At 43.1% G+C, this 57,671-nt stretch carries 42 protein-coding genes and 1 pseudogene (2 of these 43 only partly in view); 23 read left to right on the top strand and 20 right to left on the bottom strand.

Annotated elements, in window-relative coordinates; genetic code table 11:
• The 4 genes from DIU38_RS17775 to DIU38_RS17760 all read right to left on the bottom strand — a co-directional run.
• On the bottom strand, nucleotides 1-507 hold the 5' portion of the coding sequence (locus DIU38_RS17775; protein ID WP_112658018.1) for a cupin domain-containing protein. 75 nt of this gene lie to the left of the window's left edge; 507 of the gene's 582 nt are visible here — the first part of the coding sequence; it begins with the start codon at nucleotides 505-507; its stop codon lies off the left edge, out of view.
• 279 nt (nucleotides 508-786) lie between these two features.
• Nucleotides 787-966, bottom strand: coding sequence for a histone H1 (locus DIU38_RS17770; protein ID WP_090532015.1), 180 nt, complete (start codon nucleotides 964-966; stop codon nucleotides 787-789).
• 154 nt (nucleotides 967-1,120) lie between these two features.
• Nucleotides 1,121-3,523, bottom strand: coding sequence for a glycoside hydrolase family 127 protein (locus DIU38_RS17765; RefSeq protein ID WP_167516222.1), 2,403 nt, complete (start codon nucleotides 3,521-3,523; stop codon nucleotides 1,121-1,123).
• A 27-nt stretch (nucleotides 3,524-3,550) separates the two neighbouring features.
• Nucleotides 3,551-5,920 carry a glycoside hydrolase family 127 protein gene (locus DIU38_RS17760; protein ID WP_167516221.1) on the bottom strand — a complete coding sequence of 790 codons (2,370 nt, stop codon included), beginning with the start codon at nucleotides 5,918-5,920 and terminating at the stop codon, nucleotides 3,551-3,553.
• Nucleotides 5,921-6,267: 347 nt separating this feature from the next.
• On the opposite strand from DIU38_RS17760, the gene DIU38_RS17755 reads away from it, so the two are divergent.
• The 13 genes from DIU38_RS17755 to DIU38_RS17695 all read left to right on the top strand — a co-directional run bounded on the left by DIU38_RS17755 (nucleotide 6,268) and on the right by DIU38_RS17695 (nucleotide 30,573).
• On the top strand, nucleotides 6,268-9,294 hold the full coding sequence (locus tag DIU38_RS17755; RefSeq protein WP_112658020.1) for a SusC/RagA family TonB-linked outer membrane protein: 3,027 nt from the start codon (nucleotides 6,268-6,270) through the stop codon (nucleotides 9,292-9,294).
• Between the two features lie 25 nt (nucleotides 9,295-9,319).
• Nucleotides 9,320-10,717 carry a SusD/RagB family nutrient-binding outer membrane lipoprotein gene (locus DIU38_RS17750; RefSeq protein WP_112658022.1) on the top strand — a complete coding sequence of 466 codons (1,398 nt, stop codon included), beginning with the start codon at nucleotides 9,320-9,322 and terminating at the stop codon, nucleotides 10,715-10,717.
• A 122-nt stretch (nucleotides 10,718-10,839) separates the two neighbouring features.
• Nucleotides 10,840-11,778, top strand: a complete 939-nt coding sequence (locus DIU38_RS17745) for a dihydrodipicolinate synthase family protein (RefSeq protein ID WP_112658024.1) — start codon at nucleotides 10,840-10,842, stop codon at nucleotides 11,776-11,778.
• A gap of 6 nt (nucleotides 11,779-11,784) precedes the next feature.
• Nucleotides 11,785-12,786 (top strand): 4-hydroxyproline epimerase, encoded by a 1,002-nt coding sequence (locus DIU38_RS17740; RefSeq protein WP_112658026.1) that lies wholly within the window; start codon nucleotides 11,785-11,787, stop codon nucleotides 12,784-12,786.
• Between the two features lie 248 nt (nucleotides 12,787-13,034).
• Entirely contained in the window at nucleotides 13,035-14,279 is a 1,245-nt protein-coding gene (locus tag DIU38_RS17735; protein ID WP_112658028.1) for an NAD(P)/FAD-dependent oxidoreductase, read from the top strand.
• A gap of 426 nt (nucleotides 14,280-14,705) precedes the next feature.
• Entirely contained in the window at nucleotides 14,706-15,608 is a 903-nt protein-coding gene (locus tag DIU38_RS17730; RefSeq protein ID WP_112658032.1) for an AraC family transcriptional regulator, read from the top strand.
• A 38-nt stretch (nucleotides 15,609-15,646) separates the two neighbouring features.
• A complete protein-coding gene (locus DIU38_RS17725; protein WP_243770724.1) occupies nucleotides 15,647-17,446 on the top strand; it encodes a DUF885 family protein in 1,800 nt (599 codons plus the stop codon).
• Nucleotides 17,447-17,511: 65 nt separating this feature from the next.
• Entirely contained in the window at nucleotides 17,512-18,945 is a 1,434-nt protein-coding gene (locus DIU38_RS17720; RefSeq protein ID WP_112658034.1) for an APC family permease, read from the top strand.
• A 27-nt stretch (nucleotides 18,946-18,972) separates the two neighbouring features.
• Nucleotides 18,973-21,195 (top strand): putative Ig domain-containing protein, encoded by a 2,223-nt coding sequence (locus DIU38_RS17715; protein WP_112658036.1) that lies wholly within the window; start codon nucleotides 18,973-18,975, stop codon nucleotides 21,193-21,195.
• Nucleotides 21,196-21,390: 195 nt separating this feature from the next.
• A complete protein-coding gene (locus DIU38_RS17710; RefSeq protein ID WP_112658038.1) occupies nucleotides 21,391-22,875 on the top strand; it encodes an aldehyde dehydrogenase (NADP(+)) in 1,485 nt (494 codons plus the stop codon).
• 90 nt (nucleotides 22,876-22,965) lie between these two features.
• Nucleotides 22,966-24,369 (top strand): aminopeptidase P family protein, encoded by a 1,404-nt coding sequence (locus DIU38_RS17705; RefSeq protein WP_112658040.1) that lies wholly within the window; start codon nucleotides 22,966-22,968, stop codon nucleotides 24,367-24,369.
• Between the two features lie 304 nt (nucleotides 24,370-24,673).
• Complete coding sequence (locus DIU38_RS17700; RefSeq protein ID WP_112658042.1) at nucleotides 24,674-26,971, top strand: S9 family peptidase; 2,298 nt, start codon at nucleotides 24,674-24,676, stop codon at nucleotides 26,969-26,971.
• 23 nt (nucleotides 26,972-26,994) lie between these two features.
• Complete coding sequence (locus tag DIU38_RS17695; RefSeq protein WP_112658044.1) at nucleotides 26,995-30,573, top strand: family 43 glycosylhydrolase; 3,579 nt, start codon at nucleotides 26,995-26,997, stop codon at nucleotides 30,571-30,573.
• A gap of 94 nt (nucleotides 30,574-30,667) precedes the next feature.
• On the opposite strand, the gene DIU38_RS17690 is transcribed toward DIU38_RS17695, so the two are convergent.
• The 10 genes from DIU38_RS17690 to DIU38_RS17645 form a co-directional block, all read right to left on the bottom strand.
• A complete protein-coding gene (locus tag DIU38_RS17690) occupies nucleotides 30,668-31,573 on the bottom strand; it encodes a PepSY-like domain-containing protein (protein ID WP_167516220.1) in 906 nt (301 codons plus the stop codon).
• A gap of 249 nt (nucleotides 31,574-31,822) precedes the next feature.
• Nucleotides 31,823-32,443, bottom strand: a complete 621-nt coding sequence (locus DIU38_RS17685) for a tetratricopeptide repeat protein (RefSeq protein ID WP_112658049.1) — start codon at nucleotides 32,441-32,443, stop codon at nucleotides 31,823-31,825.
• Entirely contained in the window at nucleotides 32,431-33,609 is a 1,179-nt protein-coding gene (locus tag DIU38_RS17680) for a tetratricopeptide repeat protein (protein ID WP_112658051.1), read from the bottom strand. The genes DIU38_RS17685 and DIU38_RS17680 overlap by 13 nt, the downstream gene beginning before the upstream one ends.
• The gene (locus DIU38_RS17675; protein ID WP_112658053.1) at nucleotides 33,591-35,747 is read right to left on the bottom strand and encodes an urea transporter; all 2,157 of its coding nucleotides are present in this window, start codon (nucleotides 35,745-35,747) and stop codon (nucleotides 33,591-33,593) included. The genes DIU38_RS17680 and DIU38_RS17675 overlap by 19 nt, the downstream gene beginning before the upstream one ends.
• On the bottom strand, nucleotides 35,744-37,099 hold the full coding sequence (locus DIU38_RS17670; RefSeq protein ID WP_112658055.1) for a type III PLP-dependent enzyme domain-containing protein: 1,356 nt from the start codon (nucleotides 37,097-37,099) through the stop codon (nucleotides 35,744-35,746). The genes DIU38_RS17675 and DIU38_RS17670 overlap by 4 nt, the downstream gene beginning before the upstream one ends.
• A gap of 9 nt (nucleotides 37,100-37,108) precedes the next feature.
• Entirely contained in the window at nucleotides 37,109-38,164 is a 1,056-nt protein-coding gene (locus DIU38_RS17665; RefSeq protein WP_112658057.1) for an ATP-grasp domain-containing protein, read from the bottom strand.
• Between the two features lie 2 nt (nucleotides 38,165-38,166).
• Entirely contained in the window at nucleotides 38,167-38,409 is a 243-nt protein-coding gene (locus DIU38_RS17660; RefSeq protein ID WP_112658059.1) for a PqqD family protein, read from the bottom strand.
• A gap of 72 nt (nucleotides 38,410-38,481) precedes the next feature.
• Nucleotides 38,482-38,859 carry a response regulator gene (locus DIU38_RS17655; protein ID WP_112658061.1) on the bottom strand — a complete coding sequence of 126 codons (378 nt, stop codon included), beginning with the start codon at nucleotides 38,857-38,859 and terminating at the stop codon, nucleotides 38,482-38,484.
• Between the two features lie 103 nt (nucleotides 38,860-38,962).
• Nucleotides 38,963-39,658, bottom strand: a complete 696-nt coding sequence (locus DIU38_RS17650; protein ID WP_112658063.1) for a LytR/AlgR family response regulator transcription factor — start codon at nucleotides 39,656-39,658, stop codon at nucleotides 38,963-38,965.
• A 48-nt stretch (nucleotides 39,659-39,706) separates the two neighbouring features.
• On the bottom strand, nucleotides 39,707-40,900 hold the full coding sequence (locus tag DIU38_RS17645; RefSeq protein ID WP_112658065.1) for a sensor histidine kinase: 1,194 nt from the start codon (nucleotides 40,898-40,900) through the stop codon (nucleotides 39,707-39,709).
• Nucleotides 40,901-41,380: 480 nt separating this feature from the next.
• Between DIU38_RS17645 and DIU38_RS17640 the strand changes: the two genes are divergently transcribed.
• The gene (locus tag DIU38_RS17640; protein ID WP_112658133.1) at nucleotides 41,381-42,046 is read left to right on the top strand and encodes a Type 1 glutamine amidotransferase-like domain-containing protein; all 666 of its coding nucleotides are present in this window, start codon (nucleotides 41,381-41,383) and stop codon (nucleotides 42,044-42,046) included.
• Between the two features lie 26 nt (nucleotides 42,047-42,072).
• Here DIU38_RS17640 and DIU38_RS17635 read toward each other — a convergent pair whose 3' ends face one another.
• Complete coding sequence (locus DIU38_RS17635; protein ID WP_112658067.1) at nucleotides 42,073-42,687, bottom strand: hypothetical protein; 615 nt, start codon at nucleotides 42,685-42,687, stop codon at nucleotides 42,073-42,075.
• A gap of 47 nt (nucleotides 42,688-42,734) precedes the next feature.
• Nucleotides 42,735-43,454, bottom strand: a complete 720-nt coding sequence (locus tag DIU38_RS17630) for a 2OG-Fe(II) oxygenase (RefSeq protein ID WP_112658069.1) — start codon at nucleotides 43,452-43,454, stop codon at nucleotides 42,735-42,737.
• Between the two features lie 115 nt (nucleotides 43,455-43,569).
• On the opposite strand from DIU38_RS17630, the gene DIU38_RS17625 reads away from it, so the two are divergent.
• The 8 genes and pseudogenes from DIU38_RS17625 (at nucleotide 43,570) to smc (ending at nucleotide 53,460) form a co-directional block, all read left to right on the top strand.
• Entirely contained in the window at nucleotides 43,570-43,923 is a 354-nt protein-coding gene (locus tag DIU38_RS17625; protein WP_208057788.1) for a DUF488 domain-containing protein, read from the top strand.
• A gap of 97 nt (nucleotides 43,924-44,020) precedes the next feature.
• Entirely contained in the window at nucleotides 44,021-44,206 is a 186-nt protein-coding gene (locus tag DIU38_RS34715) for an AraC family transcriptional regulator (protein ID WP_317132403.1), read from the top strand.
• Nucleotides 44,203-44,871: a methylated-DNA--[protein]-cysteine S-methyltransferase gene (locus DIU38_RS17620; RefSeq protein ID WP_317132402.1), complete on the top strand. Its 669-nt coding sequence runs from the start codon at nucleotides 44,203-44,205 to the stop codon at nucleotides 44,869-44,871. The genes DIU38_RS34715 and DIU38_RS17620 overlap by 4 nt, the downstream gene beginning before the upstream one ends.
• A 599-nt stretch (nucleotides 44,872-45,470) precedes the next feature.
• Nucleotides 45,471-46,136 carry an ATP-binding cassette domain-containing protein gene (locus DIU38_RS17615; protein WP_167516218.1) on the top strand — a complete coding sequence of 222 codons (666 nt, stop codon included), beginning with the start codon at nucleotides 45,471-45,473 and terminating at the stop codon, nucleotides 46,134-46,136.
• A gap of 60 nt (nucleotides 46,137-46,196) precedes the next feature.
• Nucleotides 46,197-47,171 carry an aspartyl protease family protein gene (locus DIU38_RS17610; RefSeq protein ID WP_112658073.1) on the top strand — a complete coding sequence of 325 codons (975 nt, stop codon included), beginning with the start codon at nucleotides 46,197-46,199 and terminating at the stop codon, nucleotides 47,169-47,171.
• Nucleotides 47,171-48,598: a glycogen-binding domain-containing protein gene (locus DIU38_RS17605; protein ID WP_112658075.1), complete on the top strand. Its 1,428-nt coding sequence runs from the start codon at nucleotides 47,171-47,173 to the stop codon at nucleotides 48,596-48,598. The genes DIU38_RS17610 and DIU38_RS17605 overlap by 1 nt, the downstream gene beginning before the upstream one ends.
• Before the next feature lie 224 nt (nucleotides 48,599-48,822).
• Nucleotides 48,823-49,598 (top strand): annotated as a pseudogene (locus DIU38_RS17600) (PhzF family phenazine biosynthesis protein).
• 319 nt (nucleotides 49,599-49,917) lie between these two features.
• Nucleotides 49,918-53,460, top strand: a complete 3,543-nt coding sequence (smc, locus tag DIU38_RS17595) for a chromosome segregation protein SMC (RefSeq protein ID WP_112658081.1) — start codon at nucleotides 49,918-49,920, stop codon at nucleotides 53,458-53,460.
• 72 nt (nucleotides 53,461-53,532) lie between these two features.
• Here the strand turns inward: smc and DIU38_RS17590 are convergent, their stop codons facing one another.
• From DIU38_RS17590 to DIU38_RS17575, 4 genes are read right to left on the bottom strand one after another with little or no spacing between them, the layout of a single operon-like run.
• Nucleotides 53,533-55,059 carry a S41 family peptidase gene (locus tag DIU38_RS17590; protein WP_112658083.1) on the bottom strand — a complete coding sequence of 509 codons (1,527 nt, stop codon included), beginning with the start codon at nucleotides 55,057-55,059 and terminating at the stop codon, nucleotides 53,533-53,535.
• Nucleotides 55,060-55,113: 54 nt separating this feature from the next.
• The gene (locus DIU38_RS17585; protein WP_091163021.1) at nucleotides 55,114-55,722 is read right to left on the bottom strand and encodes an HAD family hydrolase; all 609 of its coding nucleotides are present in this window, start codon (nucleotides 55,720-55,722) and stop codon (nucleotides 55,114-55,116) included.
• Nucleotides 55,722-56,021, bottom strand: a complete 300-nt coding sequence (locus DIU38_RS17580; protein WP_112658085.1) for a hypothetical protein — start codon at nucleotides 56,019-56,021, stop codon at nucleotides 55,722-55,724. Before DIU38_RS17580 ends, DIU38_RS17585 begins: the two co-directional genes overlap by 1 nt.
• A gap of 4 nt (nucleotides 56,022-56,025) precedes the next feature.
• Complete coding sequence (locus DIU38_RS17575; RefSeq protein WP_090531462.1) at nucleotides 56,026-56,685, bottom strand: ABC transporter ATP-binding protein; 660 nt, start codon at nucleotides 56,683-56,685, stop codon at nucleotides 56,026-56,028.
• Between the two features lie 394 nt (nucleotides 56,686-57,079).
• On the opposite strand from DIU38_RS17575, the gene sucC reads away from it, so the two are divergent.
• Nucleotides 57,080-57,671 carry the 5' end (the start) of an ADP-forming succinate--CoA ligase subunit beta gene (gene sucC, locus DIU38_RS17570; protein ID WP_112658139.1) on the top strand. The gene runs 602 nt beyond the window's last position, so 592 of the gene's 1,194 nt are visible here — the first part of the coding sequence; the start codon lies at nucleotides 57,080-57,082; its stop codon lies beyond the right edge, outside the window.

The raw sequence follows: 57,671 nt of genomic DNA, 5'->3' as shown, positions 1-57,671 counted from the left end.
GGCTTCGGATTTACCTTTCATCAAACCATCGCTCAGTGCCTGGAAACAAGCTTCCATTTTACCGGCCGGCTGAAACGTGGTAATCATTTTGGCAGGCGTATCATCGCCTATTTTCGTAAAAGCATGCGGAACGCCCCTTGGGCCAAATACGCTGTCGCCCGGTTTGGCATGGAATAGCTGGTCGCCTACTTTAATTTGAAATTCGCCTTCCAAAATATACCACCATTCGTCCTGCTCATAATGTACATGCAGGTTAGGCCCGCCTTTTTTTACCCGGGTTGATTCATAAACATACATATCACCATCAGTATCCCTGGTTGAAACTTTGGTATAGAAAGTATCACCATCAAATAAGTGCATTGGATTTTCAGCGCGATCAGCTCCTGCATCGGTTTTATAGCCTTTCTTTTCCCTGGTTTTGAAGAGGTTATTGGCAACTCCATCAAATGGAATGGCTAAAAATGTGGCAGCGCCCATCAAAGCGCGTAAAAATGTATTCCGTTTCATATCGGGTTGTTTTGATTATGAATGTTTTTTCAGAAGGTTTACAAAGAAAGATCAACGGGAGTGTAGATACTTTTGAGTTTGTTACAAATACTTTCTGGTTCGTTACATTTTAAACCTGTGTGTCCGGCAGTAGGTTGTACTTGCTATGCTAGGCAGTTCGCCGGCGTGGAAAAACCCAACAAGGGAGTGAGTGATTGAAATGGCAGTGGCATCGAAAAAAAATAAAGCGGGTACATGGAAAACCAGCCCCGCTTTAACTAAAAACATTTTTAACAGTGATTAAGCTGCTGCGTTTTTCTTTTCAGTAACTTCTTTACGGATATCCGTAGCTAATACTTTTAACTGTTGCATAGCGTTACGCAACCTTGTACCGGCAGCTTTGTTGCCTTTTTCATAAAAGCTCGCCGCATCAGCTTCAGCTGCTGCGATTACTTCTTTCACTTTTTCGAAATTTATCATTTTTTTATTTTTTAAGGCCGCAAATGTAGGGAATATAAGTTTATAGGTAAAATTGGCTTTTTCATACTTAAAGTATTCCGTTGCGGTGTAATTAAAATAGTAAAGCCTTTCGCATAAACGGAAAGGCTTTACTGTTATTATGGATAGCAGGAGGTTATTTAACCGCCCATTCGTGGATCCCGGAAGAATTATCAACCGGTAACTGAATTTCCATCCGTAAGGCTGTAGTAACAACCGGCTCAAAAGTAACTACGTTAAAGCTATCTTTACTTATGGCGTAGGGTGTAGTATTTTTAACAGGAACCCACTGCCCGTCTTTTTTATACAGGATCTTGTACGATACCGGGATACGGCAGCCACCCCATGGGCCGTCATCGTACCAGTAAACTTTCGATTCGTTTACGGTATGTTCGGCATCAAAATCATATTGCACAAACTCATTGGTGTTTTTGGCAGGCCACCAGTGCAGGTATGGGTAGTTGGTATCTTTGGAATTGGCGGGTTCATACTGGTCTTTTATGGCAGCAAACATCCTTACGTTTTTTAACGACGCGCTTACTTTGCTGGTGCTGGCAATGGTAGGTGCCGGTTTTGGCCGCACTGCCGAAGTTTCATAAGGGATCCAAACGGTCATTTCGCTGGGACCGCGATTGGCCCAGGCATAGTAGGGGATAGCCTTCACCATTTGGTCGGTTTGTAAAATGCTGTCGGTTTTTAGTTGGCGTTTGGCGCTTTTTCCTTCTGCACTGATTACATCAACACCGTTAAGCAGGTCGGCATGATAGTTGGCATCGGCAATGGCATTTTTATCAATTAATATGTTTTGTACCAGGCTGTCTTTATTATCAGGGCCTTCAAGGCAATAAACAATGGGGCCACGCTCAAAGGCAAACCTGCCCCTATCATCCTTAACCTGTGGGTTAGCTAATACCTTTTCGGTTTCCATCGGTAATAAAAGCGACACTTTATCGCCTTTTTTCCAGGTGCGTTTGAGCACGGCATAGCCTTTTTCAGTTTCAAATGATTTTGCTTGCCCGTTGATCATCAATGTAAGCGGGAAAGACTTCTTATCCATGAAGGTGTAGAGGTCGCCGGGTACAGGCTGTTGTTTTGCCCAGCCCGGGATGCGTACCCTTAAAGTAAATTCGCCGGCTTTATCGGGGTTAACGGTAATGTCAACCCTGCCTTTCCATGGATAATCTGTTTGTTGTACAATGTTTACATTACCCGAAGTAAGTTTGATGTTACTTGAGTTGCTCATGAACAGGTTAACGTACAGGTCGTTTTTGTTTTTGGCATAGACGTAACCCGGTAATGAAGGTAAAAATCGGGTCATGTTGCTGATACAGCAGGCACAACTGATCCATGCGCTGCGCTGGTGCTGAAACATGGAAGCCAGCGGGTTTGGGTAGAAAAATCTGTTACCACTCAACGAGACGCCCGATAACAGGCCATTATAAAGCGTACGTTCAAGCACATCAATATATTTTGAATCGCCATGCAGCAGGAACATCCTGTTGTTCCAGTAAACGTTGCCAATGGCCGCGCAGGTTTCTGCATAGGCCGACATATTAGGCAATTGATATGCCTCGCCAAAAGCTTCACCTGCCCCGGTTGCACCGATGCCGCCGGTGATGTATAATTTTTTGGTTACTACATCGCTCCAGATATCATCGATGGCTGCAAGATATTGGGTGTTGCCTGTGAGGGCGGCAATATCGGCCATGCCGGTGTACATATAAGCGGCGCGTACAGCGTGGCCTTCGGCCTCGTGCTGGTCAACCACTTTTTTATCAGCCTGGTTGTAGGCATCACCTTTAGGGCCGCGCACATCTAAAAAGAATTTGGCCAGGTCAAGGTATTGTTTGTTGCCGGTAACCCGGTACATTTTTGATAAGCCGATCTCCACAATCTGGTGGCCAGGATATTCCTCAATTTTGCCCGGCCCAAAAGTTTTAACCAGCAGGTCGGCATTTTTTATGGCAATGTTGAGCAGTGTGCGCTTACCGGTTGCCTGGTAATGTGCTACAGCGGCTTCATAAAGGTGGCCTGCGTTATATAGCTCATGACTTAGATCTTCTTCCTTTTCCCATCGTTTGGAACCTATCCACTCATGAGGCTTTTTAGCGTTAACAGTCCTGAAAGTGTATAGATAGCCATCCGGCTCCTGGGCCGCGCCAATAATGGAGATGAGGCTATCAATGGATTTATCAAGCTGCGGGTTCCTTTTATTCTGCATGGAATAAGATGCACCTTCAATGGCCTTATATACGTCTGTATCATCAAACGGAAACTCACTTAGTTTATCGCCATCCAGTTTTTTTGCCGCACGTAAAAAGTTATCCATACGCCCGTTTGCCTTACATTGCGCCAGTACATACGGAATGGTAACTGTGGCATTTACTTCCATTTTTGGCTGCCAGAAGTTGTCGTTCACGTGTACGCTGGTAAAGGCAACAGGTTGAATAGGGTAATCTTTTTGTTGTGCCAATACCGGACTTGTAAGTGCAGCCCATGAAAGGGCAAGCACACCGACAGCTTTTTGTTTATTGATCATGATATTCAAGTTCTTTTACTTTTAAAATTAGTTTTTAACCATACGGCTGCCGTAAACCGGGCCTGCGCTGTTTTCTTTTTGCGGCAGCAGTTTTACGGTTACTTTTTGTTTGCCTTTTGTTAGCTCAATAGGTAAGGTGTAGCTGATATCATAAAAGCGGCTTTCTTTGTACTGGTTCAAATCTTCAGAAGCCAATTTAACGCCATCAATCAGGATGTCAAATTTTCTGCCGCGGTTATCCATACCCCAATAGCTGTTAATCAGCGTGTTTTGTGCATTGGCATCAACCTTCATTTCGTATTGCAGGTATCCTCCGTTCTCTGTCGACCGCCATTTCTTTTGGTGATCTTCGCCTGTAGTGGCGTTTTCACTGCTGAAATTATGATCGCGCTCGGGCTGCATTTCGCCTACACGCAAAATATCCATGGTGCGGGCTTCCAGTTCCTGTTGTTTTTTCCTTTGTTCATCATACGCTTTTTGCTGCACAACCCAGGCCTGTGGTGTAAATACGTCCCAGTAAACAGAATAGTATTGATTTTGGGTTTGATTAAAAGGGATCAAAGTAACTTCTTCGGGTTTTGAGATATTCACCGTGCGGAAACTTAGCTGTTTTTTATCAACCATTTGCAGCCATTGGTTAGGGTCAGTTTCGCTGGTCACAAAAACCGGAACACCTTTCAACGGATCGGGCTCTGTATTGCCTAAAACACCAGCCAATAATACCGGGCCGTAAAATACCGCGCGCCTGTTGGCATTGTCGGGCATGGCTTCGGTATAAAGTTTTTCGGGTGTTGTAAATTCAATTTTATCGTTGTTGCTCCATTTGCGGTTTAGCACAATATATCCCTGATCATCAGTGGCAGCATTTTGAGTTTTCCCGTTAATGCTGATGGTTGGGTTGGCAGTCCATTTTGGTTTACGGATGCGGATAGCCATGGTAAGCGGCTTTTTGGTGTTCACCGTAAATGTGATATGATCATCATTAGGGAAACTGCTTTGCTGCTTCACCGACAAACCTTTTGATGCCCAGTTAAGTACTGAGGGGATGAACAGGTTTACATATAAGCTGCCGTCGGTACCTTTAAAATAAATACTTTCGTTGTATTTAACATGGTTTTCCATGCCTGAACCAACGCAGCAGGTAAAATCATCAAATGGCGTACTATAATGCTTGGTGCCGCCCATACGCAACGGTACAAAGTAGCACATCATCCCATCAGTGTGGTTTTGCGATGCAAGGATATGGTTATACAGCGCTTTCTCGTAGTAATCCATCAGCATGGCCGAAGGCTCAACCGCAAACAAATGCCGGGTTAATTTCAGCATATTGTAGGTATTGCAGGTTTCGGTAGTGTTTTCTGTTAGCTTATCGTTCAGTTTGTCTGCATCGCTCAGATATTCATAATTGCTGTTGCCTCCTGTAGCGTAGGAGTGATGGTTAACAATGGTTTCCCAAAAGAAATCGGCAATAGCTTTGTCCTTTTTATCGCCGGTAAGCTCGTACCTGCGTGCACTGGCAATGATTTTGGGGATTTGGGTGTTTGAATGCTTGCCCGGCAATATATCCTGCTTTTGAGATAGGGGATCGAGGATCTTTTTATCATAGAATTTATATGATAGCTCCAGGTATTTTTTATCTCCATTAATAGCATAAAGGTTAGTTAATGTTTCTGCCATACCTCCATATTCACACAGCAGCATTTTTTGCAGTTTCTCGTCATCAAGGTTTTTGATGGTTTCGCCTGTCCAGTTAGCCATACCTTTGCATACTTTTAAGGCTTCGGCATTGTTGCAATATAAATAGGCATCAAGTAAACCGGCCATAATTTTATGCACAGTATACCATGGCGACCAGCCACCGTTCAAATCGAAGCCACGGGAGCGGATCTCGCCTTTGGCAACCTCGGCCCAGATGGTGTCTTCTTTGGGGATTGCACCCACGTAACCTGTTTTACGGGCTACCTGGCATTCGTCAAGTTCTTTAACTATATAGTTTACGCGTTTCAAAAATTCAGGATCCCGGGTTGATGCGTAGTGCATGGAAATGGCCGACAGGTAATGTCCTAATGTATGCCCTGCTAAACCTGACGATTCCCAGCCTTCGTACATTTTACCTTTAGGTGTAAGCCCGGAATGCGAGCGGAAAGCCGAAAGTAACCTGTCGGGCTCTATAGATAGCAGATATTTAACATCAGCATCCATTGCCGTTTTAAAAGGGCTCTCCAATAATTGAACGTCCTTTAAATTAAAAGAATAGGCTTTAACCGGAACTACCGGTTTTATCTTTACCCGGGTATCGTTCAATTCGGGTACGTAGGATTGTGCCTGGATAGTTTGTGCCCCTGCTAAGCAGGCTACGAGGCATAAGTTCAATTTAAACCACTTTTTTATTAGCATGATATGTTTGTGTAACGGTAAGAATAACTTTCAACTAAATTAGTGTGCTTTGCACAATTATTTTGAATAATATTTTGCAGTTGATAGCAGGATTTTATCCGTTTTTTTAACGTGCAGGTTATTTACAGTAAGTTTATTAATGATATTGCGAATTAACTATCAATATATTAACGTTTTAACGGGTTTTTGCATAAATATAATATCAAATTAATGCTATTGTAACAGTAATGTTAAGATACGGGCAGTATTGGCAAATTTCATAAAAAAACAAGGGGCGGCACGCAGATAGTTTTACGTGTCTGAAATACAGCATGTAATACATAGTTTTTAACCCCAAAATTTAATTTATGAAGTTTAAACAATTACTAAAGAGGTTCATTTTGCCTTTACTGAGTGTGTTTGTGTTTTGTTACAGCACCTACGCGCAAACAGTATCATTAAAAGGAAAGGTAACCGACGAGAAGGGCGAGCCCATAGTTGGCGCTTCCGTTAAAATAAAAAATACAAGCGCAGGTTCTGTTACCAATGGCAGCGGTGTGTTTAGCCTCAACTATACCGGGCAGGGTACACTTATGGTAACCGCTATTGGTTTTACATCGCAAGAAGTTAAGTTAACCGGTCAGGTGCAAATTAACGTGGCGCTGGCCGAGGATAACAAAGTGCTGAACGAGGTTGTTGTTACCGCTTTAGGTATAAAACGCGACAAAAGGATCTTAACTTACAGCTCACAGGAGGTAAAAGCCGAATCGATTGCGCAATCAAAAGAGCCCAACCTGGTAAATGCTCTTGCGGGTAAGGTATCAGGTGTGCAGGTAACAAGCTCATCAGGTACGCCTGGCAGCTCGGCGAGGATCGTGATCAGGGGGGCAACGTCATTTTATGGTGAAAATGGGCCCCTAATGGTTATTGACGGGGTTCCTGTTGATAACGCTGAAACAGGTAACCTCAATTCCGGGCCGGGCACGAACAGGATAGCTGATATTGATCCATCTATTATTACCAGTATGAACGTATTGAAAGGTGCGGCAGCTACAGCCTTATATGGTTCAAAGGGTGCCAATGGTGTGGTTATCATTACCACAAAAACCGGCGCCTTAAATCAAAAGCCACTTATAACTTTTTCTTCTGATTTTTCTTTCGAAAACCCATTATTGCCACAAATTCAAAATAAGTATTCGCAAGGTACAAACGGCATTTACTATGATGGTGTAAATCAAAAAACAAGTACATCATGGGGGGCGCGTATGGATACCCTGAAAATTAACGGGCAACCCGCAAAAGTTTACAATCAGTCTGACCTGTTTTTTAAAACCGGCCACACTTATAATAATACCGTTAACATCGGCGGTGGCGGTAACAATTCTACCTACCTGGTTTCATACTCTAATTTTAACCAGCAGGGTACAGTGCCAACAACTAAATTTTTGCGCAATACTTTCTTCGCTAAATACAGTGCGCAAGTGCTCAAAAACCTGACTACTACATTTCAGCTAAATTACTCCAATTCACAAAATGACAGGTTGCCGGAAGGTTATGCGCTCGAAAGTCCTGTTTGGACAATTTTTACAGCACCGGTATCATACAATCTGCAGCCTTATTTAAATGCCGATGGCACCCAGAGGCTGTATCGTTTCTCGCGTAATAATCCATATTGGGTTTTAGATAACATCAAAAATCACTCTGGTGTTAACAGGTTTTTACCAACCTTTACTGCCGATTATAAACCCTTTTCATGGCTAACCATCACCGAAAGGTTTGGTGCCGATGTTTATGCTGAAATGGACAGGTACCATGAATCAACCCAATCGGTGTCAAATCCCAATGGCCGACTGGTTGATCAGAACCTTACTTACCGCCAGTACAATAATGATTTATTGATTAGTGCCAATAAGCAATTTGGTGATTTTAATGTAGATGTTGTATTGGGTAATAACCTGATCTCCACCTATAATGAAAATACTTACGCCAATGGTGTTGGTTTGACTGTACCTGGTTTGTATAATATGTCTTCCGCATCAACAGTTAATTATAGTGAAGGCTCATCATTGCAGCGAAAAGTTGGTTTCTACCTGCAATCAAATATCGAATATAAACGCTTCCTGCTATTGTCATTAACCGGGCGGTACGATGGTAACTCTGTACTTTCAATAGACCACAGCTTTTATCCATATGGTTCTGCTGCCGGTAGCTTCATATTCTCGGAGTTTTTTAGCCCCGAATTTTCAAAGGTCATGAATCTGGGCAAGGTAAGGGTTTCATATGGTACCGTTGGTAACGATGGCAGCATTGGTGCCTATAGCTTGTTAACCCCATATAACAAAGCAACTATCCGGAACCTCGCTTTCCCTTATAACCAGCAGGCTGGTTTCTTAATCAGCGATGTACTGGGCAATCCTAATCTTAAAAACGAGCGTATCAACGAGTTTGAAGCAGGGTTTGAGGCGGGTTTCTTTAATAACAGGATCAGTCTTGAGGCTTCATTCTACAATAAAAAAACAAATGGTGGTATCATACCTACTGTGGCGCTTCCGCCCTCAACGGGGTATTCTGCAACAAGTGTAAACTCTGCAGTAATGCGTAACAAGGGTATCGAAGTATTGTTAAATGTAAACCCAATAAAAAGCCGTGACTTTAACTGGGACTTTACTTTAAATTTTACACGTAACAGGAATAAGGTATTATCTATTTATAAAGACCTGTCATTGATTAACATTGGCTTTACCAATGTCGTTATTGGGCAGCCTTACGGCGTGATATATGGTACCCGTTATGCTCGTAACGCCGCTGGTAAGTTATTGATTGATGATTCGGGGCTTCCATATGCCGATGATAACCAGGGTATAGTGGGTAACATTAACCCTAACTGGCTTGGCGGTATCAACAACAACTTCAGGTACAAACAATTTAACTTCAGTTTCTTCTTTGATATCAAACGCGGCGGCGACATCCAAAACAATGTTGACGGCTACGGCTATTTCTATGGTACGCCAAAAGTTACCGAAAACCGCGGTTTAAGAGTGGTTGATGGTGTAAATGCAACTACCGGACAACCAAACACAGTAGCAGTTAACGGTCAGGCGTATTATCAGCGCGCAAACGGAGTGCTGGAGTCTGTTATTCAGGACGGCAGCTATGTTAAACTGCGTAATGTGAGTTTAGGTTACACTTTAAAACCATCATGGTTAAGTAAAAGCCCTTTCAAATCGGCAACATTTAGTGTAACGGGCCGCAACCTTTGGATCCATGCACCGCACTTTACCGGCGGCGACCCGGAAGTTAGCTCATTTGGTTCATCAAATGGTTCACAGGGGATCTATTCATTCTCAACCCCAACCTCAAAATCAGTTGATTTTAGCTTGAAAGTTACCCTATAATTTAAATCATTAATAAGAAATTGTCATGAAAAATAAATATATCACGTTAATAACATGCGCGTTGGTAAGCTTTACGGGCTGTAAAAAATACATTGATGTAAACCACGATCCCAACAGGCCTATAGATGTTAAAGAGTCCCTAATTCTTGCGCCGGTTGAAGCTGCTATATCACAAAATATTACCGCTGCGGGTGGTGGTAACCTTGCTGTAGTACTGCAACAATACCTGCAGGTAATTGCCCTGAACCAGGTGCCGCCAAATTTTGGCACTTATCTCATGTATCATCAGGATATGGACGGTGACTGGTATAATTTTTACACGCAAGTGATGAATAACCTTGTACTGTTAAACAAAAAAGCGGAAGCCGATGGTAATGCGAATTACGCCGCTATATCAAAGATCTTGCTGGCTTATACACTTGGCTCGGCTACTGATGTTTGGGGCGATGTTCCCTTTTCAAAAGGTTTTCAGGGTATCGCCAACGTTACACCAACTTATGACAGCCAGGAATCTGTTTATGCGCAGATCCAAACCCTGCTCGATAATGCTATTGCCGATATCACCAAAAGCAGCGCTACCGTGCCAACTGGCGATGATTTTTACTACGCCGGTGATATGAGCAAATGGAAAAAGGCGGCTTATACATTAAAGGCGCGTTATTATATGCACCTCACTAAAGCACCCGGCCATACGGCAGCAGCGCAGGCACAGTTGGCACTCACTACCCTTCAAAATGGCATGGCAAGTAACGATGATGATATGAAAATGCCTTTCGCTGGCGGGGCCGGAGCCGAAAACCCATGGCAGCAAAACTTTTTACCGGGCTCAACGCTGGTATTGGCCTCAACATTTGTTGATGGTTTTGCAAGCAGAAAAGATCCCAGGGTATCAAAAATGGTAGCGCCTGCAATTGAAACAGGGTTATATACCGGAAGAGTGATCGGCTCGGACGATATTGGCAGTTTGGAGGCCTACTCATTAGGTGGCTCTTTTTATGCAAGTACAAGTTCAAATAACTATATTGTTACTTATTCGGAGGCATTATTTTTAAAAGCTGAAGCTACGTTTATAATATCCGGTGCTGCTGCTGCACAGCCGGTTTACACGCTGGCTGTTAAATCGCATATGTCAAAATTGGGTATCGCTGATGCCGTTGCGGATAATTATTTAAATTCAAGGGGAGCGCTTACCAGTGCCAACGCCATGAAGCTTATCATTGAGGAAAAGGTTGTTGCTAACTTCCTGTCGATGGAGAACTATACTGATTGGAGGCGTACAGGCTTCCCGGCGTTAACCAAGGTGAAAAACGCCTTGTCGGATATTCCACGCAGGGTGTTGTATCCTCAGTCAGAAATGACTTCAAACCCGCAGCCGCAGCAAAACGCCAAGCTTACCGACAGGGTTTGGTGGGATGCGCAATAGGCGTTATTTAGCAGGCAATACGCGCGATTTTGACATTATTGGTTAAAATACGGTTATTGTCTGCTAAATTGTTAAATAAACTTATTTAATACTATTTTTAGTTTTGTGAAAAATAATATACAATGATAACTTTTGATTGGAAAGGTGTACTCCCTGCAGTAACTACAAAATTTACAGATAATGACGAACTTGATTTTGATGCTTTTGATATAAACCTGAACGCCCAGCTTGAGGCCGGCGTTGACGGATTTATATTAGGCGGCTCATTAGGCGAAGCAAGCGTTTTAAGCGATGACGAAAAATTCGCGCTGCTTACACATACTGTTGAGTTTGTAAAAGGAAAAGTACCTGTTATACTGAACATTGCCGAGCAAACTACCAAAGCGGCTGTTGCTTACGCCCAAAAAGCATTTGATAAAGGTGCTGATGGCCTGATGCTGTTGCCGCCGATGCGTTATAATAGTGAAGCCCGCGAAACGGTCGCTTACCTTACTACTATTGCAAAAAGTACCGAATTGCCAATCATGATCTATAACAATCCTGTTGATTACAAAGTTGAGGTTACTTTAGATATGTTTGAAGAGCTTGCTGCTTACGAAAATATCCAGGCGGTAAAAGAATCAACCCGTGATATATCAAACGTTACCCGCATGATCAACCGTTTTGGCGAAAGGTTCAAGATTTTTACCGGCGTTGATCCTCTGGCTATGGAAAGCCTTGTGATGGGTGCTGATGGTTGGGTTGCCGGTTTGGTTGATGCCTTCCCTAAAGAAACTGTTGCTATTTACCGTTTGGTTAAAGCAAAACGTTACGACGAGGCTTTGGCTATTTACCGTTGGTTTTTACCGGTACTTGAGCTGGATATCCACCCTAAGTTGGTGCAATATATTAAACTGGCCGAGGTTGCAACCGGTATTGGTACCGAAAATGTACGCGCACCACGTTTACCATTAATTGGTGCAGAGCGCGAAAAAGTTCAGAAAATTATCAACGATGCACTTGCCGCAAGGCCTGAGTTGCCTGTAGGTAGCTGGGGGAAATTAACCGAAGTAGCGTTATAATAACATATGGCAAGTAAAACTTTCTTTTGTGTTGACGCCCATACCTGCGGCAATCCGGTAAGGCTGGTTGCAGGCGGTGGCCCTGAGCTTAAAGGCGATAACATGAGCCAGAAACGTCAGCACTTTTTAAAAGAGTATGATTGGATCAGGACGGGCCTGATGTTTGAACCCCGCGGTCATGATATGATGTCGGGCAGTATCCTGTATCCGCCTCATGATCCGGAAAACGATGTTGCTGTTTTGTTTATTGAAACCAGCGGTTGTTTACCAATGTGCGGGCACGGAACTATCGGCACAATCACCATAGCTATTGAGGAAGGGCTGATCCAGCCTAAAACTCAGGGTATTGTGCGCATGGAAGCTCCTGCCGGTCTTGTATTGATTGAGTATAAACAGGAGGGCAAAAAAGTAACCTCTGTAAAGTTAAGGAATGTTGCAGCCTACTTGGCTGCAACTGATTTAGAGGTTGAATGCCCTGACTTAGGTACACTTACTATCGACGTTTCGTATGGTGGTAACTATTACGCCATTGTTGATCCTCAGCCTAATTTTAAAGGTATCGAGCATTATACAGCCGGTCAGCTGATTGCCTGGAGCCAGGTGTTGCGCAAACGTATTAACGAAAAGTACCAATTTGTACATCCGCAGGATCCTACTATCAATACCTGTACGCACATCCTTTGGGCAGGTGCTACCTTATCTGAAGATGCAACTGCACGTAACGCGGTATTTTATGGTGATAAAGCTATCGACAGGTCGCCTTGCGGAACCGGTACTTCGGCCCGCATGGCGCAGTGGTTTGCTAAAGGTAAATTGAAGGTCGGTGAGTCTTTTGTTCACGAAAGTATCATCGGCAGTAAATTTATTGGCAAGGTTGAAGATGTAGTTAAGATCAATGATATTGATGCTATTATACCAAGTGTAGAAGGCTGGGCTAAAGTATATGGCTACAATACCATCAAGATAGATGATGATGATCCCTATGCTCACGGTTTTCAGGTGATATAACTGGAGTAGTAAACAAAAGGCTTTCAAAATCCCCTCTTGAGAGGGGGAGCGGAGGAAAGCGTGTTGGCAGGGGTGTGTTTATGCGATTGATTTATCGAAGCAGAAACACACTCCTCCACCCCTCTCGAGAGGGGAATCGCACAATCCTCCCTTTTATTGCTTAAGTTTATAGCCCTGATTTTTTAATTAAATAATTTTCTAAATAAAGCTTTCGGCTTTTCGCCTTAAGCTTTCAGCTTAAAATAAAAATGGCAAAGGTGCTGATAATAGGAGGTGGGATAGTAGGGCTTAGTTCGGCTTATTATTTACAAAAGGCCGGACACGAGGTTACTGTGCTGGATAAGGGCGATATGACCGACAGTTGCTCATATGGTAACGCTGGTATGATAGTGCCAAGCCATTTTATCCCGCTGGCAACGCCGGGCATGGTTTCGCAGGGGATTAAGTGGATGTTTAACAGCAAAAGCCCGTTCTACGTAAAGCCATCCTTAAACCCCGAACTTATTTCATGGGGATTGAAATTCTTAAAGAAAGCCAATGCAGCACACGTTGAAAAATCGGCTGTTCCTTTAACGGAACTTTCTCTGCTTAGCAAAAAGCTTTATGAGGACCTGAGCAAAGAGCCCGGTTTTGATTTTGACCTGGTTGAAAAAGGCATCCTGATGTTTTATAAAACCGAAAAGGCTGGTGAAGAAGAAGCGCATATGGCCGAAAAGGGCAGGGAATTAGGCTTGGATATGGCTGTACTTAGCGTTGAAGACTGTAAGAAGTTGCAACCAAAGCTCGAGCTTGATGTATTAGGTGCGGTGCATTACCGTTGCGATGCACACCTTTCGCCAAATAAACTGATGGCCGCTTTAATCAAACATTTAAAAGCTGTCGGTGTAAAATTGCTTACCAATAAAGAGGTTACCAAAATTGAAACCAAAGGCGGTAAGGTAAGCAGTGTATTATCAGGTAATGAGGAGTTCACTGCCGATGAATACATTATTGCAGGCGGCTCGTGGTCGCCGGCCATTGGCCGGTTGTTGGGTTTAAAGATATTACTGATGCCGGGCAAAGGTTATTCTTTCAATGTAAAGGATAGCAGCGAAACCATGCATATCCCTGCGTTGTTGGCCGAAGCAAGGGTTGCCATTACGCCAATGAACGGTGGTTTACGCTATGGTGGTACAATGGAGCTTGACAAGATCAACGACCGCATCAACATGAACCGTGTAAAAGGTATTGTAGAATCAGTGCCAAAATACTTCCCGGGTTTAAAACCTGCTGTCCCTGAACAAAAGGATATCTGGTTCGGTTTCCGGCCTTCATCTGCAGATGGATTACCATACATCGGCAGGAGCAAACAATATAACAACCTTACTGTGGCTACCGGGCATGGTATGATGGGCTTGAGCCTTGGCGCGGCAACGGGTTTACTGGCAAACGAAATCATATCTGGCAAACCAACCTCTATTGATATTAAAGAATTTGCCCCTGAAAGATCTTAATTTAAACAATTGATAACTCTTCTGGCATGCCGGAAAACGGAACCGTTCATTTACCCCTGATGAACGGTTTTTTGCGTTAATAAGAGTCTGTTTTATTACTTGTATCATAAAAAACAGATTAAAAAACGGGTTTTCTGCGTAAAATGCATGGTTAGTGTAAAATGTATAATAGTTGTATTCTGTACAATTAAAAATATTTTATTCGGTCAAATGGTGGCTGTTGTGGCTATAATTTCGATTTTAATTGTTTATATAACATTTAATTTACTTTCTATTTGTTGGATAAAAATGGGTTTTTCGGTCAATTTTGGCACCTGTATCAACCATAAATTATCAAATATTGCCCGTATTTTATCCTTTTAAGTTCATTTGTTAGTAAATTAAGTTAAGTAATTGTAAATTCAACAAGTGATAATCAAGTAGCAGATGAAAGTTTTACAATTTACTATCCCGGTTCCGCACGATAAAAGTGTGATAGCAGAAAAGGTTAGCTTGCCTTACCATTACCCCTACCTGCACCGTCATAAAGAAATTCAGCTCACCTGGATCCAGCAGGGTGAGGGGACTTTGATTGCAGGAAATAACATGCATGATTACTCTGCAGGCGATTTGTTTTTAATTGGTGCAAACCTGCCGCATGTGTTTAAAAGTAACCCCGAATACTTTGCGCCCAATGCCAACAAGCAAATAGAAGCGCTTACCATATTCTTTAACCCTGAAGGTGCGCTGGCACCGCTGTTTAATTTACCCGAGTTAAAGCCAAGCCTCATATTTATGCAGCAGCACCAGCAGGGCTTCAAATTGCCTCATTCTGTTGTTGACAAAGTATCGCAGATCATGATCGCCCTGCAAAAGGCATCCGGCCCTGATCAGCTGATCCAGTTTTTTCACCTGCTTAAGGGACTTACCAATATCAAAACCAAGCTCGATCCTTTATCAACCTATGGTAACTTGCCTGGCATAACCGAAAATGAAGGGATCAGGATTGGTAATATCTATAACTACATTATGCAGCACTATAGTGAGCCCATTACACTTGAGGATGTTGCTAAGGTGGCCTACATGACGCCGGAGTCGTTTTGCAGATATTTCAAAAAGCATACTGGTCATACTTTTATTTCATTCCTGAACGAGATCAGGATCAACGAGGCCTGCAAAAAATTGATCGCCCATAAATTTGAAAGTATCAACACGGTGGCCTATAAATGCGGCTTCAAAAGTATCACCAACTTTAACCGGGTGTTTAAATGTGTCATAGGCAACTCGCCGCGAGGCTATCTCGACTCATACAACAACAATCTTATCAGCCTTAACAGGGCTGCAAGCTAATTGCTACTTAATTTTCTTTACCTCAAACCAAATATATCGTGCTTATTAATACTAAAACAACCATAAAAGGTTTAGCCCTTTATGCCCTTACTTTTGGTGTCCTGACTGCAAATGCACAAACTGCTCCCGCCGGCAATTTGTATGAGCAAAGCAGCGAAGTAGCCGGTACCATAATCAGGTACGGGCAGGACATGAATGCCATCCACGATTTTTATTCGCCCTATAATGTTAATGACCGTGCTGAAGAACAGTACAAACAAGATGTCATTAATTCCCCCGAGCAGCGCAAAAGGCTTATTGAAGTTGATAATGACTACCTAAAACAACTGGAGCAAACCGACTTTAATGCCCTGAGTATTTACGGCAAGGTTGATTATATCCTGCTGAAAAAGCGCATCAACTTTGATCTGAAAGACCTGAAGAAAGAAGAAGACCTGTACAGCCAGGCAGCTAAATACATTTCATTTGCCGATGAAATCTATGCGCTTGAGCAAAAACGCCGCCGCGGAACATTTGTTGATGGCGAAAAGGTTGCAGGGGATCTGAATAAGATCTTGAAAGAACTCAAAGCGGATACCACGGCGTATCGTAAACTTCCATTTGTGGATATGCCGGTGGCTAAAGTAACCAAAGCTGCATTACTGGGTTTGAAAGGCCGTTTAAAGGACTTTTTTGGTTTCTATAATAAATACGATCCTTCGTTTACCTGGTGGGTACCTGAACCTCATAAAGCCGTTGACAATGCGTTGGAAAGGTACAGCGAGCTGGCCATAAGCAAAGGAAAGCTGAACACCAGTCAAAAAAGCGATAGCAGCGGAATCAAAGGCGTGCAAATCGGCAGGGAAGAGTTGATTAGCCAATTACAGGCCGAGATGATCCCTTACACGCCCGAAGAGCTTATCAAGCTTGCCAATAAGGAGTTTGCCTGGTGCGATAAGGAAATGCTGAAAGCATCGCAGGAAATGGGTTTTGGCAGCGATTGGAAAAAGGCCCTCGAAAAAGTAAAAAACAGTTATGTGCCGGTAGGCCATCAGCCCGAACTAATTGTTAAACTATATAATGATGCACTAAGCTTCATAAAAGAGCGCGATTTGATCACGATACCGCCATTGGCCGAGGAGACCTGGGGCATGGTGATGATGTCGCCGCAAAGGCAGTTGGTTAACCCGTTTTTTACCGGTGGCAAGGAGATCAGCATCTCGTACCCAACCAATACCATGCAGTATGAAGACAGGCTGATGAGCATGCGCGGTAACAATCCTTACTTTTCAAGAGGTACGGTGCAGCATGAATTGATTCCCGGTCATAACCTGCAATATTTTATGAACAGCCGTTACAAAGCTTATCGTCAAGACTTCGGTACCCCATTCGCGGTTGAAGGCTGGGCTTTATACTGGGAACTATTATTATATGATAAAGGCTTTGCTAAAAGCCCGGAAGAACGTGTAGGTATGCTGTTTTGGCGTATGCACCGTTGTGCGAGGATCATATTTTCACTTAACTATCATTTAGGTAACTGGACACCTCAGCAATGCATCGACTTTTTGGTTGACCGTGTTGGTCATGAACGCGCTAATGCCGAGGGCGAAGTTAGGCGCTCGTTTGAAGGCGGCTATAGTCCGCTTTATCAGGTAGCATACCTGTTAGGTGGTTTGCAGTTGACAGAATTGAGAAAAGAACTCGTTGACAGTGGAAAAATGACCTATAAGCAATTCCACGATGCTGCCATTAAAGAAAACCTGATCCCTGTTGAGATGCTTCGGGCAACATTAACCAATCAAGCATTAACTAAAGATTTTACAACAAGCTGGAAGTTCTACGACTTCGGAGGCAAATAGTTAATAAAACAGCATTAATGGCAAGCTTTAAGCGTTATGCTTTCAGCTTTTAGCTAAAAAAAATTATGGAGAACAGCACTTCTTTTAAGCCTTCGTTACGGTTGATGGATGCCACCATGCTGGTGGCGGGCAGTATGATTGGCTCCGGTATTTTTATTGTGAGCGCGGATATTACCCGCAATGTGGGCAGCGCAGGCTGGCTGCTATTTGTGTGGCTTATTACCGGTTTTATGACTCTTACTGCTGCCTTAAGTTATGGCGAACTGAGCGCCATGTTTCCAAGGGCGGGAGGCCAGTATGTTTACCTGAAGGAAGCTTACAGTCCTTTGGTGGGCTTTTTATACGGATGGAGCTTTTTTACGGTGATCCAAACAGCTACTATTGCGGCCGTGGGCGTGGCCTTCGCTAAGTTTACGGCCTACCTGATCCCTCAATTTAGTGAAAGTTTGGTTGCTATTGATATGGGTTTCGTGACCATATCACCTGCGCAACTGCTTTCAATTTTGGTGATCGTGTTTTTAACTTATATCAATACACGCGGAGTAAACAGCGGCAAAATTGTGCAAACTATTTTCACCATGGCCAAGCTGCTGAGCTTGCTGGGTTTAATTGTGTTTGGATTATTTTCCCTGAAAGCTTCGGTATGGAACGAGAACTGGAAAAATGCCTGGAGCATGCATAGCCTCAGCGCTAATGGTTCCATCGCTTCGTATACCACCATTGCTGCGCTGGGCGCAATAGCGTCGGCCATGGTTGGCTCCATATTCAGCAGCGATTCGTGGAATAATGTAACATTTATTGCCGGCGAGATCAAAAATCCGAAAAGAAATATCGGTTTAAGTCTGGCGCTGGGTACATTGATTGTGACAGTGATCTATATTTTAACCAATGTGATGTATACAGGCGTGCTTTCCTTGCATGACATTGCCAGTGCCGATAAGGACAGGGTGGGCGTAGTTGCTTCGCAGCACATTTTTGGCAGTTCGGGTACGGTGATCATTGCGCTGCTCATCATGGTCTCAACCTTTGGCTGTAATAACGGGCTTATCATGTCGGGTGCAAGGGTTTATTACTCTATGGCTAAGGACGGGCTTTTCTTCAAAAAAGTGGGGACGCTTAATAAAAACTCGGTACCGGGTTTTGGTTTGTGGTTGCAGGGCGTGTTCGCCTGTTTGTGGAGCCTGAGTGGTAAATATGGCGATTTGCTGGATATGATTTCCTTTGTGGTGGTGGTTTTTTATGTGCTTACCATCATCGGGATCTTTATCCTCCGAAAAAAAATGCCCAATGCCGAGCGGCCTTACAAAGCTTTCGGCTACCCGGTACTGCCGGTTATTTATATCATTATGGGCATTGCATTTTGCCTGTTACTCATCAAATATAAGCCTGCTTATACTTACCCTGGCTTAATCATTACTTTAACAGGCATCCCGGTATATTACCTGATAGGCGGCAGCAAGCAACGCAAGGCTGCTGAACTCCCGGTTGAAAGTTTATAGACCAGGGACATTCTATTATCTTAATTCATGAAAAAGGTCTTATCGCTGCTATGGCTTTTAACTATCGCCATAGCAGCTTTCGCTCAAAACGGAAATTTTATTAAGCTGAGCACTGCAAAATTCTCTACCGGGAATGATGCTGCCTGGAAAGACGCTGCTTTCAACGATACGCAGTGGAAAAGTATCAAAGTTGGCGATGTATGGCAGGAGCAGGGCTACCCGGATTATCATGGCTTTGCCTGGTACCGCATCCATGTAGTTATCCCATCTTCATTAAAAAAGCAAGCAGTTTGGGGCGATAGTTTGCGGGTGTTTCTTGCGCATGTTAATGATGTTGATGAAACTTATTTTAACGGCAAACTGATTGGTAAAACGGGTGCATTTCCTGAAGATAAAGGCGGTTATATAAGCAAGTGGCCTGCCGTACGCAATTATTGCGTTGCAGCAAATGATCCGGCTATTAAGTGGGACGGAGAAAATATCATAGCCATTAAAGTTTATGACGGCGGCGGCTCGGGCGGCATTTTTATGGGAAGCCCTTATATTGATATGCTGGAAAAGTTTGACGGGATCGTTTTTGCCCAAACCGATATCAGTTTTCTACCCAACGCGCAGTCTGTTAGGAGATTAACTGTGGGCAATAGTTTTAAAAGTAATATCAGTGGTAAGTTTCATTACAGGATAGTTGACGAAGTGACCGAAAAGACAATCGCCGAAAAAACAATAGCTGCTAACCTTTCATCCCTGGGCAAAGAAACTTATACGCTTACCTTCCCGCACCGCGAAGGTATCAAACTGCTTTACGAGTTTACCGAAACAGCATCCGGCAAGACCAAAACATTTGCCGAAATAGCGCCTTACTTGCTTACTCCTAAAGCATCCTTAAAGCCAATGATTAATGGCGCTTCGGTTTTAGGCGTTCATCCCGGTTCACCCATACTTTACAAAATTGCAGCAAGCGGGCAAAAGCCGCTGAAATATGCAGTTAAGAATTTGCCAGATGGTTTAGTCCTTGATCATAAAACAGGTATTATAACAGGGGAAGTTCCTAAAGCCGGAGATTACAAAATATCTGTTTCCGTTAGTAATACTTTAGGAAAAGATGAAAGAGTCCTTACCATTAAGTCGGGTAAGCTATTAGCGCTTACCCCGCCCATGGGCTGGAACAGTTGGAATTGCTGGGGATTAAATGTAAGCGATGAAAAGGTAAGGCTTTCGGCTAAAGCCATGGTTGATAAAGGCCTTATCGATTACGGTTGGAATTTTATTAATGTGGATGATGGCTGGCAGGCGCCTGCAAGGTTGCAAAGCGGCGAAATAGCCGCGAACGAAAAGTTTCCCGACATGAAAACACTTGGCGTGCACCTGCATCAACAGGGATTGAAATTTGGTATTTATTCATCGCCTGGAGCTAAAACCTGTGGCGGATACCTGGGCTCGTTAGGGCATGAAGGGCAGGATGCCAGCACTTACTTTAACTGGGGCGTTGACTATTTAAAATACGATCTGTGCAGCTATTCCGACCAAACGGCAGGCGACACAACACTGTTCGCCCAGCAAAAGCCATACATGGTCATGCGCGATGAACTGGCAAAGCAACCACGGGATATTATTTACAGCATTTGCCAGTACGGTATCAAAGATGTTTGGAAATGGGGCGCTAAAATGAATGGCAACCTATGGCGTACAACCGAGGATATTACCGATACCTGGGAAAGCTTGTATGGCATCGGCTTCAGTCAAACCAATAACGCGGCCTATGCCGGACCGGGAGGCTGGAACGACCCGGATATGCTTATTTTAGGACGTGTTGGTTGGGGCGAAAATCTGCACCAAACCAATCTGACACCTTATGAGCAATATACCCACATGAGCCTGTGGAGCCTTTTATCGGCACCGCTGCTTATTGGTTGTGATATGGATAAGCTTGATGATTTTACCCTCAACCTGTTAAAAAACTGTGAAGTAATTGCCATTGATCAGGATGTAGCAGGCAAGCAGGCCGAGAGGATGATCAATGATAAGCAAATCCAGGTTTGGGTTAAACAGCTGGCAAATGGCAGCAAAGCCATAGGCATCTTTAATCTTGGTGAAAAATACGCAAAGTATGATCTGCAGTTTAAAAGTATAAAACAGGGTAAGGCCAAAACAGTGCGGGATCTCTGGCAGCAAAAAGATCTCGCTAAAAATGTTGTCGCTGTTTCCTGCAACATTCCGCCGCATGGGGTAAGGTTTTATAAATTGATGTAAACAAGACCGTTGCCCACGCGTTGAGTACTGTATCGCTTGACCGTTTTTTAATCTGTTTTGAGATTGTGTTGTATAAATAAGATAAAATCCTGCTATAACTGGTTAGGAATCTTCAGTACATATCATAAAAGGTTAAATATATTTGCTTGCGCAAAATAATGGCGTAAGCCCTCGTTTTTTACTAAAATACCTGCCATGGCTAACAACTTTAAAGAAGAAAGCACCAAAGAAATAAATATCATTATGCAGCAATCGCAAAGCGCGTTTGAGGCTTACCAAAAAACAAGTGCCGAACAAAAGGCCCTGTTTATAGAAGCTATTGCTGATGAAATAGAAGCACTGGGCGATGCCCTGCTGCAAAAAGCATCCGAAGAAACTAATCTTCCGTTGCCACGTTTAACCGGCGAGCGCGCACGTACTACTGGTCAGTTGCGCATGTTTGCCGGGATGCTGCGCGAAGGAAGCTGGGTTGAGGCCAGTATCGATACCGCTTTGCCCGACAGGAAACCGTTACCGCGTCCCGATCTCCGCAAAATGCTTGTCCCACTGGGACCGGTTGTTGTTTTTGGCGCAAGCAATTTCCCATTTGCGTATTCAACCGCAGGTGGCGATACTGCAAGTGCTTTGGGTGCAGGCTGTTCGGTAGTAGTAAAAGCACACCCTGCCCATGCCGAAACTTCTGAAATGGTTTATCAGGCTATCAAAAAAGCTATTGTAAGCAGCAATATGCCTGAGCATGTTTTTCAACATGTACATGGTACATCCTTTGAAAGCGGTAAAGCATTGGTTCAGGCAGATGATACCGCTGCAGTTGGCTTCACCGGTTCAACTGTTGGCGGTTTAGCCCTGCTGCAGTATTCGTCTGAGCGTAAAAAGCCTATCCCTGTATTTTCAGAAATGGGCAGCATCAACCCGGTTATATTTTTACCGGATACTTTAGATAAAAACGCTGCTGATTTGGCCGTACAATATGCAGGTTCAATTACTTTGGGCGTTGGTCAGTTTTGTACCAATCCGGGCTTAATGCTTGCTATTGAAGGTGAAGGCCTTGATAATTTCTATAAACTTTTGGGTAGTGGTATTGAAGCTATTAAACCGGCCAAAATGCTGCATGCCGGCATCCATTCGGCTTATGAGAAAAAGAGCCATGCGGCTTTGGAACAGGAAGGTATAACAAGTGTGGTAAAATCAGCTACCGAAGCTGTTGACATTGAAGCTCAACCAACCATCGCCTTGGTAAGTGCCGAAACTTTTCTTGAAAACCACCTGTTACATGAAGAGGTGTTTGGTCCATACTCATTAATGGTAAGCTGTAAAGACGAGCAGGAACTAATCAAAGTTTTAAAATCGGTATCGGGACAACTCACTACTACAGTAATGGGTACCGACGAGGATTTTGCAGGTCATTCCAACTTGTTGCAATTATTGCCGACCATAGCAGGCAGGGTATTGTTCAACGGTGTGCCGACTGGTGTTGAGGTTTGCGCGAGCATGGTGCACGGTGGCCCGTTTCCGGCCACTACCGATAGTCGTTTTACAGCGGTAGGTGTTAATTCAGCTAAACGTTGGGTACGCCCGGTTTGCTACCAAAACTGCCCGGATGCTTTGTTGCCTTTAGCTTTGCAACAGGCCAACCCAACAAATATCTGGCGCTTGTTTGACGGCGAATGGAAGAAATAGTACGGCGTTAAACATCAACAGATAATCAAATTTAAATTATACTTGCACATGCCGGTTCCTCAACAGGGCCGGCATGTTTAATTTTGCATTATGAAACTTCAACTTTTTGATCAGCAGGTTTACGTACAGCGCCGCAATGTTTTAAAACAGAGCATGGGCGCCAACGGTATCATCGTTTTGTTAGGGAACGAGGAGAGCAGCATGAACTATAAAGACAATACCTACCTGTTTAGACAGGATAGCAGCTTTTTATATTATTTCGGACTTGATGTAGCTGGTTTAGCAGCTATCATTGACACCGATACCGGCGAAGAAGTGATCTTTGGCAATGATCTCACTATTGATGATATTGTCTGGACAGGTACTCTGCCATCTGTTAGTGAAATGGCCGCGCTGGTTGGCGTTTCGCAAACAAGGCCTTATGCCGATATAAAGCATTACATTCATAAAGCGGTTACCGGCAGTCGCCCGGTTCATATTTTGCCGCCTTATCGCCCCGAAAATAAAATCAAACTGGCCGATTGGTTAAACACCAGTCTGGAAGATGTGGCTGGTCGCGTTTCGTTGCAACTGGTGAAAGCGGTAATAGCCCAAAGGGTGATCAAAACACCGTTGGAGGTTGCCGAGATAGAGAAAGCCGTATCCATAAGCGTTGATATGGAACTGGCGGTAATGAAGTATGCCCGCCCAGGTATCAGGGAGTATGAACTGGTTGCCAAAGCGCATGAAGTGGCTATAGCTAACGATTCACGTTTAGGTTACCCGGCAATCATCACCAAACACGGTCAAACATTGCACACGCACTATTACGGCAATATCCTGGAAGAGGGTGATATGGTACTGAGCGATATCGGTGCCGAAAATGCCATGCACTATGGTGGCGATTTAACCCGAACTTTCCCGGTAGGTAAGCAGTTCAGTACCCGCCAAAGGGAGTTGTATGATGTGGTTTTAAAATCAATGGATCATGCTATCAGTATGCTGAAACCAGGTGTACGCTATAAAGATGTGCACCTGCAAGCCTGCCAGAAACTGGCCGAAGGCCTGAAAGCCGTAAACCTGATGAAAGGTGACCCGGCCGAAGCTGTTGCAGCCGGAGCGCACGCCATGTTTTTTCAATGCGGCTTAGGCCACATGCTGGGTATGGATACGCACGATATGGAAGATTTGGGCGAGCAATATGTGGGTTATACCGATACCTTGAAAAAGGAAACTGCTGTTTTCGGCCTGAAATCATTAAGGTTAGGCCGCGAACTGGAAGCCGGGTATGTGCTTACCGTAGAGCCGGGTATCTATATTATTCCGGAACTGATAGACCGCTGGCAGGCCGAAAAGAAATTCGCTGAGTTTATTAATTACGATGTGTTGAATACCTATCGTGATTTCGGCGGGATCCGTATTGAAGATAACTTTTTAATAACCGATACCGGCAGCCAGTTATTAGGTAAATATTTGCCTAAAACCCGGGAGGAGATTGAAGCTTTGAGAGGGTAATTCAAACGATAACAGGAGGCTCCGCTGGAGCCTTTTATGTGTTGTCGTTTGACTATAAACATGGTACTCCTACGGAGTTTTATCTTTTGCTTTTTACACCCCGTAGGGGTATCGTGTTTATAGCAAAAATAAAATTTGTATTTGGCTCCATAGGAGCCTCCTGTCTTAAAGCGATTTCAATAACGAAACAAAAGGGCCCGCATCTTTTTGATGCAGGCCCTTTTGTTAAATGCCTGCTATGATGTGTTAATTTATGTAAATATAAACTGGTGGTGTTAGGTAACTTTACGCAACACTATAACTTATGACAAGGTACCACCAATATTTACTGTTAACGTTTTTTTTAGCAGCTGCAGGTCAATCAGCCAAAGCTCAAACTAAAGCTACTCCATATTATCCTACGCATGCAGAAGTACTGCAAAACTATAAAGCAGCCGATGCCCTTGATTCAGCCTTAAAGAAGATTCCGCTTGTTACGGGTATCAGGCCTTACTGGCAGGGCGGAGGTAATGAATTTTGGTACGGTAAGAAAATTGCCAGTAATCAAACAGCTTATGTTTTGGTTGACCCTGAAAAAGGAACTAAGAAAACCATTTTTGAAAGCAGCCAGTTAAGTAATGAGGTAAGCAAAGCAACAGGCAAACCTGTGAAAGATGGCGGCTTCCGTATTGAAGATATGTTTTTTAGTGCCGATAAAAAGCAGGCAACATTTAAAACAGGCGGTACCTGGCTTATGTGCGATTTGGGCACATTGCAATGCATTAAAACTACAGATACGGTACATCAAAGTTATGATAACGAGAAGCCGCTACAGGAACGCCATTACCGTTGGGAAGGTGTTAGCGCCGATTCTGTATCGCCCGACAAACAATGGGCTGCTTTTGTAAAAGGCGGAAACATCATTGTTAAATCGTTAAAAAACTCAACGGAGATCAAGTTAACCACAGATGGTAATTTAGATAAACCTTACGGCGAGCTTACATGGTCGCCGGATAGTAAACATATCGTAGGTTATCGCATTGACCCTAAGAAAACAAAAGAAGTTTATTACTTGCTCAGTTCAGTACCAGGTACCACAAGAGCGGTGCTGAAATCACATGAATATGATCAGCCGGGCGATGAGTTTACCTCGTATCAGCAGTATATATTCAATATCACCGATAAAAGCGCGATAAAAACCGATGCCGAAAAGATAGATTTTTTTGGTGCCCCTCGATTGCATTGGCGCGATGGTGACAGCCGCTATTTTACTTATGAAAAGGCTGATCGTGGTCACCAGCGTTTCAGGGTTATTGAGGTAGATGTTACCACCGGTAAAACCCGAAACATCATTGATGAAAAAACAAACACTTTTATTTACGAGCAAAGAATCTTTACTTATTACGCCTCCAAAACGCATGAGATAGTGTGGATCACCGAGAAAGATGGATGGCGTCATATTTACCTGGTTGATGAATTGAGTGGTAAAGAAAAATTGGTAACCAAAGGCGATTGGGTAGTACGTGATATTGATAGTGTGGATGTTAAGAAAAGGCAGATCTGGTTTAAGGGAAGCGGTAAAAATGCTGGCGAAGACCCTTACTTTATGCACTATTGCCGCATTGGCTTTGACGGTAAAAACCTGGTTGACCTTACGCCGGAAAAAGGTAACCACAGCTTAAGCTTTTCGCCAGACAGAAAATATTACATCGATACCTATTCGGAAGTTAACGTTGCTCCTCGGATTGTAATTAAAAACACTGCCGATCTAAAGACAGTAATGGAACTGGAGCATGCCGATCTGAGCGCGCTTTTGGCCACCGGCCTTAAACTTCCCGAAGTGTTTGTAGCGAAAGCGAGGGACGGTAAAACCGATATCTGGGGTGTGGTTTATCGCCCGGCCAATATGGATCCTAACAAGAGCTATCCTGTGATTGAAAATATTTATGCCGGTCCGCAGGACTCATTTGTGCCTAAAAGTTTTTCCGCTGTGAATGAGATGCAAAGCATAGCCCAGCTGGGTTTTATTGTGGTACAAATGGATGGCATGGGCACAGCCAACCGCTCAAAAGCTTTTCATGATGTATGCTGGCACAACCTTGCCGATGCCGGTTTTGCCGACCGTATTTTATGGATGCAGGCGCTTGCTGCCAAATATCCGCAGGTTGATATCAGCAGGATAGGCGTTTACGGCACATCTGCAGGCGGGCAAAATTCGGCAGGGGCATTGCTGTTCCACCCTGAATTTTATAAAGCTGCGGTATCTGCCTGTGGCTGTCATGATAATCGAATAGATAAACAATGGTGGAACGAGCAGTGGATGGGTTACCCTGTTGGGCCGCATTATGAGCAGCAGTCAAATATCACCAATGCCGGTAAACTACAAGGCGATTTGATGCTGATAGTAGGCGAGGCCGATAACAATGTTCCTCCTGAGTCAACTTTCCGTTTTGCGGATGCATTGATCAAAAACAATAAAATGTTTGATCTGCTGGTGGTGCCCGGTATGGGCCATAGCGATGGCGGCCCTTATGGTCGTAAAAAGAAACGCGACTTTTTTGTAAAGCACCTGCTTAACGCCGAGCCGCCTGCAAGAAATACAGATGAACTGGCGCATAATTAAATCATATTAGGCAGAGTAGTAAAATGCGTAAATTTCAGCTAACAGTATTTCTTTCATGGTGTTTATGCATAGCGGCATTAACCTGCTATTCGCAACAGCAGCAGTCAGCAACAGGACCGGGTAATGGCAATCCCATTATTCCCGGCTACTTTGCCGACCCAACTGTACGCAAGTTTGGCGATACCTACTACATTTATGCTACCACCGATGGCAACGGCGGGGGGCATGGCCCATCACAAGTTTGGACATCCAAAGATTTTGTGAACTGGACTATGCATGATATGAACTGGCCAACTTCCAATTATTATTGGGCTCCCGATGTAATTAATGGAAATGACGGCAAGTATTACATGTACTATTGCCAGCCTGTTGATATCTATGGCGCGTCGTCAGCAAGCCCTACCGGGCCCTGGACGCCCTTACTGCCCGATGGCAAATCAATGATCCCCAATTACTTTATCCCAGGGGTGATTACGCTGGATGGACAAACCTTTAAAGATGACGACGGCAAGATCTATATGTTTTGGGGCACCTGGGGCATTTACCCCGATCATGGCTGCGGTGTAGGTTTGCTAAACCCTGATATGCACACCTTTGCCAAAACAGCAAAGATCCCCAATACTATTGCCAAAGATTTTTTTGAAGCGCCTTTTATGTTTAAACGCAAGGGCATCTACTACTTTACCTATTCATCCGGTCTTTGTGAGGATTCTACTTATCGGGTACAATACGCCATCAGCAAAACCGGGCCGATGGGGCCGTTTGAGTTCGGCAAAAACAACCCGGTGCTAAGTACTAATCATGACGGAACTATCCACGGACCGGGCCATGAGTCGGTAGTGCAGGTTGGGGATGATTTTTATATGGCATATCACCGGCATAATAACCCGCACTCCAACGGGGGCTATCACCGGCAGGTTTGCGCAGATAAGATCGTGTTTGATGCTGAAGGCAATATTGAAAAGATTGTTCCTACCCATCTTGGCGTTGGGCTATTAGGAAAAAGCACCATTAATGCTCCCGACGAAGCTTATCAAAAAAAGGTCACTGCCTCATCTTTTTACAACGAAAATTATAAATCCTCATTTGCGGTTGATAATAATAATGGCACCTTATGGAAACCTGCCGATAACAGTCGTAGCCCTGCCTGGATCACCATCGATTTAGGTTCGGTAAAAACGGTACAACAGGTTTTGACGCAATTTGAATATGCAACATGGTACTATCAATACCTGGTAGAATCATCGGTAGATGGTAAAACTTGGAAGTTGTTTGCTGACAGGAGGGAGAACAAACAACATGGTTCGCCGATGGTAGATTCAGGAAATTCCCAGGCCCGCTTTATCCGCTTAACAATTACCGGGACGGAATATCCGGGGCTATATAAAGCGATTTGGAACGTGAAAGTTTATGGCGAACGGGTAGTAACCGGAGATGTTACTTCTGCAGATAAAAAAGAAATATCAAAAGCTGTAGCTCCAAACGAGAAAGAAGGTTTATTGGTAAACCTAAACGCCGATAATCTTCAGGCGGGCGAAGCTCTATCTCAATGGACTAACAACGGCGAGTTGGGCGGTAGTTTTACTGCAACTGGTAAACCTCCGGTTATTGATATTATTGCGGGAAAAAAGGCTTTGATGTTTAATGGTACGCAGTCGCTCGAATCAACGGTGGCTGTACCCCGGTCGCTTGCCGGCAACAACAGTTATACTGTATTGTATGAGGTTTACGCCGATCTGATCAAAGATGAAAACCCGGTATTAAGCTGGACAAACGGCGAATCGGATCATCGCAGCGCGGCTTTCGGTTTAGGGAGCAATAAAACAGCCGGTGCCGTACAACATCTTGGCGTTTCCGACTTTCAATATAAAACAATGCCTGCAGCCGGCAAATGGCACCAGGTAGTTGTTACGTTTGATGGCTCAGTTGAAAAACTATTTGTCGATGGCGAGCTGAACAATACAGAGAACAAGATGCTGTTCTTACAGCTTGCAGATAAATTTATTATCGGGGCAAAAACAAATCGTTCAGCATATTTTTCAGGCGCTATTTCGTCGCTTAAAGTTTATAACAGGCCAATGGCCGATAGTGTCATAAAACAATGGGCTCTGCATCCTACAAAATCTGATATTGCCCTTTACCTCGATGCCGCAAAACTTAATTATGGCCGGCTTCAAAAATGGACAAATAACGGCGATGCAGGCGGGGCTTTCTTATCTGCTGAAGGACAGGGAGCAGAAGTAACGGATATAAAAGGAAAAATTGCTGTTAGTTTTAATGGCAACAGCCCGCTTGTATTTAATAATTTTGTTGATATTAATAACAAAAAAGGTTATAGTGTAGTCTTAAGTGTTTACCAAAACGCATCAACGCAAAGCGGCGCGATACTGAAATCACAATCGTTGAAAGGGGCTTTCATCAATGCCGGTAAATATCTGAGTGCGGACCAATGGCACTATGTCATAAAAACTGTTAGTGGCAATGCCGCTAAATTATATGTAGATGGTGCTATAATAGCAATAATATCAAATACAGATAAGCTCACCGGCAAGCTTTTACTGGGCGGTGGTTTTAATGGTGCGGTATCTAATCTTGTGGTCTATAAACATAGCTTATCATCAGCAGAAATTAAACAATTAAGCCTGGGTTGGAAACAGAACTATCATCCGCCTATAGCAGGTTCGTTTGCATTTAAAGCTGCTCCGACTGCTGTAACACCCGGCATGGTTGAAATGGAGGCGCCTGCATATGCTTCTGTAAAATCAAACCTCCAATATGATTTTATTAACGAGACAGACAACAGCAAATCAAGCGGCTGGCAGGCTGATCCGCATTATATCAGTTATGGGCTTGCGGCCGATAAAAATTATAGCTACTCTTTTAAAGTTAAAGACAACTATGGTAATGTAAGTTCAAAAACTGCCGCATTGCCGGTGAGCACATCATCAGCATTATTTAATGTTATTGCAGATGGGTTTACGGTTAATAAAGATTTTGTAATCAATAGCACAACCGGCACTATATGGAATGGTTTGATAGGTGGAGATAAGCCGGATGATAAGGTATTTATAGGAGACGGCGTGCTAACCCTGGAATCAAAAGGTTCGAACTGGGATGGCAACCTGCCTTACGGGCCATTTTTATACAGTAATGTTTCAGATGATTTCGTAGCAGAGGTCGAGGTAACTGACGTCAGTGGCCTTAAAGAAAAAAAGGTAGCAGGCAACAGTGATATGGGCCTGATGGTACGCAAAGCGAAACAACACGGTACGGAAGGGAGCGAAAACCTGATCCAGAACAGTATTTTTCCGGCCTGGAACTGTGGCAATATGCTCACCAATTTTAAAACCGGCGACCGGATGCAAACCAATACCCAAACCGGCTGGAATTATAACCGCTACCTGCAGATCCAAAAATCGGGTGATGTGTTTTACATCAGGAGCAGTAACGACGGCATACATTGGACTGATCTGCCAGGAAGTCCGGTATCGAGACCTGATTTAAACGGCGGCGATTTACAAATAGGGCTTTATCACAGTACCTATGGCCCGCACCGTTCATATGTTAAATTCTCTAAATTTAAACTCATCACCCGGAAATAAATATGTAACCGGTTGTTTTTGGCTCCGAAACTAAGCAAGTAAGCCATGTTTAATTAAAAACATGGCTTACCAACAGCGCTATAATCTCGATTGTTTAGTGGATAGGCAGGACTCTGACAAATGTACCCGACGCATTAAAAATTAAAGCGTATTTGGTATTGTTTGATGTAATCAATACAACGTAACCTTGCAGGGTTCCGCCGGGGCTTTCAGAAAATGCTTTATCAAATACGTAACCCGGATAAGTAGCAGTAAGATAAGTGGTAATAGCAGCCGGTAAGTTAGCTTCAGCTACTACAGCATGTTTTAAATCGTGTTTTTCTATCTGAATACGTTTTACAAGTTTGCCTGCCGCGGTTACCGTTGTTGAGTAAAGTACGCCGTTCTGGCTTATCAAAATGTATACGTTATCAGGTGCGATAGAAGCATGCAACAAAGTATCTGTTGGATAGGTTGTTGAAAAATAGCTGCTCACAGCAGTAGGAAGGGCCGAAATAGCAATGGTATCGCGGTGTTTACTGTCACGATTATCAAAGAATCCGCCTAAGTGCCATCCTGGTCCTTTAAGGTCAACACCTTCGCGTTGCTCAAGGATACTTACAAACGTACCCGCAGCGGTGAATTTGAGGCCAACCAAAGCGCTGTTGTATTTGATAACTACAATGTAGTTAATAACTGTTTTAGTACTATCAGTAATGGAGTATGCTTTTTTGAATGTATAACCGCTGTAATTAGCTGTAAGGTAAGTGCCAATAGCTGTAGGTAATGTGCTAAAAGCAACGGAGTCTTTGGTATCATGCTTGCCGTAGCAGCCAACCATATAAACGCTGTCGGTAGTAGTTCCGGACGATGCAAGGCTAATAGCGATGGCGCCGGTTGATGTGACGGCTGATGACGAAACGCTGCCGGCCGAAGCTGATTTTGAAGCGTTCTCCTTTTTACATGATGCCAGGCCGATTACTGTGCCGACCATCAATAGTGAGGCGTAAAATGATTTCATTTTCATAGAATTAATTTAAATTGATAATTAGCGCTGCCTTTTTTCGGACAGGTTTAATTAAAATTAATTTGGAAAATCGGGTCGTCGGGAAATGTGTCGACAAACAGCGGATTTAAATCGATGTATGAGGAATATGTTTTTTGTTGTAGAGACGCATCACATGCGTCTTGCGCATGAAGGTATTTAATGCGCAAATTTGCTGCCGAAGACGCATGTGATGCGTCTCTACGCGAAAAATTTAAACACGGGTTAATTACACCTTGCTAAGCCATCCGTACTCGAGGCATCTGCAGGTTTAATGATCAGCGCTTTTTCAAAAAAAGGTTTCGCTTCAGCTTTTTTTCCAGCCATAAGCATCGACCAGGCCAGCATATGGTTGCCGTCATAATCAAAAGGGTAAAGCATTACTACTACCCTGAAAAGCTTAATAGCGGGTTCGTATTGCTTGCGGTTATAATAAATCACGCCGCCCCAATAATTCGCCTGTGTGTTTTGTGGGTCTATTTTCAGGATAGCAAGATATTGTTCCAGCACTTTATCCCAGTTTTGCAAAAAGGAGAGCGGCTTTATATAACCAAACTTAGCCTCAATAGCGCCAGGCTTCAGGTTAACTGCTTTTTGATAATAAGTTTGCGAAGCAGTGTAGTTTTTATTGAGGTAATGGAGCCAACCCAGCCTGATAGTTATCTCATAATTATTTTCCGAATAGTAGGGGTAAATATCTGCAATGGCAGCAACGTAGTTTCTGTTTAATTCATTGGTATAACTGTTGTGAAAAGCTTTTTGAAGCACCACATTTGTCTGTGCCTGCAATTGTGCTGCAAATACAAATAAAAAAATGGGAATAAACGTCTTCTTTAAAATTTCCATGTTATACCTAACGTAACAGAGTTTTGGTTATAGTTAACAGCACGGTAAATGTCTGTTTTCTTTTCATAAAAGTAATTTAAATTCAATAAGGCATGGTTACCTAACTGATAAAAAACGCTTTCACCGCATTTAAATTTTGTAGGATCGATGGCGTTATACACATAAAGCCCGTTTGCATCCAGGTAATCGTCCTGGTTGCCAAATGTAGCGGCTGTTTCCAGCCACGTTTTGTTTAATACTTTAAATCCCACTGACTGGCTATAAATGAAATGAGTTACTCCGCTTAAATTCAGTATCGATGCCCTGCTTGTGGTGTATAGATTCAGGTTTCCCAATGGGTAAAAATCCACTTTGGCATCATATTGTTTTAAAGTTTTATTAATGAGTTTGCCAAAGTTAATATCGCCCTGCAAATCAATGTAACGGGTATCATATTTTATTCCTAACAGCCCAAGGTTACTTTGGTAAATATTGCTCCGGTAGCTGGTGTGCAAATAATGGTATGCGCCAAGCAAACTTATGTTTTTAGTCAAAGAATATTTCGCTTTGGCATAATATTCAAACTGACGGTCGGTTTTGCCTGTTTGATTAAAGTAATCAATATAGCCCGATCTGAATATATTCTGTTTGAAAAACATAAATGATTGATCCAACTGCAAACGCCACGATAATCTTAAACCGATACCCGCGCGTTCAAAAAAGCCGTTGTCGCGTTCGTTGCTATTAGGCAATTTTATGCCGCTTTCCAAAACCGCATCAGTTAAACCAAAGGTTGATAACTTGATAGCACGCAGGGTTGCGGTGTCTAAATGCGATGCATTATAAAACGCAGCGTTATTGTTGTTGATATAGGTATTGCAGTAGTAGCCATACAAATATGCAGTGGCATTTTGGGGCTCTTTAAGTAAAACCCGGTTAAACTGATAAATGGCCGCTTTATAGTTACCGGTAAGCATATAAGCATACCCGGCCTTAAAGCGCAAGGTAGGAGAGTCTACACTTTCAGCAACCGATTGGTTTACAAACCTGATAAGTTGTTTCCAGTTGCCGGCATTGTATAGTTGTTCGGCGGTACTATCGGCTATGGCAAGTTTATTATCTTGTGCGCGGGTTACAAGAGCAGCAAATAGCAGGGCAAAAAGCATGGTTAATTTTCTGTACTCCATTGTGCTTCAATAGGCTGTTCGTTTATATTTATGACGAAGGCCTGCAGGCTGCCATGATCAACAAAAACTGTTGATTCGGCAAGTGGTACTGTTGTCCCTGCAATTTCCTGGTATTGTTTTGATACAATATTAAGCCCCATTTTTTTTACCTGAATGCCACTTTTATATTTTATGCTGATAAACCGGTAAAACGGCGCAATAAGATCCTGCAGCCAAAGCAGTATTTTATTGTCGGTAAGCGGTACCGGAAACTCATCATTAGCCTGGATATATCCTGCATCGTTAAAAATAACTTTATATGCGGCAAGGTAAAAATAGTAGAGGAGCGACGTTTTATCGCCATAAAAGCTGGTGAAGTAAAACATAGTTCCATTGTTAATAAAATAAGCAACGGCACCTGTTGTTTTGCAGTAGATGTATGACTGTCCTAACTCATCTTTAAAAACTTCCCATTCTTCGGTTGAGCCGTTTCCGTTAACTAATTTAGATACGAAGCCCGGTTGCAGGTCGAATGCTTTTTTGAGTGGCGTATTGATTTCGGGGTTGCTTATTAATTCGTTTTCATTTGGGATATTGTAGCTTACAAAGATGGTTTGATCAGCTTTTTTGGTAAAATAATAGGCGAGCGGATAAGGCAGTGTTTTAGATCCTATATAAGGGGTAGCCTGCAACTGGAAATGCAAATGCGGCTCTGGCGAACGCCCCGAATTACCGCAAAACCCCAGCAGATCACCTTGTTTTACAACATCGCCAGGCTTAACTTTTATCGAGTTTTTTTTGAGGTGCGATAGTTTGGAATAAAGTCCTGCGGCATGACGGACCACTACCGTATTGCCCCAGTTTTCTTTCAGGTTTTCTTCGCCAATATCATTGTCTTCTACATGGTTTACAACCAGTTCTACAACGCCATCGCCGCAGGCCAGTACCGGCTTATTGAAACAATAAAAATGTTCAGGAAGGGTACCGGGATGCTGAAATGTTTTTTGTTCATCATCCGTAATCACAAAATCAAGCGCCTGGCCCCATTCGCCTTTGTGGGTAATGCTACCATTATAACCCTGCGAAACCGTCCAATAGCCCATAAACGGCAAATTGAGCCTCATGTATTTCAGATCGTTCAGCCTGTTTTGCAGGTTTAAAACATGGTAAAGATTTTTTTCGGGCGAGTAATGCTGTGCTATGGTTAACTGCAATTTGGGGTGATGACCGGTTAACTTTAAAAAATAAAGCAGGCTGATATTAAGCACGCAAAACGGTAACGAAAAAACAGGCAGCGCATGCAAGGCCATGAGTGTGGTAAAGGCATTAATGAGCATGAAACCCAGGGGGATGCAAAGAATTGCCAGCAGGTAAGAGCGTAACGATGGGATGGTGAAAAAACTGCTTATAGCCATTGAGGCCATCATTAAATTAGCACCCAGGTGGTAATAGCTGATACCCTCGGGGTAGGTATGTGTGATGTTGTTAAACCCGCAGGCCGTTAAAAAACTAATGATAAGCAGGCTGAATGCAATGCGCGAATGCACAAGTATCCCCATAGCAATAAGCATTCCGGTTATGATATTATGCTGAAACAGAATTGCGCTCAATGAACGGAAAAATAAGCTCATCAGTTTGGGCAACGTTGTGGCAAGATAACCTTCGGCGCCGGCCAGGTTACCCGGGCCGGTGTAAATTTCTTCGAGCAGGGAGCTGCTTTTTTGTAATAAACCTGTGTTGAAGATGCTGTTGGATGCCAGCAATACAAGCCAGAAAACCAGGATAAAGGGCAGTGAAAGTATAGGTAAACCCGGTTTACCCATGCGCTTTGACATAATAATGGTAGCAAGCACTACCAGGCAACAGGCAACCGCCAGCCAGGTCACAAACATGAGATTAACCTGGAAAAAAGCACCAAATGCTATCCCTAATAATAAACAGTTAAAGCTGTAAATTCCTACCCGGTAATCTTCGTTATCCTGTTTTAACAATTTTGTTATCAGCAAAGAGAAAATGACACAACTCAACCCTGCAAAGCCGGATACCGGATTGAAAAATGATACCAGCAGCAAAATAATCCCCAATACCCGGTTTTGAGAAAAAAACAGAACCGAATAGGAATTGATGACGGTTTTTATGAATGCTGGAATTTGCTTCACTTGTTGTTATTTAAATGAGCGGGTACTAACTCTGGTTCGGCAGTATATTCCAATGTTTCGTTTTTGCGGATGAGATGCGTACGCAACTTCTCGTCTATCAACACAACAGCAGGCCTTAAAGTGATGAATTGCATCCATTGGGTCATGTTGTAAGCGCCAACCTTGTGCACTACTACCTGGTCGCCGGGATTTAGTAGGGGCAGGTTAATGCTTTCCCTGATCACATCAATGTTCATGCAAAGCGGTCCGTATATCACCATGTTTTCGGTATGTGCAGCAAAATCCTGGGCTGGGCTTACCTGGTGTTCATACCAAAAAGATGTAAACAGGATATTGACCCCAAAATCAACAATGGCGGCGCCTTTGCCATTGGCTAAACGTTTGTTGGCGATAACAGTGCCCAGCAGGTAACCGGCATCATCTATCAAAACACGCCCACTTTCCAATATCAGCAGCGGCAGATCATCATTGGCAAAGCCAAAATTGAGCAAAGCCGAAGTTATGACTTCAGCAAAGTCATCAATCGTCGGCACGGTATCATTTCCCGGCAGGTAAGCACCTTTCAACGTATTGGTTGAGGGGAAGCCGCCTCCCAGATCAAGATATTCTATTTTATGATTAAGCTCGGTCTGGCAGCGAACAGCCAGTTCTGCCAGTTTATTAGCCGCTATACCATAAGCATCGGCAGAGAGCATATAGGTACCGATGTGGCAATGCAAGCCCACCAATTGCAGACTTCCCGAGCCTGTGATCTTTGTAACAGCCGACCAGGCTTCTCCATTTTCATAGTTAAAACCAAAGCGGTCCCAAAGTGGGTAAACGCCGGTATCCATATTTATACGAATGGCCACACGCGGTTTATTGACCAGGTTTTTACTTAATGTAAGCAGTAGGTTAAGCTCATCGAAATGATCAATATGGATCAGCGAATTATGTTCGATGGCCAGCTGTAAATCATTGATGGACTTGCCCGGTCCGTTAAAAATGATCTTGTTGCCAGGTACGCCATTACCTAAAGCTTTACGATATTCAAAGCCCGAAACTACCTCGGCCCAACTGCCTTCCTGGTGAAAAATCTGACAAACGGCGTTGAGGTAATTGGTTTTGTAGCTCCATGCAAATTGTACTTTTGGGTAGCGGGTGCTAAAAGCGCGGTATGCAGCCCGGTAGTTTTTGCGGATCTGTTTTTCGGATAATACGAACACCGGCGAACCGTAGTTTTCGATCAGGCTTTTAACCGAAACGCCATCGATACTTTTAACGGGCTGCAAACCAGTGCGGGAGCCGAATTTGTTAAGGGCACCGGCCTGTAGTTTTTTTATATATGGTTTCTCGTATGGCAGCTTTTCCATCGTTATAAATTATAATTCGCCAAACGCCGAGATCTGCTGAAAATCGGCGATGTCGGCGATATGGTCCCACGAATACCGGACAAACAGTTTGCCGGCCTGGTAATCGGCATAAGGCTCAACGGTTTCACCCATCGCTATTTTAGCTAATGCCGCAGGCTGGTTTAGGCCTGCGGCGGCAGTTAAATAAACCCATGCCGGAAACCGGGGGTTAATTTCCAATATGTATAAACGTCCTTCTGCATCGCTCATGACCTCCATTTCGTAGCCCCCTTTCCAGTTGCTTGCGCGGGCAAAGTTGTTGGCCAGTTGGGTAAGCTTGTCATCTTTAATGGTAACACCCGCCCAGGCTTTCCCTTTATCGGTAATATAAAGCTTGCGCATAGCTACCAAACTGATATTGCTGCCATTACCATCCCCAAGGGCTGAGATGTTGATTTCGTTGCCCTTGATGTATTGCTGCGCTATTATCGGTACGCCCCAGGCTGCATACAATTGATGAAAGGCTTTCAATGCCTGATCCATCGTGTATACAACATAAGCATCGTAAAACTTACCTTTTATTACCATAGGAAAGTTGAACTCATCCCCCGCTTTTTTAATATCATCGGTTGTGTAAAGCTTATGATCGGCGGGCACATAAAAGCCATTTTTTGTGCCGAAATTTTTTAGGTTCACCTTATCTCTTAACGCCAGTTGCTGGTGTGTTGGGAGATAAGTTGCTATGCCCATTTGCTGCAATTGCGGCGCTATCTTTATAAAATTGAACAGCTCCGAATCAAAGTTAGGGATAATGAGATCAAGCTTTTCTTGTCCGTTTATATATGCCAAACGTTCAACAAGGGCTGCCGTACCTTCGGTTGGATAGGGGACCTGGTAAGTTTTATTTACCCAATCCCGCAGATAAATCCCGGGCTCCAGCGATTCGTACGACAGGCCAATTATGCGCAAACCATCTCCAAAACACTCTTTTAAACAACGGATGACTGCCATCCCCGGCCCCGGATTGTCGTTTGCATTAAGCCCGGTAACAGCAATACATAAATTAGCGTACATGTTTGCCATCATCCTTAAATTTCGAGTAGGTTTGCTTCTTTTAGCTGCAGCATCCAATTATCCCAATCCCTGTTAAGCTGGCTTTCGCTCACTTCATACCTGCACAGAATATCCTGCTTGATATCATCTTCGGTTTTGCCGCTTTTCATAGCCTCAAGCAGTTTTGCCGCCATACCGTTACCGGAAAATGAATCGCCGGTGGCAGGGTTAAAAATAAACCCGTTTTCGCTGGTGGCTATGTTGCTCTTGAGTTTCATTTTATAAGTGCAGGGTTGTTTAATTAATAAAAGCTAAACTTAGCAGGTTTATATGAGTTTACAAAACCAGCTTCAGGATGCCATCAGGTATTCAATCCTTGATGCAAGCACTTCCATATCCAGCGGTTTTACAAACAAGGCATCGCATTTATAAGAGTCGGCCTGTGCTTTTTTTGTTTTAAAAGCGGTTACAATAATGATAGGTACATTGCATAGCTGCTTATCGTCCTTAAAGTCCCGGCAAACCACTTCACAATCGTTATCTACTAACAAATAATCCAAAATGATCAAATCCGGATTAATCATTTTAGCTTTATCATATATAGCATTAGGGTCAAAAGTTAAATGCACATTAAAATCACCATAGTACATAATGTCATCAATTACCGATAACATCCGGCTGTTTTTATCAAGTACTAAGATGGTTTTTTTATCGCCTGCTGTTTTCATGACTTTAGGGATTAGTATCAATTTTAATAATATAAAGTTGAGGCTATTTAAGGGGCTGTAAAATAATGTGTCGTTCAACGCCTTTAATGTGCCGATGAATTGATTATTTGTGCCAGTCTTTGATAAAATCGGTATAGTTTGTACCTACAGGAAGCTCTACGTTGGTTAGTTTTACCTTGCGGTTGTGGATAGACCTGATCTGATCACGCGCTACCACGAAGCTGCGGTGGATGCGGATAAATTTTGATGCAGGCAGTTTTTCAATTGCACTTTTCAGGGGCATCAGTGTTAGTATGGGTTTGGCTACGCCCAACATATGGATCTTGATGTAATCCTGCATGCTTTCAATGTATTCAATGTCTTTAATGTTGATCTTGATCAGTCTGTATTCTGAATGCACATACAGGAAATCGCTTTCATTTGGGGTATCGGTATGTTTGTACTGGTAATAGCCAATTGCCTTTTGAACCGCTGTGCCAAAGCGCAGGTTATTGATCGGTTTCAGCAGGTAATCAACCGCTTCCAGTTCGTAACCTTCATACGCATAATTTTTGTAGGCAGTGGTAAAAATAATCATTGGCTTATCAGTCAATGATTTTACCAGGTCGATACCGGTAATATCAGGCATGTTAATGTCTATGAACAGCACATCCACCTTGTTCATTTTCAGGTATTCCCCGCCCGATATGGCATCCTCAAAAGTATTAACCAATGTTAGCGCAGGATATTCGGCTACATATTTTTCAATTATTTGAAGGGCCAGCGGCTCATCATCAATGGCTACACATTTTAATTGCATAATAAACAGTTTAAGCGTTAATCTCCAGTTAATTGCATAATAAACAGTTTAAGCGTTAATCTCCAGTTCAACAATGTAATTACCATCTGCCACGCTAATGTCAAGCCGGTGTTTGTTAGGATAAATATGTTGCAGGCGCTGGCGGTTATTGGCTATGCCGATCCCTTTCCGTTCGGTGGCAGGTCGTTTTTCGAAAATGGTATTTTTACAGATGAACAGCATTTGGGTGCCGTTTACCCTTAAGCAAATATTGATAACTGATGGCTGGTGTTTACTTACGCCATATTTAAAAACGTTTTCAATAAAGGTCATCAGTATCAGGGGCGGAATTTTTTGATTGTCAATCTTGCCCGAAACTTCAAAATCGAGCTTTGTTTTTTTGCCGAGGCGCAGGCGTTGCAGATCGATATAATCATTGATACAATCAATTTCATTTTGCAGCAAAACAAAATCCTCCGTTACCTCATCGGTTACATAGCGCATGATGTTAGAGAGTTTCATGATGCTCTCGGAAGTATGCGCGCTATTGGTAACCGATAAGGCATAAATATTATTCAGCGTGTTGAATAAAAAATGAGGATTGATCTGGGCTTTAAGAAAAGAGAGTTCGGCATGGGCTTTTTCGGCTTCGGCACGGGTAACCATCTGCTCGGTAAGCTGCCATTTTTTAACCGTGGCAATGGCAACGCTCAACCCCATCACAATGATAAAAATAAATAAGCCTACCATATCAATATTACCGGATTGATGAATGAAGATAATTCGGTTGGTGGGTTTAAGGCTGGGGTCCTGCATCCGCAGATCCTCATGCGGCAACGGGCCAAAAGGCATGTTTTGCTGATTAGGTGCTGAGCTGTCAATGCCTGTAGGCGTAATTTGCGGTCCTATAGGCTGCGGATTGGGGGCGGTTGTTGCTACTGGTTTATTCCCTTTAATGAGATTGTGAAGAAGCAGGTTATCAAAAGGCTGCAAAAAGTAAACACAGCCTGAAAGTAATAGCACAATAATCCCATACCAGAGGTATCTTTTACGGAACACGAACTTTGGCACCAGGTACCAGGCGTTCAGGTAAAACATAAATATATAGGTGAGACAAAACAGCCAGTAGTAAGGCGAAAACAGGACGGTATAGGTGCCGGCGCTGCTTTGCTGTGTGCGGTTCATGAATAATAGCGGGAACCCTAAAAACACAAGCCAGCCTGCAGCATGAATGAAAAAAGTGGTTGCTTTTGAGCGGATCATTTTATTTTAAGATTCTTTTATTCATCAATGCCGGAGCTACTGGCTGGCACATATTTTAGCATCTAATTTAAAAAAAGCACCTGTACATTGCACAGGTGCTTCATCTTATACGAAAAAAACTATAATTCAGTGTCCCTGCTTCTGAATTATAAATCAAAGGTGAAGATGAGCGGGAGTTTTAACAACCATGTGTCGGTGAACCGGGAAATTGTATAGATGAACGGGGGGAGCGGCGTGTTTTACCTAAAATAGGGATGCGTAGATTAGATAAGAAAGCCCCTTGCACTCGCTGCTTGGGGGCTGTCACCTAAACCTTATCACTGATCAAATTATTATTTGATGGTGTAAAGGTAGCCCTGAGGTTTTAATCTGAAATTTTGTACCGACGAACGGGGTAATTGAATGGATGGAGGGGAGTTTTGGATATTTTATGAATTTAATCCAGCGTTTTTATTAACATTGATTATAATCCAACAAATTATGAAGCTACTTCTTACATCTGCCGGAATCAGCAACATGAGTATTCAAAATGCTTTGGTAGAGCTGTTGGGCAAACCGGTTGCCGAAGCGAACGCCCTTTTTATCCCTACCGCGATATACGCTATACCCAATGGCGGCGACATAGCACGAAGGGTTATTTGCGGGTCCTTAGGTGATCCCTTTTGCCAATTGGGTTGGAAGTCGCTGGGCTTATTGGAACTTACCGCCTTACCCAGTATCAAAAAAGAGTTATGGATTGATATGCTCCGGGAAACCGATGCTTTACTGGTAGGTGGCGGCGACTGCCAGTACCTGACCTATTGGATGCAGCAATCCGGGCTGGCGTATCTGCTGCCCTCGCTTTTACAAAAGATGGTATATGTTGGCTTGAGTGCCGGTAGTATGATCATGACCTGCTTTGGTACTACCTATGGCAACCATATCCTGCCGGCTGATAGCGATAAGTCATTAAGTTTTGTTGACTTTGCTATCCACCCGCATTTGGATCATGAGTGGTTCCCGAATAATTCGCTGGACAATATTGAGAAACTGGCTGCTTCCATATCGGTACCATCATACGCTATTGACGATCAAACCGCAATTAAAGTGATTGATGGAGCGGTCGAGGTTATTTCTGAGGGGCATTGGAAATTATTTACTCCCTGAGATTATGGCAGGCCGCTAAAAAATATTTAATAAATCCCTGTTTGAGGCACATACCCCGCACTGAACATGTTCACAATTGACCGGGGAGTTAGTACTGTGATTATATCGACATTGGGGAGTTTTATTCCTTTTTGGTATCCGGCAGGGCTCCATAAATACAACAGGTTATCTTTGAGTAAATGTGATTTGCCATCATAAATTACAAATGTGCCGTTGGGCAGGGCTGTTAGTTTTTCTTGATAGGTAACTTTTGACTTATCAGCTGTGATGCGCTCTGACTGCAAAATATCATCAATTTTGGCTACAGGTGTTTTCATGTCAAAACCGTATTGAGGGTTGCCTTTTAGCCAAAACTCTTTAAATCGTTGATGATCCTTATACCTGCATTGAAAACAAGGCCGGTGCCCTGCTGAAAATGCCGTGGCTTCATCAAGGAAGAAGAGTTCAGTCCAGCGGTCGGGCTGCATGATTTCCCTGTGTCGGCCCCTGAACTCCAAAGCGCAAGTTATCCAGGCTTTAATTTTGAAAGCACGTACAATTTCCTTGTCCTCATTATGGATTACGCCCCGGTTACCAAGCCAGGCACCCCGCGCTGTTGTTTTAATAAGTTGTCCAAATGGATTTACACGGTTCTGCAACATGTTATACGTTGTTTTCAATGGTCAGGATCAAAGTCACATCAATCTGTTTAAGACAGCGCGTCATGAAATATAATGCCCAGGCTATGGCGCTTACCGCTGTGAACCGGGCTTACGCCGTGCTTCATATTTACCCTGTAATAACCTTTACTTCCCTTTACTGGCCTAAAGTTAGTGGTAAATAAAACCATATCACCCATGCCAGGGGTAAGTACATTAACTTTTGATTGCGCCCGCGGAATTTGCTCGGTGATTACAAATTCGCCGCCGGTATAGTCTCTGTTGTATTGATCGAGCATGAAAACCATTTGGATGGGGAAATATACCTCGCCGTAAAGGTCCTGGTGCAGGGTGTTAAATCCGCCTGCTGTGTATTGCAATATCAGGGCTGTGGGTTTGGTTTGCCCGGCCTCATGGCTTAATTGTTTCATTTCTTCATGGGTACCGGGGAATTGTTTGTCAATACCAAGCTCGTTCATCCATTTATTGGCCACAGGTACGATGTACGGATAAACGCTCTCCCTTAAATCGGTTATAATTGCAGGAAGCGGGTAATTATAATATTTGTATTCGCCATATCCAAATCTGTAGCGCTCCATGTTGACGGTTTTGCGGTAAGCATCTGCGTCATAATCGCTGATTAATGTATCGCAGCAGCGTTCACCTAAAACCTGTTTAACAATTGCAAAACCCTTGTCATGTAATGTTTTATTAATTTGATCCCAGCGAAGATTTTTGATGCGATCTTTAAGTGTTTGTTCCGGTGTCATTTTTGTTATTTTGAATAGTATCAAAACTATCGTTAGTAAGATTGGTGGGCAATCCGATTCTTGCGGAATTTATACTGCCGGTTCCATCGAAGAAAAAGTATTAAAATACATTATCGTGAAGATTAAACTTAAACGGGTTTATGAGCCTTATACCGAGGTAGATGGTGTTAGGGTTTTGGTGGACCGCCTTTGGCCGCGGGGGATAAAAAAGGAAGACCAACGGATTGACAAGTGGTTTAAAGATGTAGCTCCATCTAACGAACTAAGAAAATGGTACAACCATGATCCTGAAAAATTTGAAGCCTTTAACCAAAAATACCGCGCCGAAATTGAGGGTGCAAAGGCTTTGGATGAATTGGTAGATTATATCAGGCAGCATAAAACAGTGACGCTGGTGTTTTCTTCAAAAGAGCCGAAATTAAATAATGCGGTAGTTTTAAGCAAGATAATCGAAGAGCATATCGCCTGAAAACTCCGCAAGAATCGGATTGTTGAGTATAGACGAGGCTGGTACTTTTGTGTTATAAATACAAAAAACACAATTGAATTTATTAAAAAAAGGCTTTATGAAAACTCAACAAGAGATAGATTATACCCGCATAGCCGACGCGATTGGCTTTTTCAGGGAGAATTTTAAGGCACAGCCTAAACTGGACGAAGTTGCGGAACATGTTAATTTAAGCCCCTTTCATTTTCAACGGATGTTTAAGGATTGGGCAGGGGTAACCCAAAACAATTCCTGCAGTATTTGAGTGCGGAGCATGCCAAGGAAATATTGAAACATGAAGACGCGAATGTTTTTAATACCGCGCTGCAAACAGGTCTTTCGGGAGGCGGCCGGCTGCATGACCTTTTTATTAAGGTAGAAGGTATGACCCCTGGCGAATACCGTAACGGCGGAGCCATGCTGCATATCAACTATTCGTTTGCAGATACACCTTTTGGTAAAGTGGTTGTAGCATCCACTGCTAAAGGGATTTGCCACATGGCGTTTGTTGATGAGGGCGAAGAGAAAGCATTGGAGCAACTGAAGATAAGTTTTCCTAATGCGGTATTCAATCAGTTAGTTGACAGGATCCAGCAGAACGCTTTGTTTATTTTTACGCAGGATTGGAGCCGTTTGGATGAGATCAAGCTGCATTTAAAAGGGACCGATTTCCAGATCAAGGTGTGGGAGACGTTATTGAAAGTACCTCCCGGCGGATTAACCACTTATGCCTCACTTGCCAAAAAAGCAGGCAGCGAAAATGCTTACCGAGCAGTCGGCTCAGCGGTGGGTAGTAACCCCGTCGCATTCCTGATCCCTTGCCACCGGGTAATCAAATCAACCGGCGAAATCGGCCAGTATCATTGGGGCAGTACCCGTAAAAATGCAATAATAGGCTGGGAAGCAGCGCTAAAGGAGCGGGTTGAATAAGGTTTGTGAGCAAGGGGGATATGCAATTGCCCTCAAGCGTCCGCGCTTACATAGCAACGCTAAAGTAAGCGTGGACGTAAACATAAAAATGAGTATGTCCCGTTTTACAGATCACTGGAACAACACATCAGTGTGGAGTAAAGTGCCGGGCTCATCAAAAACTGTGTCTGCAGTTACCGCATCTCCGAACCTGTCCGCCAGGAGAGCCAGCGGGCGAACAAAATAGAATTGCCTGCAAAGAAAATTTTAATCCACAATTTGCGTTATTTTAGCTTACATGTCATGATTAGCTGAATGCATAACACCATAAAAATTACGTGGTATTTTTATAAGTCGATGTTGTTATGGTGCATGTCTATCAACATGATCTGTATCTACTATTTGCTTCGCGGAGAGGTCAACGTTGCAGGGGCATATATATTAAAAATAATGAGCTATGGGTTAATCATTGGCTTCCGGTATTATAATTACAATTCAAATAAAACTTTCTTCTACTTCCGTAATGCGGGTTATGGGATTGACAGATTATACCTGTATGCCCTTACATGCGATGCCCTGGCCTACGGTATATTGCTATCACTCTTAAAATTGGTAAGATATTGAGTCAGCATATTTTAAAAGCCGACAGCGTTCATCTTGAGTTTGATGGGCGCAAGATTTTACAGGATATTTATCTCGATTGCCGCCAGGGCGAGGTGGTAGGTTTGCTTGGCCGCAACGGCTGTGGCAAGTCATCGCTGCTGCGGGTTATTTTCGGTAGCCTGAAGCCAACTTACAAGCACGTCAGCATCGACGATAAACACATTTATAAAGGTTATGACGATGGTCGGGTAGCTTATTTGCCCCAGCACAATTATCTGCCGCAAAATATAAAGATCCAAAGCCTTGCTGGTACCATTATCGACCCTCAATTTACTGATGAATTTACCTCATTGTCAATTTACCAGGATCATCATCACAAAAAGCCCGGCCAGCTATCCGGCGGAGAACTCAGGCAATTGGAAACCCTGATGTGTATTTACAGCCGGGCAGATTTTATATTGCTCGATGAGCCATTTACTCATGTTTCGCCGGTGCAGGCGGAAATGTTTAAGGGTATCATTCGTAAATGCGCTAAGGTAAAAGGTATCATTGTTACCGATCATCAGTATTATAATATCCTTGACGTGGCCGATAGAATAGTACTAATTACCGACGGGAGCACCAAAGCCATCAACAGCCCTGATGATCTGATCAGGCACGGCTATATTAATCACATTATTTAAATGCCGGGAGGTGTAACTTAAAGTGTAAAACGAGGGTCTGACAGGTATATACTTCATACCATGTTCAGGGTTTACTTATTGTTCGCTTTTTTAACTTTCTGCTGTTTGGGTGCAGCAGGAAGCGGGAAAACGACCATTAAAGGCATCACCTTTAAAAACGTACAGCCAAACCCGGATCCTTCACCAACCGGCGATTTTAAAACCTTGGTCATTCCCATAAAAAGAGCTGGTAACCTGATTGTTATTGAAGCCCAGATCGATACCCTTGAAGGTAATTTTGTGCTGGATACCGGCGCGCCGTACCTGGTTTTAAATGAAACCTATTTTAGGGATCTGCCACACGTAGCTGAGCAGGAATCTGCAGGAATCAATGGCGTTGCCGGCAGTTCTTTTACTACTTATATCCGTAATTTTAACATTCTTGACCTACATTATCCAAGGCTCAGGGCCGATGTTACCGATCTGTCCTTTATCGAAAACAGTAAAGGGATCAAAATATTGGGATTGCTGGGTACCCGGTTATTTTCAGATTTTGCCATTACAGTCGATCTGTTCCGTAATACACTATATATTCAAAAGCTTGACGAAAACAGCAATATCCCTCCGGCTGAGAAAGTATTTCATGACCGGTTTATGGTAAGCCCTTTCCGCATGCTTAATGATGTTATTTTAATGAAGGGCACTGTTAATGATAATTCGCTTTGGTTCGCTTTTGACAGCGCCGCAGAAACCAGCTTGCTCGATTACAGGAGATCAAAAAAGCTAATGCCCGATATGGAGGTAGTTAGCCGCTCAAAAATTATGGGGATTGGCGGTACTTCTATCGAGGTGATCTATACCCGTTTTGATAACCTGGTTGTGGGCGACCGCAAGTATATGAAAAACCGGATCCTGATCACCAATCTCGAAAAAATGGGGAACGCTTATGGTTACACAATAGATGGTGTATTGGGTTACGATTTCTTTGTAAGGGGCATATTCACCATCAACTTTGTTAAAAAAGAATTTGAAATGTACATTTACAATAATCAGTAATGAAAAGAGGGGCCTATATAGTTATTGTTTTTTTTGCGATGGTTTGCATGGCTTTGTCTGCAAGCGCGCAAAAACGCGGTAAGCTGGTTATGGGCGGCGATAACCTGAGGCTGCTCATTGATATGCGGTCGACTAAAACGGAGGTAGATAGCTTGCTCAAAAAAGCCGGGTTAAAAGGTGCAAATGCCGCTGCTATTTTGAAGGGAGATTTTACCGCTCTGAAAAAAGACGGCTGGACAATGGCCGAAAAACAGGGAAATGTAATAGAGTTCGACAGGCCGCTTGAGGCCGTTAACCTGAACCCGCAAGTTACTCCTTACCTGATAACTACTAAAATAGATAACAATGATAATGAGTCGCCGGGGTATCCGGCTGATGTTAGCTTCGGTATCAATAACTTTGCTAAAATCACCGTTCATGAACTACCATCTGGATTAACCCGTTTCTTTTTGCCCGGTTATGCCCAAAGTAAAAGGGTACTGTTATCAGGTAACTTTAATAACTGGAGCACTCTTAAAGGTATCATGGCCAAAACCGACAGCGGTTGGATTGCCGACATAAAGCTGAAACCTGGCAAGTATGAGTATAAGTTTATTGTGGATGGCCATTGGACCAGTGACCGTTATAACAACCTGGTGAGCAATCATGACGATAATTCAATATACTTTCGTTATAACTACACTTTTAAGCTGAACGGATACGCCAATGTCCATAAAATAACACTGGCAGCGAGTTTTAATGATTGGGACGCTAACAATATCGTCCTCGAGAAAAGTCCCAAAGGCTGGCAAAAACAGCTTTACCTGCAGGAAGGCACACAGGCGTATCGTTTCCTGGTTGATGGCAAATGGATCACCGATCCAGCTAATCCTAATAAGATCCAGGGCGCTGATGGATATACCAACTCAGTGCTGAACCTTGGCGAAACGGTTGTATTTAAGCTTGATGGTTATACCAATGCAAAGAAAGTGTACGTTGGCGGAAGCTTCAATAATTGGGAGCATGGCCTGATCCCGCTTACCAAAACCAAAACGGGCTGGGCATCGTCCTTAATTATTCCGCCGGGCAATTATGGCTATAAGTTTGTTGTGGATGATAACTGGATCACCGACCCCAAAAACCCTCGTAATATGATGGAGGGTGGCGTTGTTAATTCATATATTTCGGTGAAGCCCAATTATACGTTTAAGCTAAGCGGTTTCAATAATGCTAAAAAGGTTCATTTAGCGGGCAGTTTTAATAACTTTGATGATTTTGGTTACACACTTGCTTTTAACGGTAAAGAGTGGACGGTAAGTGTTTACCTGAAACCAGGCAAGCAACTGTACAAGTTTATTGTGGATGATAAATGGATGATAGACCCGGGCAATAAACTTTACGAACCTAACCAATATAATTCGGGTAATTCCGTTTTATGGATCGAGTGAGAAAAGAATCGAGAGATAAGAACCAAGAGATAAGAACCAAGAAGTCAGGATCAAGAGAAAAGAATTAAGAAGCGGGAAAATATTAATAAAGATGTTGATTCTTTCAGTATTGTATCTTGATTCTCACAGTCTTGCATCATGGTTCTGGTATTCTTGAATCTTGATTCTTATATTCTTGCATTTTGACTCTCACCTCGTTATATTAGCTAAAATACAATATTTTTATGACCATCCCCATATACCAGGCCGACGCATTTACCGATAAGCTTTTTGGCGGTAACCCGGCGGCAATTTGTCCGCTTAATGAATGGTTGCCCGATGTTACCATGCAAATGATAGCCATTGAAAACAACCTTGCCGAAACCGCTTTTTTTGTGAAAAACGACGATGGTTATAAGCTTCGCTGGTTTACGCCCGAGTATGAGATAGATCTTTGCGGGCATGCTACCCTGGCATCTGCTCATATCCTATTTTCGGAGCTGGGATATGAGGGAGATGTAATTCATTTTGAAACCGTAAAGGCCGGAACGCTAATTGTAAAGCTCGATGGCGATAAATATACTATGGATTTTCCGTCGAGGCCACCTATCCCAATTGAGGCTCCAAACGGATTGGCCGAAGCGCTTGGTGAAAAGCAGCCGGTAGCATTTTTGCGCTCGCGTGATTACTTCATTGTTTATGAAACTGAACAGGATATCAGGGAGCTTACGCCTGATTTCTTCGCCATGTCAAAAATGGATACGGTAGGGATCATAGCCACCGCTCCTGGCGATAACTCTGATTTTGTTTCACGCTTTTTTGCCCCCGGCGCAGGCATCCCGAAGACCCGGTTACCGGTTCGGCACATTGCAATCTGATCCCGTATTGGGCAAAACGCCTTGGTAAAGATAACCTCCATGCCTACCAGCTTTCGGCCCGCCGCGGCGAGCTTTGGTGCGAGCTTAAAGGTGACCGCGTGTTGATGAGTGGCAAAGCGGTTACTTATTTGAAGGGGAGATAAGGGTTTAAATTATAAATTGTCATTGCGAATATGTAAAAGTCCGGGCCGCTAAAGGTAAATGGCAAAAAAGGAGTTGTCACCCTGAATTGCCGAACGGTCGTGTGCAGGGGCCTGTCCACCATACTTCGATGAACTCAGTATGACACCCTTTTTTGTGTTGTCATCGGTAGGAACAAAGCAGGGACGTTATACAAACCCTGCCAGTAACCTTTCACCTTTAGCCTTTTTCCTTTCGCCTCAAATCAAAATATACTTTCAAAACTCAATTATTTATAATTACTTTGGGGGTTTGGACTTTGCAAGGTACTTAATAAATTAAATGCAGCTTACCCGTTTAGAAATCAAGGGCTTCAAGAGTTTTGGCGATAAAATAACCATCAATTTTAATGAGGGTGTTACCGCTATTGTGGGGCCTAACGGTTGTGGTAAATCGAACGTTGTTGACAGTATCCGCTGGGTTTTGGGTGAGCAAAGCACCCGGATGCTCCGTTCGGAGAAAATGGATAACGTTATTTTTAACGGTACCAAAAGCCGTAAATCGGCTAACCTTGCCGAAGTTTCCCTCACTTTTGATAATACAAAAAACGTACTGCCAACCGATTATTCGCAGGTAACACTTACCCGTAAGCTTTACCGCACGGGCGAAAGCGAATACCGACTTAACGATGTACAGTGCCGTTTAAAGGATATTACCGATCTTTTTTTGGATACGGGTATCGGCTCCGACTCCTATTCTATCATCGAGCTCCGGATGATCGACGAGATCATCACCAATAAGGAGGGCTCACGCCGTAACCTGTTTGAGGAAGCATCGGGCATCTCTAAATATAAGCTCCGCAAAAAGCAAACTTTCAGTAAGCTGAAAGAGACAGAGGCCGATTTGGCCCGTGTTGATGACCTGCTGTTTGAGATTGAGAAGAACCTGAAATCACTGGAGAACCAGGCGAAGAAAACTGAACGATACTATCGTCTCAAAGAACAGTATAAAACGCTGAGCATTATGCTGGCTTCGTTCAGGATCGTGGCTTTCAGCGAATCATTGAAAAAGATAGAGGAGCAGGAGCTAAAGCATAAGGCCGAGAAGGGAGATATCGTAGCCCAGATTGATACTTTGGAAGCGACTTTACAACAACAAAAGCTGGATAGCATCACCAAAGAAAAGAACCTTTCTGTTCAGCAGAAAACAACCAATGAGTTTGTTTCAAAGATCCGGGCTTACGAAAGCGAAAAGAAGATCAAGAATGAACAGTTGAAGTTTCAACAAGATAAAGAATCGCGACTGACTGAAGAGTTAGAACGCGATAAAAACCAGCTGAACCACGTTTTATATAACATTAAACGCTTAAATGAGGAAAAGGCCACCGAGGATGAAGCGCTGCAAACCATCCAAAGCAAACTTTCTGATTTAAAAGAAGCCGTTGATGAATTACGTGCACAACAAACCGAAGCCCGTAATGAGCTCAACGAGCTTAATAATATCAATACCCGCCTGCAAAACCAGGCTTATAAGGCAGAAAAAGACCTGGATATATTACAAATTCAGCAACAGGCTTTGGAGCAGGAAAGCCAGCGTAATATGGAAGATACCACCAATAAAGAGGTGGAGCTTTCGCACTTTAACCAGGTGGTTGCCGAGCTGCAATACCGCAAGGAAACACTTGATGATGAATTTCAGCAGGCTGTTGAGTTTGAAAATAAGCTAAAAGAACAAATTGCCGAAACCGATGTTGAGTTGAACTCGGTTAAGGATACCATTATAAAAGAGAGCCGTCGCCTTGATGCCAAGCAAAACGAATACAACCTTACCAAAAGTATGGTTGATAGTTTGGAAGGTTTCCCGGAGTCAATCAGGTTCCTGAAAAAGAATACCGATTGGGCTAAAAATGCGCCGCTGTTTAGCGATGTGCTTTTTTGTAAGGAGGAATATCGGGTAGCTATTGAAAACTACCTTGAACCGCTCATGAATTATTACGTAGTTGAAAGCTATGACGATGCAGTAAAGGCTATAAGCCTGTTGAGCAATTCGGCAAAGGGCAGAGCAAATTTCTTTGTGCTGAATAACTACGCTGATGAATCGCCTGCACAAATCAGCTTCGAAAAGGAGGGGGCTATCCCGGCATTGAGTGTTATTGAGGTTGAAAAACGTTACCTGCCGCTTTGTAATTACCTGCTTAAAGGTGTTTACCTGGTTGATGACGATAAAGAAGGCCAGATCAATAGCGAAACTTTACCGCAGGGCGTTGTGTTAATCGGCAAGAGCGGTAAGTTCAATAAATCAAAACATACCATGGCCGGTGGGTCTGTGGGTTTGTTTGAAGGTAAAAGGATCGGGCGTGCTAAAAACCTGGAGAATTTGGCTAAAGAGATCCGGGGAATAGAGAACCAGGTGGGTTCATTTCGTACGAAGTCTGAAGAATTACAGAACAAGCTTGCAGCTTTACGTTCGTCAACCAAGGCTGCTGAGATCAATGAACAGCAACAGATCCTGAACCGTTTAAATAACGAGTTGATCACTGTAAAAACCCGCCAGGAGCAATATCAAACTTTTATTGAAAACAGCCTTAACCGTAAAGAAGATATCGCCCGCAAAATTGCAGGGATCAAAGATGAAATGGCTGCCCTACAGCCGCAACTGGCCGAGCTGAAAACCCAGCGGCAGATCCAAAGTGATTTATTGGCCGATAAGCAGATGGCTTTTAACGAGCTGAACGAATACGTTTCCGTACAGTCAAACGCATACAATCAGGAAAATATCCGTTTTCATCAGCAACAAAATAAGGTATCGGGTTTAATGAAAGACCTTGACTATCGGGATACCCAGCAGGAAAGCCTTGAAACACGTATCCGCCAAAATAGCAGCGAGCTTGAAAAAGTAAAAGTTGCTATACAGGAAAACCTGAAGCTGGCCGATAACTCCGACGATAACCTGCTCGAAATGTATGAGCAGAAGGAAAACCTGGAAAAGGCCACACAAAAAGCGGAGCAGGAATATTATCAATGGCGAGGCCTCATAACCGAAAATGAGAACCAGGTAAGCTCACTAAGACGCAAAAAAGAAAACAGCGAAGTTATTGAGAACGAGCTGCGCGACGAACGAAATAATTTAAAGATAGACCTGAACGCGCTGAAAGAACGTCTTTCGGTTGAGTTTAATATAGATATTGAAGACCTGCCCGAAAGCGAAGTACCCGAAGGTGAAAATGAGCAGGACCTGCGCGAGAAAGCCGAAAAGCTAAAAAAACAGCTGGATGATTTTGGCGCCATAAATCCGATGGCGGTAGAGGCTTATAACGAAATGAATGAGCGTTATACTTTTATCCAGGCGCAAAAGAAAGACCTGAGTGAAGCCAAAGCATCATTGCTGGCTACCATACAGGAGATTGATGATACCGCGAAAGATAAGTTCATGACCGCGTTTATTATGGTGCGCGAAAACTTTATTAAAGTATTCCGCTCGCTGTTTAATGAAGAGGATTCATGCGATCTGATCCTGACTGATCCTGATCATCCGCTCGAGTCAGATATCGATATCATCGCGAAGCCAAAAGGTAAACGACCATTATCCATCAACCAACTATCGGGAGGGGAAAAAACCCTTACGGCAACCGCTATACTTTTTTCGCTGTACCTGCTTAAGCCTGCACCTTTCTGTATTTTTGATGAGGTTGACGCGCCGCTTGATGATACCAATATTGATAAGTTCAATAACATTATCCGTACCTTCTCCAAAGACTCTCAATTCATCATTGTATCCCACAACAAACGAACTATTGCAAGTACAGATGTTATTTACGGCGTAACCATGGTTGAGCAGGGGATCTCGCGTGTAGTACCTGTTGATTTAAGGGAGTTGGCAGATTAGAGCTTAAAGCCTAAGGCTTTTAATAAAAAGGCGAAAAGCTTTTCAGCCCTTCGCCTTTGATACGGAAAAGTTTTATTTCTTCTTTTTAAACACCGATGGTGTTTTAAGCATCAAACCTTTTACTTTGCTGCGAGTAAACCTCTGTTCCATCGCACGTTTCTGATCGGCCGAAAGCACGTTTTTTGATGAGGTAGCCAGGCTTTGTGTTGTTATTGAACCGGTTTTATACTTGCCAGTAGAGATATAGCTCAAAGCCTGTGCTAATAGCCCTTCGGTAGGGTCGCCGAAATCTTTGGTCAGATCGTCGACGGCGCTAACACCTTTATAAATGCCTTGCCCTGGTGTCATACCGGTATAATAATCGCCATTGTTTGCCGAATTTCTTGTGGAGAACATTGGCATATACAATTGGTATTTATTGATATCAATACCATAAAAACCAACAGGCTTGCCATAGGTGACAGAGCCGATCAATTCAACATCCAGTTCAGGGATCAGGTTATTAATGGTTAACTCACTTGCCGAGGCAGTACCGCTACCAACTATAAAGAATATCCGGCTTAAATTAAGTGACCCTTGCTTTTGGAAATTAACAGTTTGGTTGCTTACCGAAAAAAATCCTTTGGGTATTTCGTAAAGGTTTTTAAACAAGGTATAGTTATCGTTTGTAAGCTTATCATTAAAATAAGCTGTATACATCTTAGTGCCGTTCTTAGCCGATGGTACTAAAAGGTTATCTAAGTATTCCGCAGTTTCTACGGATCCGCCACCGTTGTACCTTAAATCAACGATCAAATCGGAAATGCCCGTGAAGCTGTTTAAAGCCTCTAATATTTTAGGACCGGCATTGGTTTTATCAGTAAAAGAATTAAAAACCATGTAGCCTGCTTTTTTGCCCGAGCCGGCGTCCAGTGTTTTATAAGTAATAACAGGGTTTATAGTATAGTTAGCAGTATTAAGCGTTACATCAACGGTGGTATTATCCGGTCTGGCCAATGTCATGCTGATAGTTTTGCTGTATGCATAGGCTTGTATTACAAATTGGGTAGTCGAACCTCCGTCATCGTAAGCAAGGTCGGTGCGCCCATTTATTTTGGTGATCTGATACCCGCGTTTAATACCTACTTTATCAGCAGGTGAACCAGGGTATACATATTTGATCCTCAGATCCGAACGCGTAGGGTAGAATACCGAAAAACCGAAGTCGCCGCCATTGCCGCTCAATTCGTTCGATACCGAGCCGTCATCAATAAACGAGTATTTGGCCGTACCGGTATTATCATAATATTCGTACGGTTGAGAGCTTGCCGGATTTATGGCATATTGCGATAAATGGTCAACCTCGCTGCTTAAGCCGGTGATGGTATCGCTGCTTACATAGTTACGGGGCTGAAAGTTTTTGTAAGTAGGAAGCTGATTGTACCACAAATAGGTTTCCTGCGGATACAGATAAACCGAGTCCCTTATACGATCAAGCGTGGTGCCGGTGTTTGGCGGGCCGGTAGTACCATCATCGCCGTTATTAATAGGTTTATTTTTTTTACAGGCAGATATCAATGCAACGGAAATAAGGGCTAAAAAGTAAAATATTTTTCTCATACACTTGAGTTTAAGTATTAAAACGCCTTGTTAGTAAGTATGTTATAGGTAATGCTATAAAAAGTCTTCAACACTGATACAGTCAATGCCGCTGGCTTCGGCACAAAGCTTATCTGTTTCCGAATTTTCAATCATCACTATTTCTTTACGCTGGAGGCCATGTTCCTGAATAAGCAGGTTAATTACATCTGGTTCGGGTTTTGGTACGGTTTCTTCGGTAAAATAGCAGCGGAGATATTTTTCCAGCCCGTGCCATTCGGTTTGTTTAATTTTATTTACCTGTTCCTGAACATTGCCGTTAGTTACAATAAACAATTTTTTGCGGTCGACCACAATATCCTGCATTAAGGTAAGTATATTTTGATATAAAAGCAGTTTTAGCGGTAATTTGGCAGTTAAAAGCAGGTTCTCAAATTTATCGCGGTATTGTTCGGCCACCGGGAACTGCTCCGTCAAACGGTTAAATGCGGCATCCTTCCCTTCAGCTATATACGTATCAGTTAATACTTTGGTTGCGGCCTTTGCATCTATCAGCTCAATATATTCAAGCATGTTTGCAAACAGGTAATAAGCCTGAAAGTAGTAATCCTTTGCCGGATAAAGCACATTATCTAACTCAAAAATAAAAGCTGTTTTACGTTTATCAATATCCTTATAGTCCATTAAGCAATTACGTGTAGGTTTATATCGTATTCATTAAAAAGGGTTTCGGCCTTTAGCAAGAGTATTGTTTCATCAGGTCTTAATAAATAAACCGAATCGATGCTTTTATCCAGGCAAAGCGTTAGCATTTCATGTGTATAACTTGCCGAAGCTGGATTGGGCAACAATATCATTTTGCCCGTTTTTATCATAAAATCAGGCAGGTCCATATGATCACCCAAAATAATATTTTTTCCTTCAAGTTTGTTTTTGAGCTGGTAGGCTTGAGCCGTTGTGGCGGCGGTAATTAAAATGCTCATATGGCTATTGACCGTTAACAATTAAACCATCCCTCATTGTAACCGTGCGGTCTGACAGGTTTGCAAGATCTTCATTATGAGTAACAATAACAAAGGTTTGCCTGAAATCATTTTTAAGCTTAATAAATAATTCATGAAGCTCGAGCGCGTTGACCGAATCAAGGTTGCCTGAAGGCTCATCGGCAAAAATAAGTGCCGGATTGTTGATTAACGCACGTGCCACAGCTACCCTTTGTTGCTCGCCGCCCGATAGCTGGTTAGGTTTATGGTGCAGCCTGTCTTTCAAACCCAAAAGGTCAAGCAACCCGGCCGCTTTTTTTTCTGCTTCAGATTTTGATTTTCCTGCTATAAAGGCCGGGATGCAAACATTTTCAAGAGCGCTGAACTCGGCCAGTAAATGGTGAAACTGGAATATAAAGCCAATCTGCCGGTTCCGGAAATCGCTTAGTTGTTTGTTGTTTAGTTTGTTTAGTTCAATATCATTAATGGTTAAAGTGCCTGAATCCGGCCGGTCAAGGGTACCTAATATGTTAAGTAACGAGCTTTTTCCGGCACCTGAAGCACCAACGATGGTCACGATTTCGCCCTTTTGTACCTCAAGGTCAACACCCTTTAATATTTGTAACTGTCCGTATGATTTATGGATAGATCTGGCTTTAAGCATTTGGCAAAGTTAACGGATTAGCTGGATTTATTTTGTTGGGATTACACCTATTGATTTATGATTTCACCGATTTTTACCGTTGATGATTTTTGATTATGTTGACACCTATTTTTCTGATTTTGCGAACATTCTATTAATATTAAAGTTCTGTAAATCATGATTTTGACATAGAGCTGAATGAAATGATTTAAGGAGGCTCTCAACTAAAAACAAATTCTCCCATTTTTTTGCGGCGTTGCGCCTTAGCGTGCTTAATATTCAATTCCCTAAGTTTCCCGTACTTTGCATCCTTTGTAAATACAATGTTATTTACCCCCGATAAGGGCAAATAAACTGAAACAAGGTGTTTACCGTTTCAAACAAAATTGTAGCTTTACCGCAAATTCTTCAAAACATGAATATTCACGAATATCAGGGTAAAGCTATATTAAAAAGCTATGGCGTTAGAGTTCAGGAAGGCATTGTAGCCGATACTGTTGAGCAGGCTGTTGAGGCTGCCCAAAAATTGAAAGAAGACCTGGGCTCAAGCTGGGTAGTGATCAAAGCACAGATTCACGCAGGTGGCCGTGGTAAAGGGGGCGGCGTTAAGCTTGCCAAAAACATCGAGCAGGTAAAAGAACATACCGGCAATATTTTAGGTATGCAGCTGGTAACTCCGCAAACTGGTCCTGAAGGTAAAAAAGTTAAGAAAGTTTTAGTTGCACAGGATGTTTACTATCCGGGCGAAAGTGAAACCAAAGAGTTTTACATGAGCGTATTGCTTGACCGCGCCCGTGGCCGCAACATTATTATGTACAGCACCGAAGGCGGTATGGATATTGAGGAAGTTGCACACTCAACCCCTGAGCTTATATTTAAAGAAGAGATTGATCCTAAAGTTGGTTTACAGGGCTTCCAGACCCGTAAAATAGCCTTTAACCTTGGCCTTGAAGGCGAAGCATTTAAAGACATGACCAAATTCATTGCTGCTTTATACAAAGCCTATG

The sequence above is a fragment of the Mucilaginibacter metallidurans genome (assembly GCF_003286435.2).
In the GTDB taxonomy this organism is placed as follows: Bacteria; Bacteroidota; Bacteroidia; order Sphingobacteriales; family Sphingobacteriaceae; genus Mucilaginibacter; species Mucilaginibacter gossypii.
Note: the sequence above shows the minus strand (reverse complement) of the source record. Positions and strands in the feature narration are given on the sequence as shown.

Excerpts from the sequence above, each read along its gene's own strand:
- DIU38_RS17655 (WP_112658061.1), bottom strand. The coding sequence starts at position 38,859 with ATGAAAACAGCAGGCGATAAAAAAACCATCTTAGTACTTGATAAAAAC.
- DIU38_RS17700 (WP_112658042.1), top strand. The coding sequence starts at position 24,674 with ATGACAAGGTACCACCAATATTTACTGTTAACGTTTTTTTTAGCAGCT.
- DIU38_RS17755 (WP_112658020.1), top strand. The coding sequence starts at position 6,268 with ATGAAGTTTAAACAATTACTAAAGAGGTTCATTTTGCCTTTACTGAGT.
- DIU38_RS17745 (WP_112658024.1), top strand. The coding sequence starts at position 10,840 with ATGATAACTTTTGATTGGAAAGGTGTACTCCCTGCAGTAACTACAAAA.
- DIU38_RS17650 (WP_112658063.1), bottom strand. The coding sequence starts at position 39,658 with ATGCAATTAAAATGTGTAGCCATTGATGATGAGCCGCTGGCCCTTCAA.
- DIU38_RS17760 (WP_167516221.1), bottom strand. The coding sequence starts at position 5,920 with ATGCTAATAAAAAAGTGGTTTAAATTGAACTTATGCCTCGTAGCCTGC.
- DIU38_RS17730 (WP_112658032.1), top strand. The coding sequence starts at position 14,706 with ATGAAAGTTTTACAATTTACTATCCCGGTTCCGCACGATAAAAGTGTG.
- DIU38_RS17660 (WP_112658059.1), bottom strand. The coding sequence starts at position 38,409 with ATGAAACTCAAGAGCAACATAGCCACCAGCGAAAACGGGTTTATTTTT.
- DIU38_RS17690 (WP_167516220.1), bottom strand. The coding sequence starts at position 31,573 with ATGAAATCATTTTACGCCTCACTATTGATGGTCGGCACAGTAATCGGC.
- DIU38_RS17695 (WP_112658044.1), top strand. The coding sequence starts at position 26,995 with ATGCGTAAATTTCAGCTAACAGTATTTCTTTCATGGTGTTTATGCATA.
- DIU38_RS17640 (WP_112658133.1), top strand. The coding sequence starts at position 41,381 with ATGAAGCTACTTCTTACATCTGCCGGAATCAGCAACATGAGTATTCAA.
- DIU38_RS17710 (WP_112658038.1), top strand. The coding sequence starts at position 21,391 with ATGGCTAACAACTTTAAAGAAGAAAGCACCAAAGAAATAAATATCATT.
- DIU38_RS17645 (WP_112658065.1), bottom strand. The coding sequence starts at position 40,900 with ATGATCCGCTCAAAAGCAACCACTTTTTTCATTCATGCTGCAGGCTGG.
- DIU38_RS17740 (WP_112658026.1), top strand. The coding sequence starts at position 11,785 with ATGGCAAGTAAAACTTTCTTTTGTGTTGACGCCCATACCTGCGGCAAT.
- DIU38_RS17715 (WP_112658036.1), top strand. The coding sequence starts at position 18,973 with ATGAAAAAGGTCTTATCGCTGCTATGGCTTTTAACTATCGCCATAGCA.
- DIU38_RS17765 (WP_167516222.1), bottom strand. The coding sequence starts at position 3,523 with ATGATCAATAAACAAAAAGCTGTCGGTGTGCTTGCCCTTTCATGGGCT.
- DIU38_RS17685 (WP_112658049.1), bottom strand. The coding sequence starts at position 32,443 with ATGGAAATTTTAAAGAAGACGTTTATTCCCATTTTTTTATTTGTATTT.
- DIU38_RS17750 (WP_112658022.1), top strand. The coding sequence starts at position 9,320 with ATGAAAAATAAATATATCACGTTAATAACATGCGCGTTGGTAAGCTTT.
- DIU38_RS17635 (WP_112658067.1), bottom strand. The coding sequence starts at position 42,687 with ATGTTGCAGAACCGTGTAAATCCATTTGGACAACTTATTAAAACAACA.
- DIU38_RS17670 (WP_112658055.1), bottom strand. The coding sequence starts at position 37,099 with ATGGAAAAGCTGCCATACGAGAAACCATATATAAAAAAACTACAGGCC.
- DIU38_RS17630 (WP_112658069.1), bottom strand. The coding sequence starts at position 43,454 with ATGACACCGGAACAAACACTTAAAGATCGCATCAAAAATCTTCGCTGG.
- DIU38_RS17665 (WP_112658057.1), bottom strand. The coding sequence starts at position 38,164 with ATGATGGCAAACATGTACGCTAATTTATGTATTGCTGTTACCGGGCTT.
- DIU38_RS17705 (WP_112658040.1), top strand. The coding sequence starts at position 22,966 with ATGAAACTTCAACTTTTTGATCAGCAGGTTTACGTACAGCGCCGCAAT.
- DIU38_RS17585 (WP_091163021.1), bottom strand. The coding sequence starts at position 55,722 with ATGGACTATAAGGATATTGATAAACGTAAAACAGCTTTTATTTTTGAG.
- DIU38_RS17735 (WP_112658028.1), top strand. The coding sequence starts at position 13,035 with ATGGCAAAGGTGCTGATAATAGGAGGTGGGATAGTAGGGCTTAGTTCG.
- DIU38_RS17575 (WP_090531462.1), bottom strand. The coding sequence starts at position 56,685 with ATGCTTAAAGCCAGATCTATCCATAAATCATACGGACAGTTACAAATA.
- DIU38_RS17605 (WP_112658075.1), top strand. The coding sequence starts at position 47,171 with ATGAAAAGAGGGGCCTATATAGTTATTGTTTTTTTTGCGATGGTTTGC.
- DIU38_RS17720 (WP_112658034.1), top strand. The coding sequence starts at position 17,512 with ATGGAGAACAGCACTTCTTTTAAGCCTTCGTTACGGTTGATGGATGCC.
- smc (WP_112658081.1), top strand. The coding sequence starts at position 49,918 with ATGCAGCTTACCCGTTTAGAAATCAAGGGCTTCAAGAGTTTTGGCGAT.
- DIU38_RS17680 (WP_112658051.1), bottom strand. The coding sequence starts at position 33,609 with ATGGAGTACAGAAAATTAACCATGCTTTTTGCCCTGCTATTTGCTGCT.
- DIU38_RS17610 (WP_112658073.1), top strand. The coding sequence starts at position 46,197 with ATGTTCAGGGTTTACTTATTGTTCGCTTTTTTAACTTTCTGCTGTTTG.
- DIU38_RS17580 (WP_112658085.1), bottom strand. The coding sequence starts at position 56,021 with ATGAGCATTTTAATTACCGCCGCCACAACGGCTCAAGCCTACCAGCTC.
- DIU38_RS17770 (WP_090532015.1), bottom strand. The coding sequence starts at position 966 with ATGATAAATTTCGAAAAAGTGAAAGAAGTAATCGCAGCAGCTGAAGCT.
- DIU38_RS34715 (WP_317132403.1), top strand. The coding sequence starts at position 44,021 with ATGAAAACTCAACAAGAGATAGATTATACCCGCATAGCCGACGCGATT.
- DIU38_RS17590 (WP_112658083.1), bottom strand. The coding sequence starts at position 55,059 with ATGAGAAAAATATTTTACTTTTTAGCCCTTATTTCCGTTGCATTGATA.